46 protein-coding genes and 2 CRISPR repeat arrays (1 of these 48 only partly in view) are annotated in these 57,671 nt (G+C 36.5%); of the genes, 35 read left to right on the top strand and 11 right to left on the bottom strand.

What is annotated here, in order from left to right; all coding sequences use genetic code 11:
- Positions 1–352 precede the first annotated feature (352 nt).
- Together lexA and A9G10_RS01445 are read left to right on the top strand one after the other, a co-directional pair.
- Entirely contained in the window at positions 353–976 is a 624-nt protein-coding gene (lexA, locus tag A9G10_RS01450) for a transcriptional repressor LexA (RefSeq protein ID WP_065557926.1), read from the top strand.
- A gap of 48 nt (positions 977–1,024) precedes the next feature.
- Complete coding sequence (locus tag A9G10_RS01445) at positions 1,025–1,390, top strand: hypothetical protein (RefSeq protein ID WP_065557925.1); 366 nt, start codon at positions 1,025–1,027, stop codon at positions 1,388–1,390.
- A gap of 119 nt (positions 1,391–1,509) precedes the next feature.
- Here A9G10_RS01445 and ptrA read toward each other — a convergent pair whose 3' ends face one another.
- On the bottom strand, positions 1,510–4,404 hold the full coding sequence (ptrA, locus tag A9G10_RS01440) for a pitrilysin (RefSeq protein ID WP_065557924.1): 2,895 nt from the start codon (positions 4,402–4,404) through the stop codon (positions 1,510–1,512).
- Between the two features lie 328 nt (positions 4,405–4,732).
- On the opposite strand from ptrA, the gene A9G10_RS01435 reads away from it, so the two are divergent.
- The 4 genes from A9G10_RS01435 to A9G10_RS01420 all read left to right on the top strand — a co-directional run bounded on the left by A9G10_RS01435 (position 4,733) and on the right by A9G10_RS01420 (position 9,486).
- Entirely contained in the window at positions 4,733–5,923 is a 1,191-nt protein-coding gene (locus A9G10_RS01435) for a YaiO family outer membrane beta-barrel protein (protein ID WP_065557923.1), read from the top strand.
- Entirely contained in the window at positions 5,911–6,834 is a 924-nt protein-coding gene (locus A9G10_RS01430) for a hypothetical protein (protein ID WP_065557922.1), read from the top strand. The genes A9G10_RS01435 and A9G10_RS01430 overlap by 13 nt, the downstream gene beginning before the upstream one ends.
- Before the next feature lie 5 nt (positions 6,835–6,839).
- On the top strand, positions 6,840–8,267 hold the full coding sequence (locus A9G10_RS01425; protein ID WP_065557921.1) for a glycosyltransferase family 2 protein: 1,428 nt from the start codon (positions 6,840–6,842) through the stop codon (positions 8,265–8,267).
- A 76-nt stretch (positions 8,268–8,343) separates the two neighbouring features.
- Complete coding sequence (locus A9G10_RS01420; protein ID WP_143425919.1) at positions 8,344–9,486, top strand: hypothetical protein; 1,143 nt, start codon at positions 8,344–8,346, stop codon at positions 9,484–9,486.
- A gap of 73 nt (positions 9,487–9,559) precedes the next feature.
- Here the strand turns inward: A9G10_RS01420 and prfC are convergent, their stop codons facing one another.
- Positions 9,560–11,152 (bottom strand): peptide chain release factor 3, encoded by a 1,593-nt coding sequence (gene prfC / locus A9G10_RS01415; RefSeq protein ID WP_065557919.1) that lies wholly within the window; start codon positions 11,150–11,152, stop codon positions 9,560–9,562.
- 200 nt (positions 11,153–11,352) lie between these two features.
- Here prfC and ilvY point away from each other — a divergent pair, with 200 nt between their 5' ends.
- Together ilvY and A9G10_RS01405 are read left to right on the top strand one after the other, a co-directional pair.
- Positions 11,353–12,252: an HTH-type transcriptional activator IlvY gene (gene ilvY / locus A9G10_RS01410; protein WP_065557918.1), complete on the top strand. Its 900-nt coding sequence runs from the start codon at positions 11,353–11,355 to the stop codon at positions 12,250–12,252.
- Between the two features lie 122 nt (positions 12,253–12,374).
- Complete coding sequence (locus tag A9G10_RS01405) at positions 12,375–14,456, top strand: 3-hydroxybutyrate oligomer hydrolase family protein (protein ID WP_065557917.1); 2,082 nt, start codon at positions 12,375–12,377, stop codon at positions 14,454–14,456.
- A gap of 97 nt (positions 14,457–14,553) precedes the next feature.
- Here A9G10_RS01405 and A9G10_RS01400 read toward each other — a convergent pair whose 3' ends face one another.
- From A9G10_RS01400 to fsa, 3 genes are all read right to left on the bottom strand, one after another.
- Positions 14,554–15,135, bottom strand: coding sequence for an acyl carrier protein phosphodiesterase (locus tag A9G10_RS01400; protein WP_065557916.1), 582 nt, complete (start codon positions 15,133–15,135; stop codon positions 14,554–14,556).
- A 15-nt stretch (positions 15,136–15,150) separates the two neighbouring features.
- Positions 15,151–15,939 (bottom strand): siderophore-interacting protein, encoded by a 789-nt coding sequence (locus tag A9G10_RS01395; protein ID WP_065557915.1) that lies wholly within the window; start codon positions 15,937–15,939, stop codon positions 15,151–15,153.
- 145 nt (positions 15,940–16,084) lie between these two features.
- Positions 16,085–16,747: a fructose-6-phosphate aldolase gene (fsa, locus tag A9G10_RS01390; RefSeq protein WP_065557914.1), complete on the bottom strand. Its 663-nt coding sequence runs from the start codon at positions 16,745–16,747 to the stop codon at positions 16,085–16,087.
- Positions 16,748–17,027: 280 nt separating this feature from the next.
- Between fsa and A9G10_RS01385 the strand changes: the two genes are divergently transcribed.
- The 6 genes from A9G10_RS01385 (at position 17,028) to A9G10_RS01360 (ending at position 23,478) form a co-directional block, all read left to right on the top strand.
- Positions 17,028–17,912: a helix-turn-helix domain-containing protein gene (locus A9G10_RS01385; protein ID WP_065557913.1), complete on the top strand. Its 885-nt coding sequence runs from the start codon at positions 17,028–17,030 to the stop codon at positions 17,910–17,912.
- A gap of 73 nt (positions 17,913–17,985) precedes the next feature.
- A complete protein-coding gene (locus A9G10_RS01380; RefSeq protein WP_065557912.1) occupies positions 17,986–18,489 on the top strand; it encodes a MarR family winged helix-turn-helix transcriptional regulator in 504 nt (167 codons plus the stop codon).
- A gap of 8 nt (positions 18,490–18,497) precedes the next feature.
- Positions 18,498–19,487 carry a secretion protein HlyD gene (hlyD, locus tag A9G10_RS01375; protein WP_065557911.1) on the top strand — a complete coding sequence of 330 codons (990 nt, stop codon included), beginning with the start codon at positions 18,498–18,500 and terminating at the stop codon, positions 19,485–19,487.
- Between the two features lie 6 nt (positions 19,488–19,493).
- Positions 19,494–21,230, top strand: coding sequence for an ATP-binding cassette domain-containing protein (locus A9G10_RS01370; RefSeq protein ID WP_081298958.1), 1,737 nt, complete (start codon positions 19,494–19,496; stop codon positions 21,228–21,230).
- Complete coding sequence (locus A9G10_RS01365) at positions 21,227–22,345, top strand: ABC transporter permease (RefSeq protein ID WP_065557910.1); 1,119 nt, start codon at positions 21,227–21,229, stop codon at positions 22,343–22,345. Before A9G10_RS01370 ends, A9G10_RS01365 begins: the two co-directional genes overlap by 4 nt.
- Before the next feature lie 17 nt (positions 22,346–22,362).
- Positions 22,363–23,478: an ABC transporter permease gene (locus A9G10_RS01360; RefSeq protein ID WP_065557909.1), complete on the top strand. Its 1,116-nt coding sequence runs from the start codon at positions 22,363–22,365 to the stop codon at positions 23,476–23,478.
- 350 nt (positions 23,479–23,828) lie between these two features.
- On the opposite strand, the gene proP is transcribed toward A9G10_RS01360, so the two are convergent.
- The gene (proP, locus tag A9G10_RS01355; RefSeq protein ID WP_065557908.1) at positions 23,829–25,322 is read right to left on the bottom strand and encodes a glycine betaine/L-proline transporter ProP; all 1,494 of its coding nucleotides are present in this window, start codon (positions 25,320–25,322) and stop codon (positions 23,829–23,831) included.
- A gap of 431 nt (positions 25,323–25,753) precedes the next feature.
- On the opposite strand from proP, the gene ypfJ reads away from it, so the two are divergent.
- Entirely contained in the window at positions 25,754–26,608 is an 855-nt protein-coding gene (ypfJ, locus tag A9G10_RS01350; RefSeq protein ID WP_065557907.1) for a KPN_02809 family neutral zinc metallopeptidase, read from the top strand.
- A 21-nt stretch (positions 26,609–26,629) separates the two neighbouring features.
- Complete coding sequence (surE, locus tag A9G10_RS01345) at positions 26,630–27,412, top strand: 5'/3'-nucleotidase SurE (protein WP_065557906.1); 783 nt, start codon at positions 26,630–26,632, stop codon at positions 27,410–27,412.
- Positions 27,413–27,460: 48 nt separating this feature from the next.
- Here the strand turns inward: surE and A9G10_RS01340 are convergent, their stop codons facing one another.
- Complete coding sequence (locus A9G10_RS01340; protein WP_065557905.1) at positions 27,461–28,666, bottom strand: MFS transporter; 1,206 nt, start codon at positions 28,664–28,666, stop codon at positions 27,461–27,463.
- Between the two features lie 211 nt (positions 28,667–28,877).
- Between A9G10_RS01340 and A9G10_RS01335 the strand changes: the two genes are divergently transcribed.
- From A9G10_RS01335 to A9G10_RS12875, 9 genes are all read left to right on the top strand, one after another.
- Positions 28,878–31,190, top strand: coding sequence for a zinc/cadmium/mercury/lead-transporting ATPase (locus A9G10_RS01335; RefSeq protein ID WP_065557904.1), 2,313 nt, complete (start codon positions 28,878–28,880; stop codon positions 31,188–31,190).
- A gap of 174 nt (positions 31,191–31,364) precedes the next feature.
- Positions 31,365–32,860: direct repeats of the CRISPR family, unit length 29 nt; unit sequence CGGTTTATCCCTGTGTATACAGGGAACAC.
- An 806-nt stretch (positions 32,861–33,666) separates the two neighbouring features.
- Positions 33,667–35,325, top strand: a complete 1,659-nt coding sequence (locus tag A9G10_RS01330; RefSeq protein ID WP_065557903.1) for a restriction endonuclease fold toxin — start codon at positions 33,667–33,669, stop codon at positions 35,323–35,325.
- Positions 35,326–35,341: 16 nt separating this feature from the next.
- A complete protein-coding gene (locus tag A9G10_RS01325; RefSeq protein WP_065557902.1) occupies positions 35,342–35,740 on the top strand; it encodes an Imm7 family immunity protein in 399 nt (132 codons plus the stop codon).
- A gap of 249 nt (positions 35,741–35,989) precedes the next feature.
- Positions 35,990–36,289 (top strand): DUF596 domain-containing protein, encoded by a 300-nt coding sequence (locus tag A9G10_RS01320; RefSeq protein WP_218837306.1) that lies wholly within the window; start codon positions 35,990–35,992, stop codon positions 36,287–36,289.
- Positions 36,290–36,601: 312 nt separating this feature from the next.
- Entirely contained in the window at positions 36,602–37,027 is a 426-nt protein-coding gene (locus A9G10_RS01315; protein WP_065557900.1) for a toxin glutamine deamidase domain-containing protein, read from the top strand.
- Positions 37,027–37,308, top strand: coding sequence for a YrhB domain-containing protein (locus A9G10_RS01310; RefSeq protein ID WP_065557899.1), 282 nt, complete (start codon positions 37,027–37,029; stop codon positions 37,306–37,308). Before A9G10_RS01315 ends, A9G10_RS01310 begins: the two co-directional genes overlap by 1 nt.
- A 101-nt stretch (positions 37,309–37,409) precedes the next feature.
- Positions 37,410–37,631, top strand: a complete 222-nt coding sequence (locus tag A9G10_RS01305; protein ID WP_065557898.1) for a hypothetical protein — start codon at positions 37,410–37,412, stop codon at positions 37,629–37,631.
- Positions 37,628–38,089, top strand: a complete 462-nt coding sequence (locus tag A9G10_RS01300; RefSeq protein WP_218837305.1) for a DUF4279 domain-containing protein — start codon at positions 37,628–37,630, stop codon at positions 38,087–38,089. The genes A9G10_RS01305 and A9G10_RS01300 overlap by 4 nt, the downstream gene beginning before the upstream one ends.
- Positions 38,090–38,292: 203 nt before the next feature.
- A complete protein-coding gene (locus tag A9G10_RS12875) occupies positions 38,293–39,144 on the top strand; it encodes a helix-turn-helix domain-containing protein (protein WP_218837304.1) in 852 nt (283 codons plus the stop codon).
- A gap of 163 nt (positions 39,145–39,307) precedes the next feature.
- Here the strand turns inward: A9G10_RS12875 and A9G10_RS01290 are convergent, their stop codons facing one another.
- From A9G10_RS01290 to murB, 4 genes are all read right to left on the bottom strand, one after another.
- Complete coding sequence (locus tag A9G10_RS01290; RefSeq protein WP_065557897.1) at positions 39,308–39,724, bottom strand: hypothetical protein; 417 nt, start codon at positions 39,722–39,724, stop codon at positions 39,308–39,310.
- Between the two features lie 296 nt (positions 39,725–40,020).
- A CRISPR array of direct repeats spans positions 40,021–41,332; the repeat unit is 29 nt; unit sequence CGGTTTATCCCTGTGTATACAGGGAACAC.
- A gap of 415 nt (positions 41,333–41,747) precedes the next feature.
- Positions 41,748–42,701: a bifunctional biotin--[acetyl-CoA-carboxylase] ligase/biotin operon repressor BirA gene (gene birA / locus A9G10_RS01285; RefSeq protein WP_065557896.1), complete on the bottom strand. Its 954-nt coding sequence runs from the start codon at positions 42,699–42,701 to the stop codon at positions 41,748–41,750.
- Entirely contained in the window at positions 42,676–43,818 is a 1,143-nt protein-coding gene (locus A9G10_RS01280) for an MFS transporter (RefSeq protein WP_065557895.1), read from the bottom strand. The genes birA and A9G10_RS01280 overlap by 26 nt, the downstream gene beginning before the upstream one ends.
- 11 nt (positions 43,819–43,829) lie before the next feature.
- Complete coding sequence (gene murB, locus A9G10_RS01275; protein WP_442903211.1) at positions 43,830–44,840, bottom strand: UDP-N-acetylmuramate dehydrogenase; 1,011 nt, start codon at positions 44,838–44,840, stop codon at positions 43,830–43,832.
- A 596-nt stretch (positions 44,841–45,436) separates the two neighbouring features.
- On the opposite strand from murB, the gene A9G10_RS01270 reads away from it, so the two are divergent.
- The 10 genes from A9G10_RS01270 to A9G10_RS01225 form a co-directional block, all read left to right on the top strand.
- A complete protein-coding gene (locus A9G10_RS01270; protein ID WP_065557893.1) occupies positions 45,437–46,666 on the top strand; it encodes a phosphopentomutase in 1,230 nt (409 codons plus the stop codon).
- A gap of 40 nt (positions 46,667–46,706) precedes the next feature.
- Complete coding sequence (deoD, locus tag A9G10_RS01265; RefSeq protein WP_065557892.1) at positions 46,707–47,423, top strand: purine-nucleoside phosphorylase; 717 nt, start codon at positions 46,707–46,709, stop codon at positions 47,421–47,423.
- Between the two features lie 198 nt (positions 47,424–47,621).
- Positions 47,622–48,887 carry a nucleoside permease gene (locus A9G10_RS01260; protein WP_065557891.1) on the top strand — a complete coding sequence of 422 codons (1,266 nt, stop codon included), beginning with the start codon at positions 47,622–47,624 and terminating at the stop codon, positions 48,885–48,887.
- A gap of 339 nt (positions 48,888–49,226) precedes the next feature.
- Positions 49,227–50,396, top strand: coding sequence for an adenosine deaminase (gene add, locus A9G10_RS01255; protein ID WP_065557890.1), 1,170 nt, complete (start codon positions 49,227–49,229; stop codon positions 50,394–50,396).
- A 28-nt stretch (positions 50,397–50,424) separates the two neighbouring features.
- Positions 50,425–52,401, top strand: coding sequence for a bifunctional 2',3'-cyclic-nucleotide 2'-phosphodiesterase/3'-nucleotidase (locus tag A9G10_RS01250; RefSeq protein ID WP_065557889.1), 1,977 nt, complete (start codon positions 50,425–50,427; stop codon positions 52,399–52,401).
- A 29-nt stretch (positions 52,402–52,430) separates the two neighbouring features.
- Complete coding sequence (locus A9G10_RS01245; protein ID WP_065557888.1) at positions 52,431–52,826, top strand: cytidine deaminase; 396 nt, start codon at positions 52,431–52,433, stop codon at positions 52,824–52,826.
- Between the two features lie 176 nt (positions 52,827–53,002).
- The gene (locus A9G10_RS01240; RefSeq protein ID WP_065557887.1) at positions 53,003–54,304 is read left to right on the top strand and encodes a pyrimidine-nucleoside phosphorylase; all 1,302 of its coding nucleotides are present in this window, start codon (positions 53,003–53,005) and stop codon (positions 54,302–54,304) included.
- A gap of 29 nt (positions 54,305–54,333) precedes the next feature.
- Positions 54,334–56,019 (top strand): bifunctional UDP-sugar hydrolase/5'-nucleotidase UshA, encoded by a 1,686-nt coding sequence (gene ushA, locus A9G10_RS01235; protein WP_065557886.1) that lies wholly within the window; start codon positions 54,334–54,336, stop codon positions 56,017–56,019.
- A 55-nt stretch (positions 56,020–56,074) separates the two neighbouring features.
- Positions 56,075–57,622, top strand: coding sequence for a YjjI family glycine radical enzyme (locus A9G10_RS01230; protein WP_143425918.1), 1,548 nt, complete (start codon positions 56,075–56,077; stop codon positions 57,620–57,622).
- Positions 57,597–57,671, top strand: the 5' portion of a protein-coding gene (locus tag A9G10_RS01225) for a YjjW family glycine radical enzyme activase (RefSeq protein WP_065557884.1). It continues 795 nt past the right edge of the window; the window shows 75 of its 870 coding nt (coding positions 1–75); it begins with the start codon at positions 57,597–57,599; the stop codon falls past the right edge of the window. The genes A9G10_RS01230 and A9G10_RS01225 overlap by 26 nt, the downstream gene beginning before the upstream one ends.

Here is a 57,671-nt window from a genome sequence, read left to right as displayed (position 1 = left end):
CTATTTTGCATAGTATATCATACTACTGACCTTCATTATATAACCTTAATCTCTGAAACAAAACAAGGAAAACGCATCATAAAACAGTCCACGCCAATACACAAAATTAAATGCGCTATCATTTTTGCTAACACTATGAATATATGTAAACTATTATCATTTGATGTTGATGCTCATGTTAAGATTTAAGCTCAATTTTTTGTAATAAAAGCCAGATAACATTCACATTAATAAATACAATAAAAATCCTGTTGAATAAAAATAAACTAAAAATCAATGAAAGAAAGGGTTGGCATTATTAACGTAGCTGTATATAATCACATGTATCTGTATAAATAAACAGGAAAATCGAATGAGACCATTAACTGAACGCCAACAGCAAATATATGATTTAATCAAAGATAATATTCAAACTACCGGAATGCCACCTACACGAGCAGAAATAGCTAAAATATTAGGTTTTCGTTCAGCTAATGCAGCAGAAGAGCATTTAAAAGCGCTAGCCAAAAAAGGCGCTATTGAAATGATTGCCGGCTCATCAAGAGGTATTCGCCTGTTACTTGAAAATCATGAAAAAAATGAAGCGGAAGGTCTACCGCTTATTGGTCAAGTGGCAGCGGGTTCACCAATTCTTGCTCAAGAACATATTGAAAGTTATTATCAAGTAGATCCCAGTTTATTTAAACCCAATGCCGATTTTTTATTACGTGTACAGGGAATGTCAATGAAAGATATCGGTATATTAGATGGTGATCTACTAGCGGTGCACAAAACTCAGGATGTTAAAAATGGGCAAGTTATTGTGGCACGCATTGAAGATGAAGTGACTGTTAAACGCTTATCTCGCCAAGGTCGATATGTTCATTTGATTGCCGAAAATAGTGAATTTTCTCCGATTCGGGTTGATCTTGAACAACAAAATTTTGCTATTGAAGGCATTGCTGTCGGGATTATTCGCAATGGATCATGGTTATAACTTAGTATAAAATAGTCACAAATTATAGCTAATTCAGGAGAAAATGGTATGTGGCTATTTTGGTTATTTGAAGCGTTGGGATTTGTTGCCGTTATTATACTCATTTTTGTTTATTGCCGTTTTCGTAAACAAGGATTTTGGTCATTTCTTTGGCGACGTTTGAAATGGGTTGCTATTGCTATTCTTGTGGTTTGGCTGGCTATTGCAATATTGTGTCGCAACCACTTATTTAGTGCAGTTCACTGTTATTTTCGAGGTGAAAGTATGCATGCCAACACCAAATATTCAATCTATCTAAGTGAATGCCAAGTTGAAACGCCAAGTGGTAGTTACGTGCCAATTGAACGATCCAGAGCGATACCCGGTTCAAATGACAATCATAATGAAGATAATACTATTGATTATTTGCATTAATACTTAATTCATCTAGAAATTAGGATAAAAAATAAGGTAATTTTTGTGAAAATTACCTTATTTTTATTTGAGTTATATGATTCTATAATCCGTTTTAATAAACCTTATACACATCAAATTTATTTACTCATTTCATTTAATAAAGTATGTTGTAAACTTGAAGCATTGTCAAAATCCGTCAACTCATTACCACTAATAGCTTGCGGTACTTTTGAACCGTCTAATGGTTTACCTAATACCTGCGACGCTAGCACTAAACCTTTATGTTCCATAACAGAATGAGTATAAAAGTTAATTAAATCTTGCTGGGTAATTTTCTTCAATTGATTGATTTTTTTCTCACGTGAATCAAATTTAAAGCGTGATAAACGATAATCAGACAGATAAAGATTTAATTCTTCATCCAACGTTTGTGGTGGCATTGTCAATTCATTGAGCACGCCTTTTTTATATTGCTCAACATCTTGATCGGATAATTCTTTCAATTTACTTAACATGTTAGGATAAAAATTTTGATAACGTTTAAGTAAATAATCAGGATCATACTGATTACTTTGAATTAAAAATCCTAATCCTGACGATTCACCTATAGAAAACGGAATGGTAAACACGGCATAGCCAAGCTGCTCGTTACTACGTAATTGCTCATAAAAAGAAGGTTCAATCATTTTGGTCAACGTATAACTTAAAACTTGTCCCTCGATTTCATTATAATCAGCTGGAACGTATCCAATCATTAAAGCATTATCGCTTGAGGTTGCATGTTGCGTAATTTTTGCCGTCTGTGTCGATGTTATTTTGATCGTTGGTTTTGGTTCAAACTCGATATTCGCATCCAACGTTTTTTGAATTTCCTGATAAAGTTTGAGTGAATTATCGTTCGATATATTTCCTAAACTGATCATATACGGAACAGATTTCGACAGTAACTTATCACGATAAGTCAATACATCATTGACACTTATATCCGCTGTTATTCGGCGTTTATCATTGCGTTCGAAGTAAGGAATGAAGGACAAAGCTTTAACCGGTTGCATCGATAATAAATAGCTATTAGCATGATCAGCGGCATCAAGTTTTTGGAGATACCAGGATTTCGCTAATGTTAAACTTTGCTCATCAATATTAACATTACGATAGCTACTTAGGATAGCAGTTATCATATCCGGCAGATGTTGATTAAAGCCTGTCGCCGTTATCATGAGACCATTATCACCCGAGCATGACAAAGACATTCCAGCGACACCTGCCTGAAATTCTAATTGCGCTAAATTTCGACTGACAATATAGTCAAGTAAATAAAAAGAAACCTGCGATTTTACATCATTAAATGCCTCGTTATTGCGCAATGAAACTACTATGGCAGCTTTCGGGTCTTGTTTAAAATATTGACTGGCTAAATGAATATGATTTCCCCGTTTGTTAAACTCAACGGCTGGTAATGGAGTTTCACTTTGCTTTACTATCGAAAAGTCATCGGGGATATAAGGATTGAGCGCCGGTAAAGTAAACGAAAAATCTTTACCTAACGCTGTCCAATTTACTTTTTCTTCTTTAGTAATGTTATCAATTTTGTAAGGCGCTTCGACAAAATAAGCGGTTTTATTGGTTGTTTGATTCGGTGAAATCGTCCAAATTCGGGCATTATCGGCAGTTAAACTTTTTAGTCGAGCGATAATTGCAGACTTATCAAAATGCGTTGCAATATAATCTGAATTAAGAATATTTTGAATTGGATATAACAACATCTGATCCGATAACCATTCAACATAGGACATATCCCGTTCAATATCTTGATATTTAAATCCTAAATCTAAGACTTTCTTAAACTCCTCATAATAAGCATCGGTTACGCCTTCTTTTTGAATTAACTGCAAATAATTAAAAATGGCGCCTATAACTTTATCTTTCTGGCTAAGCCCTGCATCGGTTAAACTGACATTAATACTAAAAATACCACTATTGCCATATCGATTAGGTGAAATCGAGGAAGAGATACTCTCGATTAATCCTTGTTTTTGAAGTTGGTCAGATAATGTATTTTGGCTACTGTTACTAATTAAATAAGTGATATATTCATCACTTTTATCGGCAAATTTAGCTAAATTGTTTTCAATGGGAAACTGTAATAACAACAACTTTTTAGGTTGTGCAGGTATCATATAAATTTGTTTACCTAATGAATCCGATGTCATTGCCTGCTTATCAATTTTAGGCGCAATAGTATGACGATTGGGAATCTTTCCATAGGTATCTTCGGCTAATTTTGCCAATTTATTAATCGATTGATTACTGTAAATAACCCCGACCATAATATTGGCAGAATAATAATCGTGATGAAAATTGACTAACGCATCTTGCAATTTACTGTCTGGCTTATCACTTAATGTTTCTAAGTTACCACCTGAAAATTGTGATGCAGGATGTTCTTGATTAATGGTTTCTGCATTAACTTGCTCAATTCTAAAACCATCATTGGATCGTGCCATGGTCAATTCGGCATTAACGGCATTGCGCTCTTTATCGGCAAATTTTGGATCTAAGATAGGCTCGGCAATGGCATCCGCTAAATAATCTAATGCTTTATCAAAAGCACTATTTTCAACTTCAAAATAAAATGCAGTACGATGCGCGGCAGTACTTGCGTTATAACTTCCGGTATGACGGCTTAAAAATTTAGAAAAACTTGCTGGTTTAGGATACTTTTTTGAACCCATAAGTACCATGTGCTCAGTATAATGCGCTAAACCTTGCTGTGATTTTGGATCTTGCAATGAACCAACAGGCAGCGCCAGTGAGCCAAGCGATTTGACTGCATTGGGATCAGAAACCAGTAACACCTGCATTTTGTTTGGTAACTCAATAACTTCATATTGACGTTTATCTCGTTCACTTTGTTGAACCTTTTCCAGTAATACCGGGTGAACAAGCTTATTATCCATTGCGCAAGAAGAGTTGGAAATAATGAATCCTAACGCAGTAAAAATAATCAATTTAATTTTCATCTTATTCATATAATTTTCCCATTTAAAAAAACTATTATAGTCTTAATTCAACCATTAAGGGCAAAAAAACATAAATAAACAATAGCTATCAAACTAAACAAAACTACACCAAATATTTCTATTCTTTGTTATATGTATTTTATATAATCCACGCGTTTGGATAACCTAAACCGTGTAATTAAAATTACATCATCCTGTGATATTACCTAAGATTTCTATTTTTTGCTGATTCAGAACAACTCATTGATTAATTTTCATCATTTCAATAGTGCTTTGATTCATACACAAATAAAAATAAAAACATAGATTTTGAAATATATTGAATTAAGGTGGTTTTATGTCTTATAAGTTAGTCTTAATGCTAAGTGTTTTTGCCTACAGTTCTACTACATTAGCAAACCCAATTTATGGAAATAACGCAATCAAAGCTGAACAATTATTAAATGAAAGCATTGAAGCCAAAAAAACGCAAAATTTTAAGCTCGCTGCGCAAAAATTAGAATCCGCACTTCTACTATCGCCAACAAATTCAGACATTCTTGTCCAACTTGGATTTAACTATTATGCACTAAAAAACTTAGATCAAGCAAAACAAGCGTTTCAAAAGGCTTTAGTCTTAGCTCCCAACTATGTAGATGCCCAATATGGATTGGTCAGCGTTGTGTTAGCACAAAATATTGATAATCCGAGTGAAGCTGAATTACTACTCAATCACTATTTAAAGCAATCACCCAATGATACTCAACTGTTAACATTAAAAAAAACAATTACTGACATCAAAAAATCGATTCATTACTGGACGCTCAATGTTGCAGGTACTCATAGTCATTTAACAAAATCTTATGCTGATTGGAACGAAATGGAGTTTGCACTATCTTACAAATTATCAAAAACAAGTACCATTACAGGTCATGTTGCTCAATCTCATCGTTTTAATATGAATGATCAAAGAATTGGTACAACATTTTGGCATACGCTAAATGATCGCGCTTACGGCTACTTATCAGGCTTTACTGCAACCTCTAAAAAATTTTTTGCACGTTATACCTTAGCAAGTGGAGCTGACTATGTTTTATTACCATCGACAAATGACTATCTTAATTCCCTTCATATCACGTTGGATTTAAAGTTTGACCACTACAATGACGGAAATATTAAAAGCATTACGCCTGGGATTGAACAATACTTTTTGAATGACCGATTATCAATTGCTGGTAAGTGGTACAATACTTATGATCAAGATAATAATCATACTAACGGTTTTCTAATTAAGCTAACCGCATCACCAACCGAAAAATGGCATCTATTTATCGGTTACTCAAATGCTCAAGAAACATCAGATCGTTCTAACCGCTATAATCATTCATTAATCAAGGCGAAAGCACATTTCGTGGGACTAACGTACGATATTTCTAACAGATTTAGTCTTCAATTTAACTACACTGCTGAAGGTCGAAAAGACACCAACCGCAACCGTAATTTGTACAACAAGAAAACAGTAGGATGTGGTATAAAATGGACATTTTAATACGGTATATGAATATTTACAATGTCAGTATGATTTTTGCTGGTCTGATAATTGTTTTTATCACGTCAATAATTTATCTAGACCGAAGATATCATCGGAAAAGATTTAATGATTTAAAACTAAAATTAGACAATTTGATTGAACAAAAAAGTAAAGTAAACGCCTTTTATGCAAGCAAAATATCGAAATACGCATTAAATTCCGTTGACTTAATTGCCGCTGTTTTTGCTGAAAAACAGTTTAATGAGCTTGAACCGGTATTACCACTGTTTGAAAATGAAGTATTTCAAAAAAAATTGCGCACTTTATTAAAAAAAGGAACAACAAAAGAACGCATTGATGCCGCAAACATGTTGTCTTACTACCCTTCCACGCAAACCTTTGCGGCGTTGAACCATGCTTGTAAAAACCATAATCCAGAAGTTGCTGTTGCAGCAGCACTTAGTTTAGCGATCAGTAATCCTAACGTCACTCTTGATGAACTCATAATTTTATTGTCTCACTCAATATCGCAAAATGGTCTTTTTTGTTTTTTACGATTAGTTCCATCCTTTAAGCTTATGGAGTTTGAAACCGAAATAGCAAATCAACAATTTAACAAAGCGGATGATAATCTATCCAACATTTTAACCCAAATTTCTATAAATTATATCACGCCTTACGCTATGTTAGCTAAAGAAGATCGACGCGATTATATGCGGGCGTTTTATGAATCGTTAATCGATTTACAAAATAGTTCTTCCGGTATTATTCACAGCTGTTATCTACTTAATTTCATCAATGAATTCTGCTATCAAGAAAAGATATGTAGTATTGAAGAGTTGATCACAGAATATTTTGATTTTACGACTAAACGATTTGTCCATATCCTCGATAAAAATAACAACATTTTCAAAATTAAACACGGGTAAACTTTATGAACAATGATTTATACTATGCAATCAAGCTTTGCATGGAAGTGCTGGTTATTCTCATAATGATTGTCGGACTTTTACAAGTGCTCATCTATTTTTTGCAACTTATTATTTCTGTATATGTACTGATTAAAGCGCGAGACAACGATAAAAAAATTCAGAATATTAAAAAGAACGAAGGTATTTTACCGGCTATTTCCATTATTATGCCAGCTTATAATGAAAGCGTTACCATTATCGATAGTATCGAATCAATGCTTGCAACGGAATACCCTAATGTTGATATTATTGTGATTAACGATGGCTCAACCGACAATACTTTTCAATTAATTTATGACCATTTTCGATTACAAGAAACCGTTCATAATTTAAATAATATGGAACAAAATCACCTGTCTCATGCCAAAATAAGAGGGGTTTATATCTCTCAAAAAGATAGCCGTCTTCGCGTGATAGATAAAGTCAATGGTGGCAAAGCCGATGCGCATAATGCGGCAATCAATTTAAGTCAAGCCCCTATCGTTTGCCTTATTGATGCTGATTCAATATTAGAACCCGATGCATTAACTAAAGCGGTTATTCCTTTTATTTACAGCCCTAAAACTATTGCCGTTGGTGGAACGGTTCGAGTTGCAAACAGTTGTTTGATTAATAAAGGGGTGGTAACAAAAATAAAACTATCAAGAAAGTACATTGTCCAATTACAAGCATTAGAATATATGCGTTCATTTTTAATGGCTAAAGTGGCCTGGAATCATATTAAGATATTACCGATTATATCAGGCGCATTTGGCTTATTCCGTCGAGATTTAGCGATAAAAATTGGTGGATTTTCGGCTGACTCGGTGGGTGAAGATTTTGACTTTACGGTAAAATTACATAAACTAATCTATGATACCAAAGCCAATTATAAAATAGAATATGTCCCAACAGCAGTATGCTGGACTCAGGTACCCGAAAAATGGAAAGTATTAAAGAATCAACGAATACGTTGGCATATTGGTGCATTGCAAACCTATTTGCATTTTCGGGAGTTTACTTTTAAGCTAAAATATAAAAGATTAAGTTTTATCCTTTTACCCTTTTCGATTTTAACCGATATTTTAGGGCCGATTGCTGAATTGTTAGGTTATGTATTATTACCCCTTTTTTGTTATTTTGATGTGGTCGATGGCAATTTAATTTTATCCTATTTTTTACTTGTTATTAGTTACAATATTTTAATCACCTCGACCGCCATTGCCATTGACGGCCTCTTGTTAAGAGGATTAGATAAAATCAGATATTTTGTATCACTACTTTTTATTTCGCTAATTGATAATTTTGGCTATCGACAAATCTGTTTATATTGGAAGTTTAAAGGTTTTTTCCGTTTGAAAAAAGGTAAATTATCTTGGGGAAAAATGGAGAGAGTTAAATTTGATAAATAACATTAAACGACTATTAAACAATGTACTATTTATTCTAATTACTTTCATGCCTGCGGCTTTTGCGGGAAATGTTTCGATGTTAAACAACCTTAAAAACACCAGAACGAACCTATACGATACGGCATTTCAACATGATTTGTCGAATCCTAAAAGCAATCCCGTTTTAAGCGCCATGGTAAACACGACGCAAATGATTGAACCAATACCGATAAGTGATCCAGTTCCGGTTATGATTGATCAAAATCAACCATCATCACTTGATAAAGTCACTCAACCAGATAGTTCAAACGATCCAAAACAGGGCATTGAACAATCAACACATCCAGTTACACCGATGGATAACTTAACTTTTCCTGAAAAAAAACGCAATCTTGCTATGTGGAATTGGGAAGCAACGACATGGACTAACTCACCTAACCAATTTATCACAAAAATAAAATCAAAAGGAATCAATCAGATCTATCTACAATTATTTATTGAAAACCAGCAAATTGAATATGAAGAACAGCTAATAAATCTTTTAGACATCGCATTTCAAAATGGTATTGAGATCATTGCTGTTGAAGGAGCAGCAGAAATGATACTTGAAAGTGGTTTACAAAATGCGATTGAACGTAATCAGATAATAAAACAATTCTGTCAGCGACGTATAAATAAACCTTGTCTTGCTGGAATTCAATATGATATAGAGCCCTATTTATTAAGTGATTATGACCAAAATAAAGATCTGATTTGGCAACAATGGGCGCAAGCGATAAAAAAATTGAGTGAAAGTTGGGGAGGAAAAATGGAGATCGTAATCCCCTTTTGGTTAAAAGATATTAATCAAAGCAAGCAAATTATCCAAAATATTGAACCTTATTCCTTAAAATATATTATTATGGTTTATCGTACTGATTATGAACTGATTTATGATATTAGTGCTAAATGGTTATCATGGGGAGATGACAATCTTCATAAAATCGTTATTGCGCTTGAAAATGGTATACTCAGTGAAGAATTAGAGAAATATTATTCACTTGACCAAACTTATAGTGAAATCGAAAAAGAGGCAAATGATGAGAATTCTGCTGATCAGATAGTAGACTACTCAAAGATTAGCTTTGAAGGTAAAGAAGATGAGCTATTTGACATGATTAATGCCTTGACTGAGGTATTTTCTAGTTGGAGTTCTTTCGATGGTTTTGCTATAAATGGGCTTGCTGTTGAAGAAGATTAAGTAAGAGCTAGTAACCTAGCTCTTCTTGATTGGCATTATTGGTGATACCGTAAAGGGATAAAAGAAGTTTACATTAATGCTCACGTGTTTTTCTAAATTCAACATCCGGATAACGTTCCTGTGTTAAATTCAAATTCACCATACTTGGTGCAATGTAAGAAAGATTATCGCCACCATCCAGCGCTAAATTTTGCTCACATTTACGTTTAAATTCTTCCAATTTTTTCACATCACTACATTCTACCCAACGGGCTGTTGTGACGTTCACCGGCTCATAAATGGCTTCTACATTGTATTCCGATTTTAAGCGCGCAACCACAACATCAAATTGCAGCACACCGACCGCTCCCACAATCAAATCATTGTTGGATAGAGGTCTAAATACTTGCACAGCGCCCTCTTCTGACAACTGCACCAATCCTTTTAAAAGCTGTTTTTGTTTAAGCGGATCTTTTAATCGTATCCGTCGGAACAATTCAGGCGCAAAATTAGGGATACCAACAAATTTAAAATCTTCACCCTGCGTAAACGTATCACCAATTTGAATCGTACCATGATTGTGCAAACCAATAATATCACCGGCATAAGCTTCTTCAACGTGTTCACGATCGCCTGCCATAAATGTCAAGGCATCGGAAATATTGACATCTTTAGCAATCCTAACATGACGTAACTTCATGCCTTTTTCATACTTCCCTGACACGATACGCATGAAAGCAACACGGTCACGATGTTTTGGATCCATATTAGCTTGAATTTTAAAGACAAAACCACTAAATTTTTCTTCTGTTGATTTCACTTCACGCTTATCCGTTTGACGAGGCTGTGGCGTTGGCGCCCAAGCAGTTAAGCCATCAAGCATATGATCGACACCAAAATTCCCCAGCGCTGTACCAAAAAAGACAGGGGTTAAATCACCAGATAAAAAAGCATCCAAATCAAACTCATTTGATGCACCTTGAACCAATTCCAGTTCTTCACGTAGTTGCAGTGCTAAATCCTCACCTACCGCTGTATCTAATTCGGGATTATTTAATCCTTTGATAATACGTACATCCTGAATAGTATGACCTTTACCCGATTGATAAAGATAAGTTTCATCTTTTTTCAGATGATACACGCCTTTAAATAACTTACCACAACCAATCGGCCAAGTGATAGGTGCACAAAGAATATTAAGCTCGTTTTCAACTTCATCAAGCAGTTCCATTGGGTCACGAATATCACGGTCTAATTTATTCATAAAGGTTAAAATTGGGGTATTACGTAACCGTGTCACTTCCATTAATTTTCGAGTACGATCTTCCACCCCTTTAGCTGCATCAATGACCATTAAACAGCTATCCACCGCTGTCAATGTTCGATACGTGTCTTCCGAAAAGTCTTCATGCCCGGGAGTATCAAGTAAATTCACTAAACAGTCATTATAAGGAAATTGCATCACAGACGTAGTAATCGAAATACCACGTTGTTTTTCCATCTCCATCCAGTCAGATTTTGCATGTTGCGCATTGGCACCACGCCCTTTTACCGTTCCGGCAGTTTGAATTGCGTGACCGAATAATAAAACCTTTTCGGTAATCGTGGTTTTACCCGCATCAGGGTGAGAAATGATAGCAAAAGTGCGACGAGCATTAACTTCGTCTAAATAAGCTTGTTCTGTCATAAAATTAATATTCATTAACCTGTACAAAAATAATCGAGCATTTTAACAGGTATCGTTAGGCATTGCCATGAATGTATTACCTGTGATTTACCTAATTTGATTATCTCTGCATAATATTTTCACGAGCCTAGCCAATTTGGGCATTTACAGTATAAAATAGCGCTGAACTACGCAAAAGTTTTATCTAAATGGAACTTTCTATGAATATTCGTGATTTGAAATTATATTTACATTTATGTGAAACGTGTCATTTTGGTATGACAGCTAATGCTATGCATGTTAGTCCGTCGACTTTATCACGGCAAATCCAACGCATGGAAGACTATTTCGGTCATCCGCTTTTTATTCGCGATAATCGGCAAGTTCAAATCACTCAAGTTGGCGAAAAGGTCAAACGTTTTGCACTCCAAGTTATTAGTCAACATCAGCAATTAAAACAAGAGTTAGAATTATCCAATCAACAGCTCATTGGTGAATTAAGACTTTTTTGTTCAGTGACAGCCGCTTACAGCCATTTACCGGACATTTTAGACCAGTTTCGTATACATTACCCACTGATTGAAATTAAATTATCAACTGGCGATGCGGCAGATGCCGTTGAAAAAGTCCAGTCTAACGAAGCAGATCTCGCTATCGCAGGCAAACCAAAACAATTGCCTGCGGGTGTTGAATTTTTAAAATTTGGTGAAATTGAAATGGTTTTGTTAATACCTAAACTTAATAGCACCTTTAGTGATAAACTCCATCAAAAAAAGCCCGATTGGCATAACATTCCTTTCATTTTACCTGAACATGGGCCAAGCCGACAACGTATTGATCTTTGGTTTAAGCAACAAAAAATCACCAGCCCTAAAATTTATGCCACCGTTGCAGGACATGAAGCCATTGTCTCAATGGTGGCATTAGGTTGCGGTGTTGCGTTATTACCTAAAGTTGTAATGGAAAACAGTCCCGAAAGAATAAGAGAACGTATTACTGAATGGTCAACCAACTTAATGCAACCTTTTGACATTGGAATGTGTGTTCAAAAAAGGCGATTATCTGAAAAAATCATCGCCGCATTTTGGAATCTATCCAATCTAAATCATACCAAAAACTAGAAAATAATTTATAATGAATTTGTCATTCAAAAACTAACATTAACAGGAAGGTTAATGTTATTGAACGCAATGAATGATACGCAAGTATTTAACAGTCTGACTATCAAAAAGGAATATTTGAAATGCAATTGCCCAACTTTAACGTTAAAACATTATTATCATTATTACTTTTTAGCTTTACAGTTATTCCAATTTCCTTGCACGCTCAACAAGATATTCAGACCGATTCTTCGCAAAATTACTCAATCTCAGCTCCTGACTGGCTACTTACCGAAGAAGCCGTTTATTACGACGGTGACAGTGATGACCTTGTTACGGCAGGGCTAGGATTTACCATTTTATCCACGTCAATTTATACCCCACATTTCAGTGATCCGACTCAGCCAACCGTTCAAGAGCTACGACAAGCAAAACTCAATCGTTTTATCAATATCAATAATGGTGAAGGCACCTTATTTGGATTTAGACGGCAGGAATTAACTCCCCTTTTTGATGGCAAAATTCCGGGATTTGAAATTTTAGCAACACTAAAATTGGAACAGGAAAAGGTAGGAATGTTACTGCAAATCCCGCTTGATTTTGATAAAAATAAACCGTGTATTGTTGCAGTGCCTGCGACAGATTCAGACGGATTATATAATGCAAAAGATGTGCAAATTCGTGGTTTATGGGGACTTCGACACAATTGTGCGGTTGTTTATAATGATAAAGGTTTAGGTAATGGTATTTATGATATTGAACATAAGCGTGGTTATGCCATAAATGGGCAAACTCAATCCACTAATTTATTGTTTGAACCTACAATTTTCAATAGAGATAGATTTATTCAAAAATACCCAAATCGCTATGCGATAAAACAACTTCATTCTCGATTAAATTCTGAAGAAAGATGGGGTGAATTTGTTTTGAAATCTATTGAATTTGCTTTTTATGCCCTTAATACACAATTTCCTTCTGAATCTGAGTTTCATTTTAATAAAGATAACACATTAGTTTTAGTTTATGGTGCAAGTGATGGTGGCGGTGCAGCATTAAAAGCAGGTGAACTTGATACTGACAATGTCATCAAAGGTATCGTTGCTGTTAATCCACAAATTCAACCCAATGTTGAAAATAGCACAGTTTCCATTCAATATAATAAAAGTGCTCCTCAAAAAATCGATTATAGATCAATTGCTGATTACAGTAGTTATGCTTCCTTGTATATTCCTTGTGCTATACCTGCTATTGTGGCTAAGCACAAGACGATCAATATTCCATTTGCCGACAAATACCTTTTTTCACAAAACCGTTGTGATGCGCTAAAAAAAGAAAACTTATTAACAAAAGGTACTCCTGAAGAAGCACTTGAAAAATTACATCGCTATGGTTGGACGCCATCAATGGATATTCAACTACCTTATTTTTATTATAAAGAAACAATTGGATTGCCTTATCAATATATCAGTGCCTATGGTCATTTTGATGTCACCGACAGAATGTGTGGCTACTCGGTAGCAAGTACGCAACAAAATCCAATAAATTATCAAGGTAAAGTTGCCCCTTTACAGAAAGTCACATTTCAACAGCTCTGGTCTTTTGCAACAGGCCATTTGCCGATCTGGTTAACGGATGATTCTACTGCTTTAGCGTTGGTCAACAATGAAGATGCCTATTCACCAAGAAGCGATTTCTTTTCGGGTTCAGATAATCATAATGCCATTGACTATAATGCTAAAGGCGCCATTTGCTTATATAAAAAATTAACACATCCTCGTGTTAAATTTGGCATTAATCAAGTACGTGCATCAGCAAATTTGCATGGCATAAAAACCCTTATCGTGCATGCTCGTCATAACGTGAAACAACTACCCGATTATACTGCACGTGCTTATGTTGCATTAAATAGCCAAGTTGAAGGTAACGCCTCGCAACTGCGCTATTATGAAATTGACAATACCAGCTATTTGGATGGCACTTATCCTTTTGATAACGCACTTTTACCCATTGATTATTATGGGGAAGATGCTATGGAATGGTTATGGTTTCATTTGACAAATCATGCAACTCTACCTGAAAGCCAAGTTGTTCGTGCAAAAGCCAGAGGTGGAAAAATGGGGTTTGTCCCACAATTGACCGAAAATACGCTTGTCCCTATTTCGCAAACACCAAACCAGCAGGATGTAATCACAACTGAAAACGGGAAAATTATATTACCCAATTAGCATCAATGGTAATTTTCAATCCAATTAGGGCACATCCATGTTATTAATTCACGTCGAATTTGACATTAATAACAGGTAGTCCTAGCGGTGATAATAACTAAATAGAATCAGTCATTATTAAATGACACATTTTAGGATACATAATAAAAAACAACGCTTCGAATTCATTGTAGTGTTGTTTGATATCATAAATAGTCTCTTTTAATAACCCTAGCTTGGGTCGTCGGGTAGCCATACCATTAAGCACTTTTGCAATAAATTCAAGATTCGCGTAATTTTCTAACCATTTGCCATTCCACATGGAGTGCATAAAATGCTGATAATTACTAGGATACAGATCAATAAAGGGCTGAATTTGCTGTCTGGTATATTGGTCAAATTCAGACACGGATTGACCCATGCCATAATCAGCCCAATGCTTAGATAAAAAGTGATCCCATACAATATCAAGTGTAATCGGTGCGACACGTTGATGTGGTTTGATAAAGCATTTTTTTGCTTGTTTAACTTCAGTAAAACTATCAACCATGCTATCAATTTTACGATGTAACATGATACCGTCGGCTATCGTTTGCGGATAAACGAGATAAGGATCCCCTTTAACAAAATCTGCCACACTATTGCCAATTAACGAGCTATTCGCTAAGGTGGCAAGATGTAAATGAGCGAGAATGTTCATCAATATCACACGTCACTATTCACGATGTTTAAACTCCCCTTCAGCAAAACCTTGTCGCCAGTAACTGATAATATGAAAAGCATCGGCGGGTAAATTAGGATACTTATCTTTAAGCGTATGCCGAATTTGCTGGGCTAAATCCCGCTCCATTCCACCCCAAATAAGTAAGTTATCACTGTTGACAATATTTGCTTTTTTGATTGCCTCAATGAATTGATTTGGTTGGTTAACGTCCCTAATCAACCAGCTAACGTTAGCATTAGGATTAGCCGGTAAAGCCATAATATCCGTAGAATGGTTGACTTCGACAAACGCTTGAGCTGTAACATTGTTAGGTAGGTGTTCAAGGGTATAACAAATAGCTGGCACAGCTGTTATATCACCAATCAACACCAAACTTTGCTGATTAAACATCAGTTTTGCCGCTGTGCCGACAATACCTATCTGATCATTGATTTTAGCTTGCTGAGCCCAAACTGACGCTAATCCCTCTTGATGAATGGCAAAATCAATCGTTAATTGCTGTGTCGTTTCATCATAGTGACGAATACTATAACTTCGAACCAATTGACGAATCTTGTCATTTATCACAATTTTATTGTTTTCGTCTAATTGAGGAAAAATTATCTTTCCTGTTGAAGGTTCTGCAAACAACAATTTTAAATGAGGACAAATCCATAAAGGATTAACTGTCAATTGTTCATCACAACTAAAGTTAATTCGAATAAAACTATGAGATAGCTTTTCAACGTTTAATACAGTTAAAAGCGCATTAACAATATTTTTTTGTTTTGATCCTGCCATGATAGCCAACCTAATATTTCATTTTGAACTATCATACAGCAAAAATTAAATTTTTAGGCTATCTTTTTAATTGATGCACAAAGATTGAGACAAACACATTCCACGCAAATGTGCGGAATGTGAAAACAGATGATGACAGTCTAGATTAATAAGTCAGTGAACCAAACGCACGACGCCAATCTTGTTCAAATTTTACTATCGCTGCATCTACAGCTGGATCAGAGATAAATAGTTCAGCCACATCAACAGGCAGGGTAATAGATTGACATCCGGCTAACAGACAATCTAATGCTTGCCTTGGTGTGCGAAAACTTGCCGCCAACACCATGGTTTGAGGACAATGTAACGCTAACAGTTTTTGTAATTCTTGCACGGTATCTTTACTGTTGCCGCCTTGGGCATCAATTCGATTGACATAAGGCGCAATATATTTAGCACCAGCTAGCGCACCCAATAATCCTTGTCCTGCGCCATAAACAGCAGTGCCTAAAGTTGGGATTCCTTGTTGTGTTAATGCTCTAATCGCTTTGAGTCCTTCTGCATTGACAGGAATCTTAGTTACAATATTGGGGACAACTTTTCTTAGTTGTTCTGCCTCTTTTATCATGTTTGGGGCATCGCTTGAAAGTACCTGTGCAAACAGTAATTTATCGGCGCCTAATAAATTATGCAGTGCCGATAATAGTGTAAAAAGTGATTGACCGGATTTTGCCACAATGCTTGGATTGGTTGTGACACCTTTAATCGGTAAAATGGGGGCTAGACGTTTAATGGCTTCAATATCGGCGGTATCTAAATATAATTCCATGGTTAACTCCTGCTAAATGTTCAAATCATTAATCACTGTATTGGTACCATACTAGATAATCTCAAACCGTTAGCCTAGATGACAATCATGCGTTTTACTGGACATTTGTACGCTTGATAAAAAAATGTGAGTGAGATCACATCAAAAACACTTTAAGAATAAATTCATAATAAAATTAACGATTTTCTTGATATTTTAAATATATATTTGGCAGTATATAATCATGGTTACGATACATAACTAGATTTATCTACGATATGATTTTTATGAAGATAGCAATATGGTGAGAACGATCAATGAAGTGTTAGCAAAATGCCTTAATCATCAACTAACTAATCAGATTTATTTTGCTAATGATGCTCAATCAGCACCACTACTTGCTGATCAAGTCAGTCAACCCAGAATAGAAATCATGATAGATGGGAAACAATCCATACAATGGGCAGATTATCAGGGAAACATCATTGAAAAAACTCTATTTCCTAGCGATGTTTTATATATCACAGCACAAAGTTGGAACAAGCCCGCTTATACAACCCCTTTCACCACATTAAGCATCCTGTATGATAAACAACAAATTAGCATGACTATCAACCAGTGGGACGGTAAAGCACTGACGTCTTATGATCAAATTAATGTACCCAGACGAGGAGCACGTATTGGGGCGTTTATTATTCAAGCGCTGGCTGAATTAACTTGGCAGCATCAGCCTTGCGAGCGTGATCCTACCGCTTATCATCTTATTCAAAGCTTATTAAGTCATACTTTCGACTTATTGAGTGTTGATGTCAAAACCTCGACAAAAACAGCTAGCTTATTTGAGGCAATTCAGCAATACATTGATAGCCATTTTCGTGACGATATCACCCGAGATTTTCTCGCTAAAATGTTTTATATTTCGCCAAATTATCTATCTCACCTATTCCAGCGAGAAGGCAAAATAGGATTTAATGAATACCTTAATAACGTTCGTCTGGAATATGCAAAAACACGCCTTAAAGACTACGACTTAACTATAAAAGATATTGCCTTAGCTTCAGGATTTAAAGATAGTCACTATTTTTGTCGAATCTTCAGAAAAAAAACTGAACGCACCCCTACCGAATACCGTCGACAATATCACAGTAAATTATTACCGATGACGGATAACAACAAATCGAATTAATAAAATTAATGATTGTGAAAAGTAATTTCATTTGATATAGTTTCAAATGAAATTATATTTACAAGGTAATATTATGGCAATCCCAATAGCAACTGTTGAAAAACTGATTGAACAATTTAAATCTCGTGGACTTTCATCAAACTATGACGAGATTTTTTTAAGTCGCTTATTGCAATTTAGTACCGAAGCACTACTAGAAAATTTGAATCAAACTTACCGACATTATGAATTAGATGATAAATTATTTGCGGTTTTATTAGTGATTAACGCCTTTCACCCTGAAGGCGTAAAACCGTCGCATATCAGTGAATTAACCAATTTTACTCGCGTACAAGTTACCCGTTTTGTTGATACACTGGTGGGAAATGACTTAGTCACACGTCAAGCTGATCCTCATGATCGTCGCTCACATTGCTTAATTTTAACTAATAAAGGCATCAACTTTTTTCAACATGAAATACCGCCCATGGAAAAGAAAGTAGTTCAAGCTTGGCAAGTTATTACCCAAGAAGAACGTCAACAGTTACGCACAATTTTATCTAAACTTTTAAAGCATCTTGCCGAGTCAACTAAATGAAAATATCCATGACAAAAAAAGGACTTATCTCCCTATTAATATTAATAATTATTGCTGTAAGTTGGGCGTTCTGGTTTATGTATAAAAGTCCTTCATCACTAATTTTATATGGTAATGTCGATATCCGAACGGTAAACAGTAGCTTTCGTGTATCAGGACGTTTAATTCAATTAAATCACGAAGAAGGTGATTCAATTAAACAAGGCGATCTCTTGGCTAAACTGGATGCAAAACCTTATCAAATTGCTTTAAATAAAGCGAAAGCGAATTTAATGGTAAAACAGGCGCAACTTGATTTAATGCTGACAGGATATCGTAAAGAAGAGGTTGCCCAAGCAGCAGCACAAGTTTTACAGTACCAAGCGAGTTATGATTATGCTGAGAATAACTATCAGCGCATGGTCAAATTGATGAAATCATCATCCATTTCTAAAGATCAACTCGAAAACAGTTTAACCTTACGCAATCAAGCTAACGCTAATTTACAAACAGCAAAACAAAAACTTGATCAACTCACTAATGGTTACCGAAAAGAAGAAATTGAAGCGGCACAAGCCACCGTGCAGGCGGCTCAAGCCGAGTTAGACCAAGCGGAACTTAATTTATCGGATACGGAACTTTATGCACCAACCGATGGCACCATTTTAACTCGGGCAGTAGAATCAGGCACAATGTTAACTTCAGGATCGCCAATTTATGCTATCTCAATAGATAGACCAGTTTGGGTGCGGGCTTATATTGACGAAGTCAATTTGCATCAAGCCATTCCGGGTAGAACTGTCTATGTTTATACCGATTCACAGCCAGATAAACTTTACATTGGACAGATTGGTTTTGTATCGCCAACGGCCGAATTTACACCTAAAACCGTCGAAACGCCTGTGTTACGTACCGATTTAGTTTACCGCTTACGCATTCAAATACGTCAAACTGGTGACGGTCAAGCGGATAATATGTTACGCCAAGGCATGCCGGTAACGATTAAATTTGCAGAATGATAAACCATGTCTATACAAAATCGCCAGCAAATCAAACTCACTGATGTGACCAAAGTGTTTAAGCAAAAAAATCAGCAAATCACTGTCGCACTAAAACCTTTATCGACAACGATTTTTGCACAAGGTGTCACAGGTCTGGTTGGCCCTGACGGTGCAGGCAAAACAACTTTATTGAGAATGTTAGCAGGCTTACTTTCGCCAAGTTCAGGTCAAATAAATGTTGCGCAATATAATCCGACTGGAGATCGGGATCAATTACGCGCAATTTTAGGTTATATGCCTCAAAAGTTTGGTCTTTACGAGGATTTGACGGTTATTGAAAACCTGAATTTATTTGCCGATCTGCGACATATCCAAAAAGAAGAACGTCAACAAATTTTTGCCAAACTCCTAAAATTCACCGATTTAACTAAATTTACCCAACGGTTGGCAGGCAAGTTATCGGGGGGAATGAAGCAAAAATTAGGATTAGCGTGTACTTTGCTTGGCGATCCACAAATATTATTACTTGATGAGCCAGACGTTGGGGTCGATCCCATTTCACGCCAAGAACTTTGGCAAATGGTGCATCAATTAGCCAAAGAAGGGATGTTAATTATCTGGAGCACCTCTTATCTTGATGAAGCCGAGCAATGTGAAACAATTTTACTGATGAATCAAGGTGAATTACTCTTTCAAGGACAACCCTCATGTTTGACTGAACGTGTCAAAGATCGGGTTTATCTGCTCGCTTCGCCAATTTCACATCGTCGGTTATTACAAATCGCCTTAAAGCTTCCACAAGTCAGTGACGGCGTGATTGAAGGTGATCGTATTCGCTTAATACTCAAGCCGAATCAGTCCATTGAACAAGTCATAGCGAACCTTGGCACATCTGACATCACCTATCAGCCTACCTTAGGACGGTTTGAAGATGCGTTTATTGATCGATTAGGCGGAATAACCCAAAAAGAATCAATATTAACTAAAATTATGCCGCAAGTTGCTGGTTTGCCAAACGATATTGTCATAGAAGCGAAAAATCTTACCCGAACTTTTGGTGATTTTATTGCAACGGATCATGTCAATTTTTCAATAAAGCGTGGTGAAATATTCGGTTTATTAGGGCCCAATGGCGCAGGTAAATCGACAACATTTAAAATGATGTGCGGTTTATTACCGATTAGTGAGGGACAAGCACTAGTTTTGGGATTTGATCTCAAAACTAGTGCAACCAAAGTACGTGAACGCATTGGCTATATGGCACAACGTTTTTCTTTATATGACAGATTAACCGTGCGCCAAAATTTAAGCTTCTTTTCTGGCATTTACGGCTTAAAAGGCCGTGAACAAACACAGCGCATGAATGAGATGATAACCGCATTTAATTTTGAGCCGATTTTAGACAAAACACCGGAATCACTCCCCTTAGGATTCAAACAACGATTAGCTTTAGCCTGTGCGTTAATGCATAAACCCGATATAGTGTTTCTTGATGAACCGACATCTGGCGTCGATCCTATCACTCGTCGTGAGTTCTGGGTCCATATCAACAGTTTAGTCGAAAAAGGAGTTACGGTCATGGTCACCACTCACTTTATGGACGAAGCCGAATATTGTGATCGTATTGCTTTAATTAATGGTGGTAAATTGATTGCTTTGGGGTCGCCTAACCAACTTAAGCAATCGGTCGCAAGCAACGCCACCATGGAGCAAACTTTCATTAAATTAGTAAACGACGCTAACTCAGGGGCAACAACATGATATTTTCACTCTCTCGAACATTAACACTGTGTAAAAAAGAGATGAAGCAGATTATCCGTGACCCGAGCAGTTGGATCATGTCAATCATTATGCCATTGATATTACTCTTTTTATTTGGCTATGGCATTAGTTTAGATTCCAATAAAATCCGTGTTGGGGTATTAGTTGAGCAAAAAAGTCAACCTGCCCATGATTTTGTCCAAGTGTTAAATGGCTCCCCCTATATTGAACCCATATATTTGGATAATCGTTCAGCGTTATCGGCTAAATTAAATGCGGGTGAAATTCGAGGGATGCTTATCATTCCGGTTAATTTTGCTCAACAAGTGCAAAATCAGCAGGCAGCTATTCAGTTAATTACCGACGGAAGTGAACCGAATACCGCTAATTTTGTACAAGGTTATTTAACCAGCGTTTGGCAAATCTGGTTACAGCAGCGCAGTCAACAGCAATTAATAAGTCGTCAACCAATGATTGACATGACTTCACACGTTTGGTTTAACTCCGCAGCAATCAGCAAAAATTTTATATTACCCGGTGCGATAACCATCATTATGACGATAATTGGCTCGATATTGACGTCGCTAGTCGTTGCTCGGGAATGGGAACGTGGCACGATGGAAGCATTGCTCTCTACCCCGATGACCAAGTTGGAATTTTTATTATCTAAATTGATTCCCTATTACTTAATCGGTTTAATAGCCTTAATTATCTGTTTTATTGTCACTGTCGGCATTATGCAAGTGCCTTTTCGTGGCTCATTTACGCTATTGTTACTACTCAGCAGTCTATTTTTATTGGTGATTTTGCAACTTGGCTTATTGATATCCACCCTTACGCGGAATCAATTTAATGCCGCAATGATAGCGCTAAACGCGGCCTATTTACCTGCGGTAATGCTGTCAGGTTTTGTATTTGAAATCAATAGTATGCCCGCTATCATTCAACTGGTTACCTATATCATTCCTGCACGTTACTACGTCAATATTCTACAAACCCTATTTTTAGCGGGCGATATTTTTTCAGTGATGTTGATTAATGCAAGCTTTTTACTGATGTGTTTATTGCTGTTATTTGTGGTGATTTTCAAAAAAACTCGGATGCAATTAGATTAAGGTAAAGGAATAATACTATGCTAAACTTCTTCAATACTATCACCTTTTACCGAACTTTAACGCTAATTAAAAAAGAGTTAGCCCTACTTTGGCAAGACAAACAGACACGCATTATTTTAATCATGCCAGTATTGCTACAAATTTTTATCTTTCCCTTTGCTGCAACCTTGAATGTTAATAATGCGACCATTGCCGTTTATCGCCCCACGATTGATGAACCGACGACTGAGTTAATCGATCGACTAGCCCATGCCAGCAGTTTTTCAAACGTATTGATATTAGATTCACAGCAAGCCATTACTGACACGATTAATCATCAAAAAGCCTTGGTGGTTGTACAATTTCCTGCTGACTTCTCTCGCAAGTTACTGAATGGACAATCGCCACAAATCCAAATAATTTTAGACGGTCGTAAATCGAATAGCGCCCAAATTGCCGCTAACTATATTCAACAAATTATTATGCAGTATCAGCAACAAAATATGAATCAAGATAAGGGCGGATTAATCGTTCGTCACCGTTATAACAGTAATTTAGACTATAAGCATTTTATTTTACCTTCGCTGGTTGCACTCATTACCACCATTGGCGTTATGATCGTAACTTCGTTATCAGTAGCGCGAGAACGTGAACAAGGCACACTTGATCAACTACGTATTTCACCTTTAATGACATGGCAAATTTTTGTTGGTAAAGCAATACCGGCAATCATTGTGGCAACATTACAAGGAACAATAGTACTTATTGCCAGTATTTTTATATATCAAATCCCGTTTCAAGGATCGCTGATTTGGTACTATCTATGTATGATGAGTTACGGGCTCTCTTTAGTAGGATTCGGCTTATTTATCTCAGCGCTTTGCTCAACTCAACAACAAGCCTTTATCGGCATAATTACCTTTATGGTACCAGCAATTTTACTATCTGGCTTTATTGCGCCAATAGAAAACATGCCACTCTGTTTACAGTATTTCAGCGAAATTAATCCAGTGCGTCACTTTATCGAATTGACTAAACAGATTTATTTAAAAAATGTCGGTTTCTCAATCATCTGGCAAAGTCTATGGAAGCTCTATGCAATCACCATACTATTAGGCGGTATGGCTTATTATTTATTTAAAAAATATATATAAATTTAAAGGGAATTTCACCTAACCTTATATTTTTTTAGTTAAATTCTGTTAACTGTTTTGGGATTGATATCCAACCCTGACAATTCCTTTTTGATCAACATCCAATAAGAGAATTGAACGAGCACAATCGGCATGTATCGACCAAACACAAAGCGAATAAACACTTACAATACTTGGCAATGGACATGTGTCAATAAACACTTGTAAACCGTCACACTGCTATTTTCAATTTTTGGGGAGATGAGCGCATCAAGAGAAGATTATCTCATCCCCTCTTGATTTGAGCATGTTCAATATCAGCAAAATCACTTATTCAAAAAGTCTGTTCGACGTCCCTATGTTTATCGTCGTTAATCTAGTTTAGGATGTTGATCGACTAAATCTTGACGCTGTTCTTGCAGATTCTCGATTTGTTCATCAATATCTTCAACTTTTTGCTCAATTGAATCAAAGTGATCGGTTAAAATCTCTTTTGCTTCGCTACGATTTGAAGCGGCTGGTGCGGCGCCTCTGAGCGGTTGATTTGCGGTTTCTCGCATTTTTAAACCAGTGACTAACCCAACAATTGACACTACCATTAAATAGTATGCAGGCATATATAAGTTATTGGTTTCTTCGACAAGCCAAGCTGCCACTGTTGGGGTCGCTCCAGCTATTAATACCGAGATATTAAAAGCGATAGCTAACGCACTAAACCGAATATTGGTAGGAAAAATCGCAGGTAAAATAGATGCCATTACCCCTGTAAAGCAATTAAGTAGTACAGCAAGTATCAGTAATCCCAAAAAGATTAAACCAATATTATCACTATTAATCAACCTAAAGGCAGGATAAGCAAGAATGAGTAACCCCACACTACCGCCAATAATAAAGGGTTTGCGTCCAATTTTATCGCTAATTAAGCCAATCATGGGTTGAACAAATAACATACCAATCATTATCGCAATAATCAGTAATACACCATGATCAGAATGATAATTTAAATCATGCGATAGATAACTTGGCATATAAGTCAGCAACATGTAATAGGTAACATTGGTTACGATCACTAAGCCAACGCACACCATAAAACTTTTCCAATATTGGGTTAAAATCTGTTTTAAGGTAATTTTTGATGGTTTTTCAGACCGTTGTTCATTAGACTCAGATTGTTGCTGAAAAGTGGGAGTTTCCTCGAGCGCATGACGCAAATACAAACCAATTACCCCTAAAGGTAACGCAAAAAAGAACGGGATACGCCACCCCCAATCTCGAAATTTAGCATCGCCTAATAAAGTAGATAAAATGACAACTAACCCAGCACCAATTAAAAAGCCTGCAATTGACCCAAAATCCAGCCAACTCCCCATAAATCCTCGTTTACGATCAGGCGAATATTCAGCCACAAAGGTTGCCGCTCCAGAATATTCACCACCTATTGAAAATCCTTGTGCTAATTTTGCCAGTAACAATAAGATTGGTGCGGTAATCCCAATGGTTGCATAAGAAGGAATTAAGCCAATACAAAAGGTACTTAACGACATAATCACAATTGTCATAGACAGCACCTTTTGCCGTCCTAATTTGTCACCTAATAAACCAAACACCACACCGCCTAATGGACGCACTAAAAAAGGGACTGAAAATGTGGCTAACGCAGCGACAACTTGCACACTGGGCGATGCATTTGAAAAGAACACCTGCCCTAATATGTAGGCTAAAAAACCATATACACCAAAATCAAACCACTCCATCGCATTACCGAGTGCAGCAGCCGTAATGGCTTTTTTAAGCTTACTATCATCAATAATGGTAATATCATTAATATTCAAAGGTTTTGTAATTGACTTTTTTGCCTTCTTCATAAAAAACCGCCTATTTTCATGCAAATTATGGAATAAGTTGAATACAATTTTGATAAAGACTTGCTATAGTGCTTTTATGACAACAAATGGTTTATTGATTACTTAAATTTAGAAGACTTATAAGGAACAGAAAAAAGAATTAAAACGATTTATCGTTATTACTATCAATTAGTTAATCTTGATAATATCGTTTAATTTGACAAAAAATAGGCTTTAATTATAGCAATATAAGATCAGGTTGTAAAATTGCAACCAGTCTGATAGTTGAAGCCTTTACGTTAATTTACTCGACACGATTTTAGTTAAATAGTGTTGAAAATAGCTATTTACCCTATTTTAAATCGTTGATGCTGTTACCAATTTAACTTTACCTAGTATCCCATGAAATAATCCTTTAAAATAACTTTACTAAAACTGATGAGGTAATTCCTATGCGCTGGAGAGACCAAAGAGAGAGTGATAATATTGAAGATCGCCGCTCACAATCAGGAAGTGAACTAGGAACGCGAATTCCGATTGGTGGTAAAGGTAGAGTTGTTCTATTCATTGTTGTGTTAATCGCCGGCTATTATGGCGTTGATTTAACGGGATTACTCAATTCTGATGTTATTGATCTTAATAGCACTCCACAAAACAGCGCTGAGTATGCGGTTGATGATCCGCAAGCTGCAAAATTTACGTCGGTCATATTAGCCAGCACCGAAGATTATTGGAGCCAGGATTTTAAACGTCTTGGCAAAACCTACATCCCACCCAAATTAGTGCTTTATACCGGTTCAACACAAACATCTTGCGGTACCGGTCAAACCTTTATGGGGCCGTTTTATTGCAGTGTTGATAAAACGGTTTATCTGGACACTTCTTTCTATCAAGAGATGAAACAACGACTAGGCGGTGGCGGTGATTTTGCACAAGGTTATGTGATCGCACATGAAATTGGTCACCATGTGCAAAATCTACTCGGCACATTTAACCAACTAAAACAATTTAAACAATATTCCGATGTTAGTGATAATCAATTATCAGTAAAATTGGAATTGCAAGCCGATTGCTATGCTGGATTATGGGGAAATGCAGTTCAAAAACAGAACTTACTTGAAGTTGGTGATATCGAGCAAGCATTGAACACAACCGAAGCCATTGGTGATGATCGCCTACAACGACAACGTGATGGCTATGTGGTACCTGATAGTTTTACTCATGGCACGTCGAAACAACGTTACGCTTGGTTTAAAAAAGGGTTTGATAGTGGTTCAATTGAACAATGTGACACGTTTACTGAGTAACGAACAATATAAGGAAACAAAATGGATGTCAAATTAGTGAATCGTATTTTATTAGTGAATGATGATGGCATCGATGCCCAAGGTATCAAAATATTAAAAAATGTGGCGGAAAAACTGGCTCATGAAGTTTGGGTAGTGGCGCCAATTATAGATCAAAGTGGTGTTTCTTGTTCCGTCAGCTTAAAAGCCCCATTCAGAGTCTCTAAACGTTCTCATAGCGAATACGCCGTTTATGGTACGCCAGCAGATTGCATGTTATTTGCATTGAAACATCTAATGACAGACCAATTACCTGATTTAGTCTTATCAGGTATTAATAATGGGTCTAATGTTGGCTTTGAAACGATTTTATCGGGTACCGTGGGGGCGGCTATGATGGCGATGACCCTTGGCGTACCGGCAATGGCATTAAGCCAAGTGAGCAGTGAAGACAATCAACCGACAAATTGGCATTGTGCCATCCACCATGCTGAAAACATCATTCGAAAATTGCATGCGTTATCAATGCCTAAAAACATCTGTTTTAATGTCAATTTTCCAGATTGTAATGCTGATCAAGTAAAAGGTTATAAACTTACCAAACAAGGGGAACCGGATGTAAGCGAACTGATACTCACCCCGACTAAAGACCCAGAAGGACATGACTATTTTTGGTTTAGAGCTAAACGAAATCAAACCGCTTGCAATGAAGACAAAGAACTGGATATAGCAAACAGTGGCTACATTTCCATCACGCCCATGAGTTATGAAAGAACACATTATCCTAGCCTTAAAACATTGCAAAATGTTTTGAATTTTAGCTAACAAATGATGGGTACGTCTTTCCTTATTTTGAAAGACGTACAAAAGGGTTTAATGGTTTGATTTAGCCTCGTTAACTAAAGCACAAAACAGAAAAGAAACCGCCACCATAATTAAAGCGATCCAATATATTGCTTCATGTCCAAACGCTTTCGAGACAAAACCTTGAATCATACCGGCGATAATCACGCTACACGTTATACCATTATTAAAAAGTGTCGAAGCGACACCCATTCGGGTTGGAAGAAGATCTTGGAAATAGATAATTCCAATATTTGCCACAATACCGATGAAAAGGGCATTAAAAATTTGCAATGAAAATAGTGCTACTTCATTTTTGAACAGGATGATGCCAATATAAAACAGGACACCACAGCCAATTGCAATAAAAAATAAATTACGTTTTCCTAAATAAGGCACTAAAAAACCGGCAATAAGCATAACCGGAATTTCGATTCCTGCAGCAAGCCCCATTAACTGACCCGGCAAGGAATCCGACAGATGTAAACTCGATTTTACATATAATGGCATATCGATGATGTACATCATATTTGCCGTCCACATAAAGACGGTTGATAAAAATAAAAAAACCACATTTTTATTTTGAAATAGTGGTTGATTTATCTCCTGCTGATTCATGGCTTGAGTTTGCTGTGTAGCCGGATTTTTTTCGACTGAAGGCAAAAAAATGGCGACAAAGATCATCGCAACCAAAAACATCCCCATTGCGCTTAAATACATGGTAGTAAAACCATATTCGATCGCTAACGCAAATGACAAAGGTGGGCCAATAACCCAAGCCAATGAAAGTTGAGCTCGAATAAGTGAGTTAAATGCCACAACATTACGACCCGTTTTAACCGCATATTCACGTGCTAGCGCAAAAATTTGTGGCATAGCAGCTGAGGATAACGCTGCAAATAACACGCCCAACGTAATCAAAAAGACATAGTGGCGAGAAAAGGCAAAAACCAGACTATTGAAAACGCCCATTAAACAACAGAATATGACAATGAGTCGTCTGTCCCCTTTTTTATCCGAATATTTCGCCAATAAGAAACTCCCCACAATACTGGCAATCGCGTTAACTGAATAAAAAAGACCGACAAGAATGGGATCAACATTGACTTCATCAGTTAAAAAACGACTTAATGTCGGAGATTGTAAAGCGCCTGCGATCCCGATAATGAAAGTAGTAACAAGAAAAGCAGTAAAAATTACCCCTTTTAATTGTCGAAAAGATGAAGTACTCGGCATAGTGATTTCCTGTATATAGAATGAAATAATTATATACTGAAAATAAGCATAACAAAAAACATGTTAAGCATTGGGGTTTAATCCCTGCATAACTTATTTTCAATTCTTCTTAATTAAGACAAACCAAACCTTGACAAATATCATTAAAAAAAGATTTATTTTTATTGAGACAAGCGTACAATAAAAATCATCAACTAGCCGAGGTAACGTTATGTTATATAATAACAAATCCACTCATCAGCACGCTGATCATCACTGCCATGATAGCTGCCAAAACATCACACATAATCATGCACATAATTCGATACATGCCCATAAAACCGACAATAAGCAACAATCCAATCGAGGTCGTAATAATCATGATCATATTGAAACGCAAACTAATGATCTTGATCCTCCACCCGATGAACCTGACCAGCAAAGACCAACCGTCAAATTAACATGGAAAATTCAAGGCATGGATTGTGCGCATTGCGCTCAAAAAATTGAAAATGGAATCAAAACGTTACCCAATATCAATCAAATAAAAATGACGTTTTCAACTGAAAAACTCATAGTATTTGTGCCCAACAAAAATAAAGAAATTATCCAACTCATTGAAGATAAAGTGGTTGAATTAGGTTATACCCCTATTTTTGAATCTTCGCCACATCATCATGAGCATTCACACAGTTGGGATAAAAAAGCGCTACTGCCTTTAGTGACGCTAGGTATCTTAATTGTAATCAGTTATATCATCCTGTTAATCAATCATGATATTGGTAAGTATGCCTTCATTGTTACGGCTATTATTGGCATCATTCCAATAGCCAAAGAAGCCATCACCTTAACCCGTAGTGGCACTCCCTTTGCTATTGAAACGCTAATGAGTATTTCGGCAATTGGTGCACTATTTATCGGTGCCGCAGAAGAAGCCACCATGGTGATTTTTTTGTTTATGATTGGCGAAATGCTTGAAGGAATTGCCAGTAATAAAGCCAGAAAAGGCATTTCCTCACTGGTTGAATTAATGCCAGAAGAAACTGTGATTGTTGTTGATGGAAATCGAAAAACGGTGGCAAGTCATAGTCTAAAATCTGACGATATTATCGAAATATCATCAGGCGGTCGATTACCGGCAGATGTGATCTTAATCAGTGAACAAGCCAGTATTGATGAAAGCGCATTAACAGGGGAATCGATTCCAGTCAATTATTTATATGGTGATAAAATTTTAGCTGGCTCACTAGTGGTAGATAACACCATTCAATTAAAAGTTGTCTCAGAAACAGGACAGAACGCAGTTGACCGTATTTTACAACTTATTGAAGAAGCTGAAGAACGCAAAGCACCGATAGAGCGATTTATTGATCGATTTAGTCGCTATTATACCCCTGCTATTGCCCTATTATCGCTATTAGTAATGGTTATTCCGCCTCTACTCATTCAGACTGATTGGTACACATGGATTTATCGTGGATTAACGTTACTATTAATAGGTTGTCCATGTGCGTTAGTTATTTCAACACCGGCTGTTATTACTTCTGCGTTATCGAGTGCGGCTAAATATGGTGTTTTAATCAAAGGCGGGGCAGCCCTAGAACATATAGGTTCAATCAAAATGATGGCTTTTGATAAAACCGGAACCTTGACCGAAGGCAAACCTAAAGTTACCGATGTTATCAATCGTGATATCACAACCGAACACTTGTTAACTGTTGTTGCTGCGGTGGAAAGTGGATCACATCATCCGTTAGCCAAAGCTATCCTTGATTATGCTAAACAAAATAAGATTGTTTTTACTGAAGCCAATAATCGTAAAGCGATTGCTGGGGTCGGTATTCAAGGAGATATCAATCAAGAGACTTTTTACGTTGTAGCCCCAAATAGACTCGATACCCTTTCAACCCAATTAACACAGGAAGATACACAGCTTATACAACAGCTTGAAACTGAAGGAAAAACGGTTGTCGTTGTGGTTTCTCATCAAAAATTACTGGGTATCATTGCTTTGCAAGATGTACTTCGCCAAGATGCGGTCAGTGCACTCAATCAACTTCATCAATTAGGCTTAAAAACCTTGATGTTAACAGGCGATAATGAACGAGCAGCAAAAGCAATCGCCCAACAACTAAATATTGATTACCGAGCTGAACTTTTACCAGCCGATAAATTAAATGAAATTGAAAAAATAAGCACCACAACCGCTATTGCCATGGTTGGCGATGGTATTAATGACTCCCCTGCAATGAAAGCCGCCACGGTAGGTATCGCAATGGGTAGCGGAACAGATGTCGCACTCGAAACAGCCGATGCGGCTTTAACCAAAAATAGTTTATTGAGTTTACCAAAATTGATACGTTTAACGCGCTTTGCTAACCGAAATATCAAACAGAATATTACGATTGCTTTAGGCATTAAGTTGATATTTTTAATTACCAGCCTATTTGGTATTACAGGGCTTTGGCTTGCTGTATTAGCAGATTCAGGAACAACAGCGATTGTCACAGCCAATGCATTAAGATTGCTTAAACTTAAAAAATAAGGATTCTAAATATCAAGTTGCAGAAACACCGTTGTTAAAAATGAGTTTTTAGACTTTTTAAAAACGGTATGGCTCTATCAACGCTCACCAAGCAGGGATTTTACAAAATGCCTGCTTGGCGCTATTAAGAATAAAGGAAACCTTACCTATTATCCATTTTTGTTCGCATGCGAACAGTTTATCCCTGTGTATACAGGGAACACGGACTGCGTTTTTCACTTCGGTCAGACTGCGACGGTTTATCCCTGTGTATACAGGGAACACTCACGAATATTCGGCGTTATCATCTTTTTGACCGGTTTATCCCTGTGTATACAGGGAACACTCACGAATATTCGGCGTTATCATCTTTTTGACCGGTTTATCCCTGTGTATACAGGGAACACGCTAGTGAGACCACGCCGTCGATTCGTCCGGAGCGGTTTATCCCTGTGTATACAGGGAACACCATTGAATTGCATACGATGTTGCCTTTAATGACGGTTTATCCCTGTGTATACAGGGAACACCCAAAATCCGCGATATTCTCTGGTGTTGGGATCGGTTTATCCCTGTGTATACAGGGAACACTATCGATTTTCATATTTTTTCATATGCATCCCCGGTTTATCCCTGTGTATACAGGGAACACCATTGCCTCGTCATTTAACAGTAAAGACCTAGCGGTTTATCCCTGTGTATACAGGGAACACTGTTTAACTCTTCACCCCACTCTATACGCCCGCGGTTTATCCCTGTGTATACAGGGAACACCAAATTATGAATTTGGTTATGATCTGGTTGATACGGTTTATCCCTGTGTATACAGGGAACACACGCTGCGCATTGAGGCGGTCTAGTTCAATAGCGGTTTATCCCTGTGTATACAGGGAACACTCTAACAATGTTGATTCGTTTTGCCACATTTTCGGTTTATCCCTGTGTATACAGGGAACACCTACCAACAAGCCGTTAATGATGATTAAACCGCGGTTTATCCCTGTGTATACAGGGAACACTTCGAATAAATTTTAAATATATCGCCGTCCCGCGGTTTATCCCTGTGTATACAGGGAACACACTGATGAGTCGATTACGCGCTATCGCCCTACCGGTTTATCCCTGTGTATACAGGGAACACTCTTTCCAACAACCATTTTTATCATCCCATGCCGGTTTATCCCTGTGTATACAGGGAACACCAATTCAAGTCGTGTTTCATAGTTGATCCCCACGGTTTATCCCTGTGTATACAGGGAACACAGCGATGTGTATACCGTCACGCTAACGGGTTTCGGTTTATCCCTGTGTATACAGGGAACACGTAAACGAAAAACGCTAACTATAGGCAAATATCGGTTTATCCCTGTGTATACAGGGAACACAGCGATGTGTATACCGTCACGCTAACGGGTTTCGGTTTATCCCTGTGTATACAGGGAACACCGAGCACCACGTTTAATTATCGCCTGATAAAGCGGTTTATCCCTGTGTATACAGGGAACACCTATCTATGCAATAATGCCAGCCGTCAAGGTGCGGTTTATCCCTGTGTATACAGGGAACACTTGTAAATTCATGCTCTGCTGGATAAGTTGGGCGGTTTATCCCTGTGTATACAGGGAACACGTCATGAGTTTGTTGCCCAAGAAATGCCCGTCGCGGTTTATCCCTGTGTATACAGGGAACACCCTAATTATAACCTATTGTTTATTAATTAAAATAGCAAAGTGTAAAATTCTACCAACTTTTTTGTTGTTTTTTTAGGCGATCTGCTTTGTTAGCCTTCTTAAATAGAATTTATTATTTATCATATATTTAGTTACTTTTCAAATGCTATTTTAGGCATTTCATCTTTTTACAACTTTCTTGCGCACCAACCTATTTTTGCCTACAACATGACTTTTCTTGTTTCGTTAATTGGTCATGACTAATTGCCATGTATCAACTTCCTTTTGTGCCCTCGCCTTATTTTTACTTAACAAATAAGCTATCCCATTAACTCACTTAGCAGATTTCAGCGATAAATAATCAGTTAGTGTTTAAAAGTATGTTCAATAAATTTATGGATAAAGGTTTTGTTGTTTAGCAACTAAATACACGGGCGCTTTATTTTCAATCGTTTAAAATTCAACAATTGATGATTAAACCGAACATAAAGAAACTATACCTAGACTCAAAGAGCCAGAAATAAACTCATTATTCTAACTTTGATCGGCTATTGCTTGTGCAACAATATTTGAATAATGATTTATAATTATAATTTGTTTGTTAAGATTAAAAAAATAACAGGTGATAATTTCCAATAAATTGCGTATTTGTTTCTAAAAAAGAAAAAAAAGCTTGTCGCCTGTTAAAAAATAATCTATCCTAAAAAAATGGTTTTATATAAAAATACAAAATAAAACCATAAAATGCAAAATGTTAGCTTCAAATCGTCGGTTTAAGCTTATGCATTACGGATTTGGTATATAAGGGATAGAGAACAACAAGCTGTATGAAATGTTATAAATTGATTACTCAAAAAGAGTGGCTGGCACTACAAAAGAAAGCCCCCGAAAGTCTGTTAGCTCAGTATGGGTTTTATGAGTTTCCCAAAACACAGTTACAAGCATCCGGTTATAACACCGTTCGTTACGATTACAGCGCAGCACAAGATGAAGCTATTGCTCATTGCGTTCAACATCCTGAACAATGTCAACAGCTTTACCCTACACTGGAAAACTTGGGGTTATACTATGGCAATAATCACTATGGTCATGATAATGCCAAAGTCACGCAAGCCTTAACAGAAGCCCTGACAACCGGTCGGGCGTTGTTAATTGAAAAACCGCTCACACTTGATTGTGGATTATTACCGCCTCAAACTAATTTTTTAAGACTACCGAGCAACAAAGCGCCACGTAAATTAACCCCCGCAGAAATACGGGAACGGGAGTTGTTTTTCTTTGATGAGGATAACTGGATAGAATTCAGTGTCGAAAACTTACCGAATCAATCTTTTACGTTATTTAATAGCAGTAATCAACGAATGATTTATCAGGGACAACTTGATAGTCGTGGACATGCTTACGTCAATCTTGAGCCGGATATAAAATTAGTGGATGTCATCTTTGACCGCCAAACACAGCACCGAGCCTGGTATCAAGATGTCCCCTTACAGATATTGGGTGGTTTACGAGATGCAGGGCAAAGTACACTCGATTTATTATGGGATAGCACCTTAATTAATCCGGTATCTCCGCTATTTTTTGCTCGAGTGCATGCAGAAATTATCAGTGATAAACCGATTGGTCAGGCACCCAATCCTATACAAATGCCTGAAGTATCACCACCACAGACTATCTCAGGCGGGATAACACATGGTGTCAGTCAATTTATTGTCGGGTTTATACCGGCGGTAAGGGCAACCAAATTTATAAAGCCCTTGAAAAATGTAGGCTCGTGGCTAAAAGGGATGATAGCAGGCAGTGTCACAGATTTTACGGTATTTAGTCCTCATGAAGAACGCCTGTCAAACTTAGTACAAGAATTTCCCGAACTGGCTAACCCAATAACCGAATATTTACAAGCCAAACCAGACGATAGTTTTGCAGAAGGACGATTAAAAAACAGTTTAGAAGGATTGTTAGTAGGCGGCTTAGCCGAACCCTTAACCCGTTCACTACGCTTATTAAAATACGCCCGCATCAAAATAACTGGCACTGAAGTCAGAACGAAGGTACACCATAAAATTGAAGCGGTAGAGGTTGAATTAGATGAGGTTAATTGGAATAATGTTTTAAATGAAATAAAAGATCTAAAAGAATTGAGCCGATACTCTGGTGACTTGATAAAAGTAAACAAGCCAGATGCAGCAGCTGATGCTTTAGCGATAAGATTAAATGGAGTGTCAAGGGTAAGATTTGCTAATGATACAAGAGAGTTTGATGTGATTAGTGATTTATATATAGCTCAAACAAAACCACCCCTAAAGCAATTAAATCAAAGTGTAAGATCTCAAATGAAAGCAACATTTGAAGCAGCTAAAGAAACTAACCGTTCTGTATACTATCATTTTGAGGGTGAACCAGCAAAATCAGTAATAAATAAATTATATGAATATAGTAATCGTTATGATGTAAAAGTCATTATAGATACTAAACCTCTTAACTAAAAAATAAGGTAATAAAATGATCGAATATTATGGGTGGATATCATTAAGAAATTCTACATACGAAAACAATGAAAATGAGATGAATTCAATTCTAAATAAACTTACTTTATTCATATCAGAACATGAATTTGAAAATAGTACAGGATTTATTAAAATTCATAAAGTTAATGGTTGTTGTCAGCTTTTGTTTAGTGGGAATACTAATCATTATTCTCAGGATGTAGCAGAAATTTTTGAGTTATATCAATATGTAGCAAAAATTTCTCAAGGCTCATATGGTTTATTGTATGTTAAAAACGATGAATCTTCGGATAAATTTAATGAATTTGAAGTATATGTCTTAGCTAGAGGGAAAATAAAAAAAGAAAACGATCAGTTTTTGTCTCCATGTATTCCTAAAATAGAAGATGATTAAGGTTAAATTAATCAAATTGTGAAGATATTATTTTCTAACTCCACAGGTTACTGAAGGTCCCAATGCTGGTAGCAATATAACATTAAGAAATTTCTCTGATTCAGTGGAGCAAACTAATGCTAAGTGGACTATAGATATCAAAAATCCAAATATTAACAAAGGAAATCGTGTGGAGATGAAATTCCAATGAATTTTGAAAAAATTTATCATTCAATATTAGAAAGTTCTTTTGGTTATTCAATGGGCACAATGTGGCAACATATAGCAAATTACATGAATGATATGGGTGAACCTTATGAAATCAGAAAGAATATCTTTTTTAAAATATTAAATAAATTAATGAATGATGGGTACATCAGATTAGCTAGTCATGGTGTTTTTCTGACTTGTAGCAGTGAAGAACAAATCCAGTCGATTAAAGATATTTGGCCGCCTTACCCCTCAGATGATGAAGACGATGATCTAGATGATATTGGTATGTGGTTCTATGTGAAATTGGACTGTGGTATTGTTTGGATTACACCAGAAGGTCAAGAGATCTGGACGTAAATTTATAAAACTTCTCGGATACTGTGAGAAGTTTTTTTAAAACATTCTAGTACAGCTTTCCAACCTTAATAATCAGTAATTTCGGCTTTGCATAAATATTAGAGGATTAAATAAATATCTCATTCCAACTTAATTTAAATTAAATAAAAGTTAGTCGTTTTTTTATCCGGATACTTAACCCGTTCACTACGCTTATTAAAATACGCCCGCATCAAAATAACTGGCACTGAAGTCAGAGCGAAAGTACATCATAAAATTGAAGCGGTAGAGGTTGAATTAGATGAGGTTAATTGGAATAATGTTGCTGAAAAGGTGGAGACGAGTTCTATTCTTAATGATACGGCAGGTTCTATACGTGATGTAAATCCTGGTTACCCTACTGAAGGTAGAACTCATAATTGTGTTAATTGTGCTATAGCAACTGATGCAACATTGGGTGTTAATCCCGCATCCGCTTTACCAATTAATTCAAAAAATGGAGTCTCAATATCCGTATTAGAAAAACAATATGGGACAAAATTTCAAAATGTCAGTGGTCCTAATAATATTATTGAGCAAATGTCAAATGCTGGAACTGGTGCAAGGGGTATTGTATTCGGTTCCTATGGACCAGGGCAACCAGGGCATGTTTTTAATGTTGTAAATCAAAATGGGAAAATACGTTTCTTAGATGGTCAAACAGGTAAAGCTGCGGATATGAGCAAATTCAAATCTTTCAAATTTTTAAGGACTAATTGATGATTACTTTTATTGAAGCGTTAAATAAAGCTAAAAATTATTTAGCTGAATACGATATTCCTGTAGAAATCACTGTAATTGACAGATTTTCTGAAGGATGGCTTTTTTGTTTCCAATCCAGAGAGTTTTTAGAAACTGGTGATTTTTCAACACAATTAATCGGTAATTGTCCATTTATAATAGATAAAGATAGTGGAAAAATATATGAGTTGGGAACAACATACCCTATAGATGTATATATCCAACAATATGAAAATAAGAAGATAAATGGGAATTTTTAATTGTTCTATACCAATTGTTAAATGGAAATTGAATTGATGCAGAAGGATTACCACTACCAGTTCCGCCTAGTGTTGGTGCTTCAGGTAGAGTTCCTAAGGGATTGCAAACTGGAGGAAATAAGTTAGAGAAAAACACTGCTAATAAATTAAATGAATATTTCGTAACAAATTTAACTTCTCGAGAATGGGGGCGAGCTCTTGAAGCACTGAAGGCTGATGCAGGAAAATTACCTAATAATTTTCATGGCAGAATTTTAGATAATGGTGATTATGTTGGGAAGAATGGTGAGATTATAGGCAATATTGGAGATTATTTACCATGAATTTTATAAAGAATAGAATTACACCTATATGTTCAGACTATGAAACATGTAGTGAATGTTTTGTTAGATTAATGATATACACTGGTGCAATAAATCCTAATGAAATTACTAAATTATTAGAAGTTGAACCGACTTATATAACATTAGCTGGAGATAAAATTACCAATAGTTTGGGACGGACTAGAGAAGTTAAAAATTCAGGTTGGTTTTTATCTTCGGAAGGAATTGTAAATTCAAAAGATCTTAGAGAACATATTGATTGGATTGTAAGTAAAATCTCTCCTTTTGCTACCAATTTGAAAAAAATACAAGAAATTAAAGATATTAAATTAACTCTAAAATGTGTTTGGTTTTCTAAATTTGGACATAGTGGTCCAGTATTATGGCCAGAACAAATGAAAGCACTATCAGATTTAGATTTAGAATGTTCTTTTGATATTTATTTTGCCGAAGATTAATAATTATATTATTGATAAATAAAACAAGAATGAAATCATAATCGCATTTATAAAATAAATTTATTAAAACGTTTTACTATCAGAGACCACCTTACAGGCTTTAACTCATGCCGTGAGTCAATTTCTTGTCGGATTTATTCCTATGTTTAAAACCAGCAAGTTTATCCGACCTTTGCAAAAAAATTGGCTCGAGGGCAAGAGGGATGATAGCAGGCAGTGTCACAGATTTTACGGTATTTAGTCCTCATGAAGAACGCCTGTCAAACTTAGTACAAGAATTTCCCGAACTGGCTAACCCAATAACCGAATATTTACAAGCCAAACCAGACGATAGTTTTGCAGAAGGACGATTAAAAAACAGTTTAGAAGGATTGTTAGTAGGCGGCTTAGCCGAACCTTTAACCCGTTCACTACGCTTATTAAAATACGCCCGCATCAAAATAACCGGCACTGAAGTCAGAACCAAGGTACATTATAAAATTGAAGCGGTAGAGGTTGAATTAAAAAAATTAGATTTAAATAATACTGGAAATAATCAGATTATTAATGGATATGAACATCTTGAAATTTCTGATAGACATTTGTTAGATAGACTAAGTATCCCTAAAGCAACAGGTAACTCTCTTTTTACAGGGACAAGAGCTGAAGCATTAGCTGATATGCCTAATTGTGCTAATGTAAAGGCGCTGACTAATCATAAATATCAATACAGATTGCGAGTAGGAAATTATCGAGTTGTTTTAATTTTGATGGTGTTATCCTTATTGTTTCTGTTGAAGAGGAGAAAAAGCTCGATGAACGCACGTACTAATATACAATTTATTAATAATGAACACGGGCAACCTCAATTTGTGGTTATGCCGTATACTCAATATTTAGAGTTATCAAAATCCAAGCAGATTGACACTGAAGCAGGCGTACCAAGTGAGGTGGTAAACATGGTTTTTGATAATAACTATTCACCAGCTCAAGCATGGCGTAAGTATTTGAATTTATCCCAAGTTGATGTTGCGAATAGGATTGGCATCAGCCAATCGGCGTATTCTCAATATTAAAAAATCCAAAAGTTAAGGAAATCAACGCGAATTAAAATTGATGAGGCGCTACAAATTAAGCCTGAGCTACTAGATTTTTAAATAAAACCCTCTTAAAGGGTTTTATTTACTTTCTCCTTTTGAATAACTTTTTATACCATTTTCCTATGGTTGATTAGTCCATTTAAAACGCTGTTCTATAAATACCATATCCACCATTTAAAGAATGAGCAATCCTATATGTTAAAACTTGGTTTTTCTCAACATCCCCTTCAACCTCAACCAGACCACCACCACAAATGTTATTAGCTATCATGCTAAAAACTCTCTTCCCAATCCGAGGATAAATTGTGATTTTTTCAGATGGGTTTAAATCAGCAATTTTAACACCATCAACATAAAGAGAATCGGAACATGCGCTACTTACAAAGCCTTTATCTCTTTTTATAATAACTGTTCCTGAATCTTCTTTTTTTTCAAAAATGTTTTGGTTGTATATTCGCTTTTGAGGAACGTTTACCGCTTCATCATTAGATACCGGTGACGATGAACACCCTACCAACATAAAACCAATTATCCCAAACAATACAATTTTTTTCATACTATCTCCTTGATTTTTGATAATGGTATGAAATTCATGCTATTAAATCAACGTTTATTTAGTAACCCTTCCGGTCACTGCTCATATTGAATTTGAAAGAGGATTGCTACTGGTTTATCCCTATGTGTATAGGGAACACAGGGTATTCAGCTGCATATTTAGTTGGTATTTCGGTTTATCCCTATGTGCATAGGGAACACGCACATCTAAGAATTTCGGCGTTTAATTCTATTCGGTTTATCCTTACGTGTATATAGGGAACATCGCCTGAGCCTCGCTTAGATTTTCTTTTAGCCAAGGTTTATCCCTGTGTATACAGGGAACACATCAGCCGTTTTATTAAGTGCTTCTTGTAACGCGGTTTATCCCTGTGTATACAGGGAACACTTCATCTAGTGTTATCACGCGATAGGAGTTTCCGGTTTATCCCTGTGTATACAGGGAACACTCTGCTATAGAAACATTCGGACCCAATCCAAACGGTTTATCCCTGTGTATACAGGGAACACTCCATTCCCACGCCTATGCAAATTACTATTTTCGGTTTATCCCTGTGTATACAGGGAACACTTATGCGTCAGATGCTAGTTATAGAGTACCAACGGTTTATCCCTGTGTATACAGGGAACACAATTTAAATACCCGATCGATTTCCAGATTGTCCAGTTTATCCCTGTGTATACAGGGAACACATCAGTGGCTATTTCAAAGCAGTTTTTAGGGTCGGTTTATCCCTGTGTATACAGGGAACACTTTACTTTTTGCAATTTTCTCTTTTATTTCTTCGGTTTATCCCTGTGTATACAGGGAACACATCACGCACACTAATCATTGCGTCGACAAAATCGGTTTATCCCTGTGTATACAGGGAACACCGGCTCAATCTGTTTTAATTTTTTCGCCAATTCGGTTTATCCCTGTGTATACAGGGAACACAACGTTATAATATAGCCGGTTGCACGAACACCCGGTTTATCCCTGTGTATACAGGGAACACCCTATATTTCAGAATACAACCGAAACAATAGGCGGTTTATCCCTGTGTATACAGGGAACACCCGTCGTCATCTACCAGCGTTGGCAATTCCCGCGGTTTATCCCTGTGTATACAGGGAACACCCAGTCGTATTTATGCAGACAAAACCGCAACACGGTTTATCCCTGTGTATACAGGGAACACCCCATACGAATAACTATCGTATTCTGAGCATTCGGTTTATCCCTGTGTATACAGGGAACACAGAAACTTGAAAACAAAGAGCTTTCGGACACGCGGTTTATCCCTGTGTATACAGGGAACACAAAGGCAAGGTCAATCTACCTAATAATAAACCCCGGTTTATCCCTGTGTATACAGGGAACACTGTAAACAAATTTTTTAGCATGAAACTCATCACGGTTTATCCCTGTGTATACAGGGAACACACGGAGAAACAAAATGAAATATGTATTATTAGCGGTTTATCCCTGTGTATACAGGGAACACGAACAATCAGTTATTGAGTATATCGAATTGAGCGGTTTATCCCTGTGTATACAGGGAACACTGTGCGATGCGGTGTTTAAATCCATTAAATAGCGGTTTATCCCTGTGTATACAGGGAACACCCTAATTATAACCTATTGTTTATTAATTAAAATAGCAAAGTTTAAAATTCTACCAACTTTTTTGTTGTTTTTTTATTCAGTTGGTTTTTAGACATTTTAAACACATTAGTCTATATTAATCAGTTAGTTAATTAAATTTAACAAGGAGTTGGATGCGCCTATTCTTCTTGTAATTTATTCGTGCACCGACCCATTTCTAGTTACAAGGTCATTTCTCGCTTTTGGGAATGGATTTTAATGAATTGCAGTGAAATATTTTCCTTTTTGGACTTTGTCACATTCTACTTGTTAACTAACAGGGTACAGCCATTAACTCACTTTGCGAATTCTTACCAAAAAGTAAAAAGTGGATAAACATGATATTTATTCAATTTTATAAGAATTTATTGTCCCTGTGTATACAGGGAACAATTTGTTACTCATCACTTCGTAATGAGATTTCACCACCAACATAGGCTTGAATTTTGCCATTTTGTTCAAGCAGTAAAGCACCTTGATCATTAATACCTTTTGCAACACCTCGAATTACATCATCACCGATAAGTAATTTAACAGGACGATGAATAAAATTATCGAGATGATTCCAATCATCAATAAAAAATGCTAATCCATTTTTTTCAAATTTTTTTAGATTTTCCCGTAATGTTTTTGCAATTTTGGCAACCAATAAATTACGATTGATGTTCCCTAAATTAGCCCATTTTTGATTGACAATATTCGTGTCGGGATTGGTCATATTTAAATTAACCCCGATACCAATCACAACATGGGCACAATCCCCTGTTTTACCGGCTAATTCGACCAAAATACCTGCTAACTTTTGGTCATTAAGATAAAGATCATTAGGCCATTTTACTTTGATATCTTGACCCGATAATTCTCGTAAAGCCTGCGTAACAACAATGCCCACAACTAGACTTAGTCCCATTGCTGCTGCTATACCTTGATCTAATCGCCAATACATTGAAAAATAGAGATTGGTACCAAAAGGTGAAAACCATTGGCGCCCTCGTCTTCCTCGTGCTTTTGACTGAAATTCGGCTATACAGCAATCTCCCGATTTTAAATCGGGTATTTTATCCAGCATGTATTGGTTAGTTGAGTCGATAATTGGTAAAATTTCAACGCGACTATCAGCTTGGTAATACTGATCTATTTTGGATTTATTAAATAAATCCATCGGTTTTTTTAAGCTATAGCCTTTACCTTGTATCGAGGATAATTCAATTCCCCATTCACGAAGCACTTTAATATACTTATTTATTCCGGCACGCGTAATACCAAAATCTGACGCTAGCTCTTCGCCGGAATGAAAATTTCCGTCGGCTAGAATTTCAATTAATTTAAGGGGATTTTGATAACTGCGCATTTGCTCCTCGCTTGTAGACTAATAAAATAATAAAATAAAGTGAAATTATAGCAAAACTGATGAATAAATAAGAGTTATTGGTTATATCCATGACATAAGCAATGATCGCCGGCGCAATAAGACTTCCTAACGTATTGGTTAATAACATTGCTTGATTCATTGACACAATATCTTGTTTACGTACACAAGAACAAGCCCATGCCATGGATATTGGATAAATCGTGTAGATGGTTGTGCCTAATAAAATAATGGCAAAGACATCAAATAAGTTAAATACCAATAATACGCATGCAACTAACATGATTAAAGATTCAATCAGTAACACCACTCGACGGCCATATTTATCTGCACACCAATTAGCAGGCAGTTGCGCAATAACGCCAGATAAAATAAGCAGAATCATCCAATTAGCGACTTGGCTATCGCTATATCCTAAATGTGAATAGTAGACAGGTAATAATGAATATAAAGAACCAATTAACATGCCTGCAATCATACAACCGATAAGCCCTATCCGAGAAGGCTTATTTAAAATCATTGGAACAATATTTAAACCGCTTTTCTTTCTTTTTGGTAGTTTATAGTGAGTAAGTAAAATAAATAAAATAGCCAACGCCATTAATAGTGTAATAACTAGTCCAAAATAGAGTATTTCTTGCGGAAAATATCTTAACAGCGCTTGCCCTAACACCGTACCAATATAGTAAGTAGTTAGATAAACCGCTAGCATTTTTCCTCGTGTACGAACTGTTCCGGTAACCAGTATACAACTTTCAATTACAACCCATGTCACCGCACAAGCCATACCTATCATAAAACGCCATATTGCCCAACTATAAAAATCCATTGAAAAACTTAAGCCAATGGTGGCAATAGCGAAAAGTAAACAACTATAGGTATAAGTATAGCGTGCATTAAAATGACTAATTAACCAGTTTGCCATGATTGTACCAAGCAAGTTACCAGCAAAATAACTCGACCCCACCAGACCAATTTGCCCTAACGAGAATTGGTCTTTTTCTAACCACAGTGGTACTTGGGTATTTAATGCTGATAAAGCGATCGTGACAAAAAGTAAACTGGTTAATAAAATCGGAAATGAATAAGAGTGTTTCATAGTTCAAATGATTATAAAAAATTGTCTACATCAATTTCGCCTGTTGCACCGATAAAACGGATTTCAGGTGATAGATGGATTGAAAATTTATTTAAAACGGCGTTTTTGACATGACGAGCTAAATCAACTACATCTTGTGCCGTTGCCTTATTGATATTAACTAAAACCAATGCTTGTTGTTGATGAACAGCAGCACCCCCAATCTGATAGCCTTTTAAGCCACACTGATCGATTAACCAACCAGCGGCTAATTTAACTTGATTGTTTGATTGTGGGTATATTGGCATTGCCGGGTAGATTTCAAGTAGTTTGTCGGCAATAACTTTATCCACCACTGGATTTTTAAAAAAACTGCCGCCATTACCAAGTACGTTGGGATCGGGTAATTTACTGCGACGAATTTCACACACTTTATCAAAAATCATTTTAGGCGTGACAGTTTTAGCATCAAAGTTTTTTAATTCGCCATAACTGAGTACTGGCTGCCACTGTTTAGCTAATTTTATACCGACATAAGTTACCGCATATCCCTGCGAATAGTGTTGTTTAAAAATGCTTTCACGGTATCCGTATTGCCCGTCAGTCACGGTAATAATATTACCGGTTGCAAGTTCAAGCAACTCAACATAGTCAGCAACTTTTTGAAATTCAACACCATAAGCACCGATATTTTGAATTGGTGCTGAGCCAATACAGCCCGGTATGAGCGCTAAATTTTCGAGACCGGCAATATTTTGTGTGATCGTTTTTGTTACGATATCATGCCAGTTTTCGCCTGCACCTATTTTTAACAACCATTCGTTTTCCGTTTCAGTTATGGTAATACCTTTTATGCGGTTAACGATAATCGTCCCTTCAAAATCACTGGTAAAAAGTGTATTACTTCCTTCACCTATAATCATAATCGGTTGATTGGCATTATCTTGCCAAACATCTTGTAGTTCCTTAACGCTTGATACCGTGATGACATGTTTTGCAAAAACGTCAAGACCAAAAGTATTTGGGATTTTTTGATTCATTATTCATTACCTTTTTTTTATAAATAACTTCATCCTAAATGGGCAAACTAACGTGTATTAATTAAATTGATATTTATTTTGTATTAAAGTTTATAGTTAGCTTTCAAAATTTTATATAACGCCATTCTTTAAATGGGCTATGCTAATATGATGTGAATTAGTTAACATCTTGTTAAGTAATCGAGATATAAAATAGTTCATATTAACACAACACCTTTAAGATTTGATTCATCATAATTAAATTTATCATTTAATTTCTTCAATAATAATTTTCTGCAAATAGCTTAACAAAACATTATTGAATCGCTCTATAAGCGAATGTGTCATAATATTTTTTACAAAATCCGTTAATATTAATCAAATAATCAGCTAAAACGATGCTTAAATCTTTTCTGTTTTTTTTTATCATGTATTATAACTAACCTGAAAACCTTTTATTATAAAGGGCACAAAAAATAGTTTTAATCGTTAAAAAAATTTTTTTATTACACAATTGACTTTAATAAAGCAATCAAATGTGTGCTAGATCACAATATTAGCAATCGTTATTTCATAACATGATTGCCAAGCTTCGTGATATTTGAGATTTAGAGGAAATTATGAAAAGAGTTTTTATTATGATCCTCGATTCCTTTGGAATTGGTGGAGCCGAAGATGCAAAAAAATATGGAGATGAAGGATCGAATACATTAGGTCATATTGCCGAAGCCTGTGCATTAGGTCAAGCCGATAAAGGACGCCAAGGTCCATTAAAATTACCTAATTTAGCTAAGCTAGGCTTAATCGAAGCAGCCTACGAATCGGTAGGTTATTATCCCCAAGGTATGCGCACTGAAGGTGAAATAATTGGTTCTTATGGCTATGCGAGTGAAATTTCTTCGGGTAAAGATACACCATCAGGACATTGGGAAATAGCTGGCGTTCCTGTACTTTTTGATTGGGGCTATTTTTCCAACACCACCAATAGTTTTCCTCAAGAATTATTAGATAAAATTGTAAAACGAGCCAACCTATCTGGTTATTTAGGTAACTGCCATTCATCAGGAACCATTATTCTTGATGAGCTTGGCGAAGAACATATGATAAGCGGTAAACCGATATTTTATACTTCAGCCGACTCAGTTTTTCAGATAGCGTGTCATGAAGAGACATTCGGCTTAGATAGATTATATGAAATCTGCGAAATAGCGCGTGATGAACTGAATAAAGGTAATTATAACATTGGGCGTGTGATTGCCAGACCCTTTGTCGGTAAAAAAGCGGGCGAATTTGTCCGTACCGGTAACCGCCACGATTTAGCCGTTGAACCACCTGCCCCAACCATGATAAAAAAACTGGTTGATGAAAAACAAGGCACTGTCGTGTCAATTGGTAAAATTGCTGATATTTATGCACATGTTGGTATTACTAAGAAAGTTAAAGCAACCGGCATTGAAGCCCTTTTCTATGCATCAATTGAAGAGATAAAACAAGCCAAAGATAATACGATTGTGTTTACTAACTTTGTTGATTTTGACTCGTCTTATGGTCATCGACGTGATGTTGCCGGTTACGCTGCTGCGCTAGAATATTTTGATTCTCGCTTACCCGAAATGTTAGATCTTATCGAACCGGGTGATCTACTGATTATCAGTGCTGATCATGGATGCGATCCAACTTGGGCAGGCACAGATCATACTCGTGAACATATTCCAGTCATCGTTTACGGTGATAGTGTTCCCGTTGGTTCCCTAGGGCATCGTAAAACCTTTGCTGATATCGGTCAGAGTGTTGCCGATTATTTTGATTTATCACCAATGGAATATGGGCAATCTTTTATCAAAAAATAGGTAACAGAATTTATTTTTCAAAAACTTTCAGGAGAAATTAATGTCTACCCCACACATTAACGCAATTGAAAATGCTTTTGCAGAAACTGTCTTAATGCCAGGCGATCCATTACGAGCAAAATTTATTGCAGAAACTTTTTTAGAAAATGCACAAGAAGTGACTAATGTAAGAGCAATGTTAGGTTTTACTGGCTATTATAAAGGTCAAAAAGTTTCTGTTATGGGGCATGGAATGGGCATTCCATCTTGTTCTATCTATACCACGGAATTAATAAAATTTTATGGTGTAAAAAATATCATTCGTGTCGGTTCATGTGGTGCAATTAGCCCAAATGTTAATATCGGCGATGTGATTATTGGTATGGGTGCTTGCACGGATTCTAAAGTTAATCGTATTCGTTTTAAGGATCATGATTTTGCAGCTATTGCCGATTTCGATCTTACTTGCCACGCGGTGAATGCAGCCCAAAAATTAGGTGTTAATGTAAAAGTGGGAAACCTCTTTTCAGCTGATCTTTTTTATAGTGTTGAACCCGAACTGTTTGATGTAATGGAAAAATACAACATTTTAGGGGTTGAAATGGAAGCAGCAGGAATTTATGGGGTGGCAGCGGAATATGGCGCCAAAGCATTAGCCATTTGTACGGTATCTGATCATATACGTAAAGGTGAAGCCATGACAGCTGAACAGCGTCAACTTGGTTTCAAAGAAATGATCACCGTTGCGCTAGAATCGGTTTTATTAAACCAAAACTAAAATGGCAGAATGACTGCCATTTTTTTTAATTATTAAAAATTGTTAATGACTGATCTACATCATCAAACGTGTTCAGTCAAAAAAATTTTATCGGTTTTACGCAATATCGCTGAACAACAAGTTAAGGTTACAATCAATTTATTGATTATATTTTAGGTAAGAAGTTATGAAAAAGATCGCATTGAATAAGGAATTGAAATGAATACTAAGTTACAACTAAAAGTTATATTTTTTATGCAATTTTTTATTTGGGGATGTTGGTTAATCACCTTCGGTTCTTATATGAATGATGTTTTATCCTTTTCAAGAACAGATATTGGATTAGTGTATGGTTCAATGGGATTAGCATCGCTATTTATGCCGGGTTTATTAGGTGTAGTTGCAGATAGATGGATCCCTGCTAATCGCTTATACATGCTTTGTCATTTAATTGGTGCAATTACATTATGCATTGCTGCATTAATCACTTCACCCGCTATGATGATGATTGTCATGCTTATTCATTGTTTAGCTTTCATGCCTACCATTGCGATATCAAATTCAATCGCTTATTCATGTATTGAATCTAAAGGGCTTGATGTCATCGCTGAATTTCCTGGCATTCGAATTTTTGGTACAATTGGCTTTATTGTTGCCATGTGGTTAGTTAGCTTTTTAAAATTTGATCTAAGTAACATGCAACTATATACAGCGGCAGCCGGTTCAGTCGTATTATGCCTAGTGTCGTTAACACTCCCTTTGATTCCGACATCAAAAAATGCAATCAAAGAAAAATCGCTTATCAGTTCGTTGGGATTAGATGCACTTGTCTTATTTAAGCAACCAAGAATGGCAATATTCTTCCTGTTTGCGGTCTTATTAGGTGGAATTTTACAAATTACCAATACTTTTGGTGACCAATTCTTACGAGACTTTAGAAATATTCCGATCTATGAAACAAGTTTAGTTGTGAAATACCCTTCAGTATTATTGTCGATTTCACAAATATCTGAAGTCGTGTTTATCTTATTTGTACCTTTCTTTATGAAACGGTTAGGCATTAAATATGTGATGTTGATTAGTATTCTAGCTTGGGTTGCGCGTTTTGGTCTTTTTGCCTACGGAGACCCGTCACCAATTGGCTTTGTATTACTGTTACTCTCGATGATAGTCTATGGTTGTGCGTTTGATTTCTATAATATTTCTGGCTCTATGTATGTCGAAAAATCGGTATCGCCAAGTATACGTAACAGTGCTCAAGGTCTATTTATGATAATGACTAATGGTATTGGTGCTTATTTAGGTTCGGTGATTAGCGGAATTGTCGCCGAACACTATACGCAAATCATTGATGAAAAACAGATCACAGATTGGCATACTGTATGGCTCATTTTTGCTGGATATGCGCTGGTGCTGGCTGTCATATTTATGGTCATATTTAAAAACGACACCAATGAACAAAAAACAGCCGATTCCGTTAATTAATTGTTATTAATAAGTATTATTCAATCACAGAAGGATGATGATCATTGTCCTTCTGTTTGAATCAAAAATAAACATATTGATTAAGCTATCGTTTAAAATTATCCTTTTTCACCTTGAGATAACGTGATTAATCAGGGTGATACTGTTTAAAATAAAACGATACCTATCTCACAAAATAAAAATTGGTCACACAAAAAGTATGGAAATAAGATACCTGATCAAGGTAAAATAGATAACAACGCAATTAGCAAAGCTAAAATGCCATTAATCTATCACTATTTGTGTTAAGCGACCTAATAGTGGGATCCGAGAAAGCATATTAAAAAGATAACTTATCAAATGAATAAACCATTGCTTCCTAAAGTGATATTACATGAACATGTTGAAGGTAGTATTACCCCTTTTATGGCTAAAAAGTTAGCTGATAAAAATCATATTACCTTCCCATCTTCGTTATGCTATCAATCGGGTGAATATGATGCTAACGAATATAAAAATGGGCGATATCGCTATGATGAAACTGATTTTGTTCAGTTTATTCAAACCTATGATACTGTTTCAAATTTTGTAAAAACCCCCGAAGATTATTACCTTATTACGTATGATTTTCTTTATCGAAACGCCAAACAAGGGCTAATCTATTGTGAACTCTTTCTTTCTCCTTATCACATTTGCGCAACAGAAGAACAGGGTGAAATAATTTGGGATGAAGAGCGATTTCATCAAACCTTACACCAAATGGATGCCGCCATAACTGACGTACAAAAAGAATTTAATATTACCGTAAGATATCATGTGATTGGTGTCAGGCATTTAGGTGCGAAAACAGTGCACGATACCCTATTATTTATTGAAAAAAACCCTCACCCATTTATTACCGGTTTTAATATTGCCGGTAATGAAAAAGCCGGTCACTTCGATGATTTTCATGCCTCACACCAATTAGCCAAAAAACTCAATTTAAAAAAATCTTATCATGCTGGCGAAATCGAATCCGCAGCAAGTATTATTCAAGCCCTTAAACATGGTGCAGATAGAATTGGGCATGGCATTCGAGCAATTGAAGATCAGGAGTTAATCAATGAATTAGTTCGACGCAACATAACATTAGAAGTTGCGTTAACCAGTAACCGCATTTTAGTCAATGAGTTACATGGAGATATTCATCATCACCCTGTAAGACAGCTTTATGATCAGGGTGTACGAATTACCTTAAATACCGATGACGCAGGCATTTTTGGTACTGACATCGAAAAAGAATATTGTTTAGCCCAATCTATCTTTCACTTTACTCGTTTAGAATTGCTCGATATTACACTGTGTGGAATTGATGCGGCGTTTGTTGAAGATTTGCAAAAAGCACGGTTAACGGATTATGTTTTGTCCTGTTTCACAACCGATGATCAGCAATCATTACAAACAGCAATTAATGAAAATAACTATCACCCAGCCATTATTGAACGATTTATTCATTACCAACATTTATTATTAAAACGGATGAAAAAATAGCATTACCGGAAATAAATAGGAGATTCATATGTTAAAAAATAAATTCACTTTCACCTTATTAACCCTATTGATTTCTGGCACGCTCCATGCAGCAACAGTAGATTTAAGAATTATCGAAACAACCGATCTGCATGGCAACATGATGAATTTTGACTATTTTAAAGATCAATCTGTCGATACCTTTGGATTAGCTAAAACGGCCAATTTAATTCATCAAGCTCGCAATGAAGTAAAAAACAGTGTGCTGGTTGATAATGGCGATTTGATTCAGGGTAGCCCTATGGCTGATTATGCGGTGAATAAAGGGCTTAAAAATGGTGAAATCCATCCAGTCTATAAAGCCATGAATACGTTAAATTATACCGTTGGTAACATCGGTAATCACGAGTTTAACTTTGGTTTAGACTTCTTGCAAAAAAGCCTTGCCGGTGCCAAATTTCCTTACATTAATGCCAATGTCTATGACGCAAAGACCGGGCAACCCTTTTTTAAACAATATATTATTGTCGACACGCCGGTCATTGATCGAGAAGGTAATCAACACATTATTAAAATTGGTTATATAGGATTTGTTCCACCTCAAATTATGCAATGGGATAAACTCAATTTAGATGGCAAAGTTGTGGTAAAAGACATCACTGAAACAGCCAAACAGTTAGTTCCGCAAATGAAAAAAGAAGGAGCTAATATCATTATCGCCATTCCGCATTCGGGTGTTTCTGCTGAACCTTATAAAGCATTAGCGGAAAACTCGGTATACTATTTAAGTCAAGTAGAGGGTATTAATGCGATTATGTTTGGTCATTCACATGGTGTGTTTCCAAGCGACGATTTTAAATCATTACCGAATACTAATATTGAAACCGGCAATATAAATCATGTTCCTGCCGTTATGCCCGGACAATGGGGGAGCCATTTAGGCGTAGTTGATTTAGTACTAAATGGTGAAAATTCAAGTTGGCAAGTGACTTCAGGTAAATCTCAAGCTCGCCCAATTTATGACGTGAAAACCAAAAAAGCACTGGTTGATTCCGATCAACATATTACTCACGTACTAAAAGAAGATCATCAGGGTACACGTGAATTTGTCGGAAAACCGATTGGGAAAATTGATAGTGATATAACCAGTTATTTGGCTTTAGTTCAAGATACCACGGCATTACAAATTATTAGTGATGCGCAAATTGCGTATGTAAAACAGTTTATTCAAGGTGACCCGGATCTTGATGGTTTGCCGGTTTTATCGGCTATTGCCCCGTTCAAAGCTGGCGGTAGAAAAAACGATCCAACTGCCTTTGTTGATGTAAAAAAAGGCGATCTTACATTTAGAAATGCAGCGGATATCTACTTATACCCTAACCTATTATCAGTCGTTCAAGTGACGGGTAAAGAGGTTAAAGAGTGGCTTGAATGTTCGGCAGGGGTATATAATCAAATTGATACGAAAGTCACGACACCGCAGTACTTGATAGATTGGGATCATTTCAGAACGTATAATTTCGATACGATTGATGGTGTAAATTATCAAATTGATATTACTCAGCCTGCTCGCTACGATGGCAATTGCCAACTAATCAATGCGCATTCTGAGCGAATTAAAAATTTAACCTATCAACAAAAACCAATTGATCCTAATCAAACCTTTTTAATTGCAACAAATAATTATCGTGCTTATACCGGTGCGTTTCCGGGAACAGGAAGCAAAAATGTGAAATTTAATTCACCTGATGATTTAAGAGTGATTTTATCGGCTTATATCACCAACACCACCCATAAAAATGGGGTGGTGAAGGTAGCTGCCGATAATAACTGGCAAATTGCACCGATAACCAGCAATACCAAATTAGATATTCGTTTTGAATCATCGCCAACTGAAGAAGCCAAAACAGTTATCGAAAAATATTCCTTATATCCAACAAGCTATGTGGAAAAAGATAATCTAGGATTTGGTGTTTATCGACTGGATTTACAATCACCCATGAATGTGCAATCTAAACATCAATAGAACAAGGTATCACGAACAGGATTATTATGATGAAAATTGAAAAACTAATCGAACTGGCTAAAACTGCACGTTCTAAGGCTTACGTACCTTATTCTAAATTTCAAGTTGGTGCGGTACTTATTACTGAAGATGACGAGGTCATTTTAGGTTGCAATGTTGAAAATGCATCGTACGGATTGGCTAACTGCGCTGAACGAACCGCTATTTTCAAAGCCGTTTCAGAAGGCAAACGCAAATTTAAAAAATTAGTTGTCATTGGCGATACCCACGAACCTATTTCACCCTGTGGAGCCTGTCGCCAAGTAATCAGTGAATTTTGTGCTAAAGATATGCCCGTTATTTTGACAAATATGCAAGGAAAAATAAAAGAAACAACCGTTGGTGAGCTATTACCTTGGTCATTTTCACCCAGTGATTTAGATTAGAAACATGCTTATAATAAAAAATTATCACTAAAAATGAGTAAAAATGACAATGTTATGCTGTATTAAATTATACAATTTATGCGCAAAAATGTTGACTGATTTAAACGTCGTTTAAAATCAAATAAACAGACCAAGGTAATATTAACCTAATATATTGACATTAAGAGAGAAGATTAATGAGATTTGTAGATATTATTGAAAAAAAACGTGATGGTCATCCACTGACAACTGAAGAAATCCAATTTTTTATTACCAATTATACCAATGGCACAATCCCTGATTATCAAGTGAGTGCGCTATTAATGGCTATCTACTATCAAGGCATGACGTCAAAAGAGTGTGCTGATTTAACAACAGCAATGATGCATTCAGGTGATACTGTCGATCTCTCTTCAATTCAAGGTATCAAAGTTGATAAACATTCAACAGGTGGCGTTGGCGATACCACTACTCTTGTGCTTGCCCCATTAGTGGCAGCCGTTGGTGTACCTGTTGCTAAAATGTCCGGACGAGGACTTGGTTACACTGGGGGTACCAATGACAAATTTGAGTCAATCCCCGGATTTAAAATGGAATTAGATAAGCAAGAATTTATTGATCAAGTCAATCAAAAAGGTGTATCAGTTATTGGACAATCCGGTAATTTAACACCTGCTGATAAAAAACTTTATTCACTTCGTGATGTAACCGGTACGGTCAATTCAATTCCACTTATTGCAAGTTCAATTATGAGCAAAAAGTTAGCCGCAGGTGCCGATGCAATTGTTTTAGATGTGAAAACCGGTGATGGTGCATTGATGCGAGAGATGGCAGATTCAGAAAAATTAGCTTATGAAATGGTCAAGATCGGCAATCAAATTGGACGAAGAACCATGGCGATAATTTCGGATATGTCACAACCCCTTGGATTTGCAATTGGTAATGCGCTAGAAGTAAAAGAAGCCATTGATACCTTAAAAGGTCAAGGCCCTTCAGATTTAACTGAATTAGTACTGACATTAGGCAGCCAAATGGTAGTGTTAGCGAATAAAGCGAAAACGCTTGACGAAGCACGCGTAAAACTTCAAGAAGCCATTAAAAATGGCAAAGCAATTGAAAAATTCAAAACCTTAATTGAAGCGCAAGGTGGTGATAGTACAGTTGTTGATCATCCTGAAAAATTAGCAAGTGCGCCTTATCAAATCGCCCTACCGGCACTTAAATCGGGTTATGTTTCTCGTATTGTTGCCGATCAAATCGGAATCGCAGCAATGCAATTAGGTGCAGGACGTGCAACAAAGGACGATATCATCGATCCTGCCGTAGGTATTGTGTTACATAAAAAAGTCGGCGATAAAGTGGAACAAGGCGAAGCTTTACTCACCATCCACGCTAGCACTGACCAACTTGATGCGATCAAACAAAAACTGTATGACAATATCACCATTAGTGATAATGCGCACGAGCCAACATTGATTTATAAAGTCATTACGGAGTAGTGATTGTCTATAAGGATTTAGGAGACACCATGTATTATTTAAATATAACTAAAAAACTATCACTAGCCCTTGCTTTGGGGCTATTTTCGGCCAATTCAATAGCAGATGCTATCACGCAACAGCCACTAGCCCATTCTTGGAAAGAGAATCAACCCTATCAATTAACCATTTTACATACGAACGATCATCATGGTCGTTTTTGGCAAAATGAAATTGGAGAATATGGGCTTGCCGCTCAAAAAACGGTGATAGATGACATCAGAAGAGAAGTTACCGCCAAAGGGGGAACATTATTACTTTTGTCAGGTGGTGATATCAATACAGGTGTACCCGAATCTGATGTACTTCAAGCTAAACCCGATTTTATTGGCATGAACGAAATAGGCTATGATGCTATGGCTGTTGGTAATCATGAATTTGATCATCCGTTATCTGTCATTCGTGAACAGCAACAATTGGCACATTTTCCATTTTTGTCTGCTAATACTTACTTCAAAGGCACGGATAATCGTGTCTTTGATGCCTATAAAATGTTTGACTTAAATGGTATCCGAGTTGCCGTTTTTGGTCTTACCACTGATGATACCATTTATCTCGCTTCACCGATTAATACGCAAGGTGTTGAGTTTCGCCAAACATTACCCGAAGCACAAAAAGTGATTGCTCAAATTCAACAAAACGAACACCCAGATATGATAATTGCCGTTACCCATATGGGACACTACGAAAATGGCGAACACGGTTCAATGGCGCCGGGTGATGTAGAATTAGCCCGAGGCTTAACACCGGGTGAATTAAATATGATTGTAGGCGGACATTCTCAAAATCCCGTTTGTATGGCAAGTGCAAATAAACGAATCACTGAATATGTTCCCGGTACACCCTGCGCACCAGATCAACAAAATGGAACTTGGATAGTACAGGCTCACGAATGGGGAAAATACGTAGGTCGAGCAGATTTTGAATTTCTAAATGGAAAATTGACACTTAAAAATTATCAGTTAATTCCTATTAATCTTAAAAAAGAAGTGGATAATGGCAACGACACTAAACGTCTTGAGTTTTACACCACTGAGATCCCTCAAGACCCACAACTTTTGCAGATATTGCAACCTTATCAAGAGCAAGGAAGACAGAAACTGTCAATTAAAAGCGGCGAATTAGTCGGTCGACTTGAAGGCGATCGCCATATTGTCCGATATCAGCAAAGTAATTTAGGACAATTATTACTCAGTGCTTTTATTGAAAAGACAGGTGCAGACTTGGGTATCTTATCGGGGGGGATGATTCGAGATTCACTAATTGAAGGCGATATTGCTTATCGAGATATTCTTAAAGTTGAACCTTTCGGTAACAGTGTAGTTTATGTCGAGTTGACCGGACGCGAACTAATTGACTACTTTAAAGTTGCATTGAGCAAAAAGCAGGGATCGGGTGGCTTTCCCCACTTAAGAAATATTACCTTAACGCGTTCAGGCGAAAATATTGAAGATGTCAAAATCAATCAACAATCCATCGACTTACAAAAAAAGTATCGTCTGGTGACATTGGATTTTTTAGCAATGGGCGGAGACGGCTATCCAATAATCAACACATTACCTACTTATGTGGATACCGGTTATCGTGATGCGGATGTTGTAAAACAGTATTTTGAAACACATTCGCCAATTAATGCTGCTGATTATGAACCAATACGCATGATTATCGAAAAATAATCATAGGGTTTACCATTTTAATTAAATAAATTTGCTTTTTAGTATCGAGGTTAATATGCACATGACAGAGTTCCAAAGCAGTTGTTATCAAATCGTCACCGACCCTAATTTATCACCAAAACAGAAAGCCAACTTACTGGCATTAGCGGCAGAAAACCATTTGCCTTATGTTGAGCTTGATAGTGAAACAAAGAAAGCGTTAGAGGAAAATATCCTTTGTGATATGTTTGAAGGTCATGCGCCTTATAAGCCTCGATATGTGTTGCCTGATTATACTAAATTTTTGAAACAAGGCTCTGAGTGGTTAGAACTTGAACCCGCCAAAACGTTTGATGATGCCTTAAATATGCTGACTATTGCTTATCATCATGTACCATCCGTTACCGGCATGCCTGTTTATCTAGGTTGTTTAGATCAAATATTGTTACCTTATGTTGGGGATCTCACTGAAGATGAACTTTATCAACGATTAAGACATTTTTGGATAATGTTAGATCGTAATTTACCTGATGCTTTTATGCATGCCAATATTGGACCAACCGATAATGTTATTTGTCGTCTGATTTTACGTGTGGACAAAGAACTTAAACAAGTTGCACCGAATTTAACCTTTATCTATGATGAAAACATCACACCAGAAGCCTTACTATCTGTTGCAATAGGCAATATTTGCGAAACGGCTAAACCTCACATCGCCAATAATATGATGATTCAAAAAGATTTTGATGAAAAAGGCTATGGCGTTGTCAGCTGTTATAATTCCTTACCTATCGCTGGTGGTGGCAGTACCCTATCAAGAATCAACTTAAAAGAAGTAGCAAAGCGCAGTCAAAATATTGATGATTTTCTGCAAAACACACTACCCTATTACTGCCAATTACAATTAAATTTAATCAAAGCCCGTTCAGCCTTTTTATATGAAAAATCAAACTTTTTTCAAAATAGTTTTTTAGTGAAAGAGGGGTTAATTGATGCCAACCGATTTGCACCCATGTTTGGTATTTTCGCCATGGCTGAAGCGATTAATATATTACAAGAAAAATCTAACTTAGCAGGTCGCTATGGTGTCGATGAAGATGCTAATGAACTGGCTACCACCATTTCTAAACAATTAGCCGACTTTATTGATCATCATACCATTAACCATGCTTGGCAAGGTAAAGCAATGTTACATGCACAATCAGGCATCAGTACGGACAGAGGCACCACACCAGGCTTACGAATACCTTATGGTCACGAACCGGATCCTGTTACCCATATTATGGCACTGTTTAAACATCACCATTATTATACATCAGGCATTAGTGATATATTAACGATTGATGAAACCATTAAAAATAATCCTTCCGCTTTACTGCAAATTTGTAAAGCGGCATTTCAATTTGGTTTCCGAGAGTTTACAGCCAATATTAGTGGTAATGATCTGGTGCGAGTAACGGGCTACATGGTGAGATTATCAGATATCAAAAAATATAAAGAAGAAGGTTCACGGATTAATACCACATTTTTAGGAAGTGAAGCCGCACAAGATACTGTTAATAATAGCTATTTATGCCGTACACCACGGGTGATCAGTCATGAACAAGTCATGGGCAATCGTTAATAAACTTTTACCCTTTTCTTGCGTTGATGGGCCGGGAAATCGATTAGTT

Origin of the sequence: Gilliamella sp. wkB308 (assembly GCF_001690185.1) — a bacterium.
GTDB classification, from domain to species: domain Bacteria; phylum Pseudomonadota; class Gammaproteobacteria; order Enterobacterales; family Orbaceae; genus Gilliamella; species Gilliamella apicola_I.
This window is presented reverse-complemented; position numbering and strand designations above follow the sequence as displayed.

Bases quoted from the DNA above. Each gene is read 5' to 3' on its own strand.
- A9G10_RS01430 (WP_065557922.1), top strand. From the start codon at position 5,911: ATGGACATTTTAATACGGTATATGAATATTTACAATGTCAGTATGATT.
- A9G10_RS01420 (WP_143425919.1), top strand. From the start codon at position 8,344: ATGTTAAACAACCTTAAAAACACCAGAACGAACCTATACGATACGGCA.
- ypfJ (WP_065557907.1), top strand. From the start codon at position 25,754: ATGCGCTGGAGAGACCAAAGAGAGAGTGATAATATTGAAGATCGCCGC.
- A9G10_RS01435 (WP_065557923.1), top strand. From the start codon at position 4,733: ATGTCTTATAAGTTAGTCTTAATGCTAAGTGTTTTTGCCTACAGTTCT.
- A9G10_RS01230 (WP_143425918.1), top strand. From the start codon at position 56,075: ATGCACATGACAGAGTTCCAAAGCAGTTGTTATCAAATCGTCACCGAC.
- A9G10_RS01260 (WP_065557891.1), top strand. From the start codon at position 47,622: ATGAATACTAAGTTACAACTAAAAGTTATATTTTTTATGCAATTTTTT.
- prfC (WP_065557919.1), bottom strand. From the start codon at position 11,152: ATGACAGAACAAGCTTATTTAGACGAAGTTAATGCTCGTCGCACTTTT.
- A9G10_RS01245 (WP_065557888.1), top strand. From the start codon at position 52,431: ATGAAAATTGAAAAACTAATCGAACTGGCTAAAACTGCACGTTCTAAG.
- A9G10_RS01240 (WP_065557887.1), top strand. From the start codon at position 53,003: ATGAGATTTGTAGATATTATTGAAAAAAAACGTGATGGTCATCCACTG.
- fsa (WP_065557914.1), bottom strand. From the start codon at position 16,747: ATGGAATTATATTTAGATACCGCCGATATTGAAGCCATTAAACGTCTA.
- A9G10_RS01360 (WP_065557909.1), top strand. From the start codon at position 22,363: ATGCTAAACTTCTTCAATACTATCACCTTTTACCGAACTTTAACGCTA.
- A9G10_RS01270 (WP_065557893.1), top strand. From the start codon at position 45,437: ATGAAAAGAGTTTTTATTATGATCCTCGATTCCTTTGGAATTGGTGGA.
- A9G10_RS01340 (WP_065557905.1), bottom strand. From the start codon at position 28,666: ATGCCGAGTACTTCATCTTTTCGACAATTAAAAGGGGTAATTTTTACT.
- A9G10_RS01325 (WP_065557902.1), top strand. From the start codon at position 35,342: ATGATCGAATATTATGGGTGGATATCATTAAGAAATTCTACATACGAA.
- A9G10_RS01400 (WP_065557916.1), bottom strand. From the start codon at position 15,135: ATGAACATTCTCGCTCATTTACATCTTGCCACCTTAGCGAATAGCTCG.
- A9G10_RS12875 (WP_218837304.1), top strand. From the start codon at position 38,293: ATGATAGCAGGCAGTGTCACAGATTTTACGGTATTTAGTCCTCATGAA.
- A9G10_RS01425 (WP_065557921.1), top strand. From the start codon at position 6,840: ATGAACAATGATTTATACTATGCAATCAAGCTTTGCATGGAAGTGCTG.
- ptrA (WP_065557924.1), bottom strand. From the start codon at position 4,404: ATGAATAAGATGAAAATTAAATTGATTATTTTTACTGCGTTAGGATTC.
- A9G10_RS01310 (WP_065557899.1), top strand. From the start codon at position 37,027: ATGATTACTTTTATTGAAGCGTTAAATAAAGCTAAAAATTATTTAGCT.
- proP (WP_065557908.1), bottom strand. From the start codon at position 25,322: ATGAAGAAGGCAAAAAAGTCAATTACAAAACCTTTGAATATTAATGAT.
- A9G10_RS01330 (WP_065557903.1), top strand. From the start codon at position 33,667: ATGAAATGTTATAAATTGATTACTCAAAAAGAGTGGCTGGCACTACAA.
- hlyD (WP_065557911.1), top strand. From the start codon at position 18,498: ATGACAAAAAAAGGACTTATCTCCCTATTAATATTAATAATTATTGCT.
- A9G10_RS01370 (WP_081298958.1), top strand. From the start codon at position 19,494: ATGTCTATACAAAATCGCCAGCAAATCAAACTCACTGATGTGACCAAA.
- A9G10_RS01395 (WP_065557915.1), bottom strand. From the start codon at position 15,939: ATGGCAGGATCAAAACAAAAAAATATTGTTAATGCGCTTTTAACTGTA.
- A9G10_RS01380 (WP_065557912.1), top strand. From the start codon at position 17,986: ATGGCAATCCCAATAGCAACTGTTGAAAAACTGATTGAACAATTTAAA.
- A9G10_RS01250 (WP_065557889.1), top strand. From the start codon at position 50,425: ATGTTAAAAAATAAATTCACTTTCACCTTATTAACCCTATTGATTTCT.
- A9G10_RS01445 (WP_065557925.1), top strand. From the start codon at position 1,025: ATGTGGCTATTTTGGTTATTTGAAGCGTTGGGATTTGTTGCCGTTATT.
- A9G10_RS01290 (WP_065557897.1), bottom strand. From the start codon at position 39,724: ATGAAAAAAATTGTATTGTTTGGGATAATTGGTTTTATGTTGGTAGGG.
- lexA (WP_065557926.1), top strand. From the start codon at position 353: ATGAGACCATTAACTGAACGCCAACAGCAAATATATGATTTAATCAAA.
- A9G10_RS01335 (WP_065557904.1), top strand. From the start codon at position 28,878: ATGTTATATAATAACAAATCCACTCATCAGCACGCTGATCATCACTGC.
- A9G10_RS01365 (WP_065557910.1), top strand. From the start codon at position 21,227: ATGATATTTTCACTCTCTCGAACATTAACACTGTGTAAAAAAGAGATG.
- surE (WP_065557906.1), top strand. From the start codon at position 26,630: ATGGATGTCAAATTAGTGAATCGTATTTTATTAGTGAATGATGATGGC.
- A9G10_RS01280 (WP_065557895.1), bottom strand. From the start codon at position 43,818: ATGAAACACTCTTATTCATTTCCGATTTTATTAACCAGTTTACTTTTT.
- A9G10_RS01385 (WP_065557913.1), top strand. From the start codon at position 17,028: ATGGTGAGAACGATCAATGAAGTGTTAGCAAAATGCCTTAATCATCAA.
- deoD (WP_065557892.1), top strand. From the start codon at position 46,707: ATGTCTACCCCACACATTAACGCAATTGAAAATGCTTTTGCAGAAACT.
- birA (WP_065557896.1), bottom strand. From the start codon at position 42,701: ATGCGCAGTTATCAAAATCCCCTTAAATTAATTGAAATTCTAGCCGAC.
- A9G10_RS01300 (WP_218837305.1), top strand. From the start codon at position 37,628: ATGAATTTTATAAAGAATAGAATTACACCTATATGTTCAGACTATGAA.
- ushA (WP_065557886.1), top strand. From the start codon at position 54,334: ATGTATTATTTAAATATAACTAAAAAACTATCACTAGCCCTTGCTTTG.
- add (WP_065557890.1), top strand. From the start codon at position 49,227: ATGAATAAACCATTGCTTCCTAAAGTGATATTACATGAACATGTTGAA.
- A9G10_RS01320 (WP_218837306.1), top strand. From the start codon at position 35,990: ATGTGGCAACATATAGCAAATTACATGAATGATATGGGTGAACCTTAT.
- ilvY (WP_065557918.1), top strand. From the start codon at position 11,353: ATGAATATTCGTGATTTGAAATTATATTTACATTTATGTGAAACGTGT.
- A9G10_RS01405 (WP_065557917.1), top strand. From the start codon at position 12,375: ATGCAATTGCCCAACTTTAACGTTAAAACATTATTATCATTATTACTT.